Source organism: Kribbella sp. NPDC050281, from assembly GCF_040655855.1.
Classification (GTDB): domain Bacteria; phylum Actinomycetota; class Actinomycetes; order Propionibacteriales; family Kribbellaceae; genus Kribbella.
The window spans coordinates 1-55,954 of record NZ_JBFAKS010000030.1; the positions used below are offsets into that span (position 1 = coordinate 1).

Sequence of the window (55,954 nt, forward strand, 5' to 3'; positions counted from 1 at the left end):
AGGCTACTGAGGTGATCTCGAGTGACTTCTGCCGTGGGCTGGTGTCTGACGACGAGAACGATCAGGCGGCCAGCAAGGACGCGTTCGAGGTGCTCCCGCGACCAAGGTCGTCGCCGGGCCGCGACGGCCCGGCCGGTGAGCCACGAAAGCTGTCGGCGGGCCGACGTAGGCTTTCGGCATGAGTGAGCTACCTGACCGCCGGCTGCTGCTGGTGCACGCCCACCCGGACGACGAGACCATCAACAACGGCGTGACGATGGCGCGTTATGTGGCCGAGGGAGCCGCCGTCACGCTGATCACCTGCACGCTCGGTGAAGAGGGTGAGGTGCTCGTCCCGGACCTCGAGCACCTGGCCGCCGACCAGACCGATCAGCTCGGTGAGCACCGGATCGGCGAGCTCGCCGCCGCGATGGCCGAGCTCGGCGTCACCGACCACCGCTGGCTCGGCAGCGCCGGGAAGTACCGCGACACCGGGATGATCTACAACGACGAAGGCAACGCCGCCGTCCCGCTGGAGACCCGCAAGGACAGCTTCTGGCAGGCCGACCTGCTCGCCGCGGCCGACGACCTGGTCCCGGTCATCCGCGAGGTCCGCCCGCAGGTCCTGGTGACCTACGACGAGTACGGGAACTACGGTCACCCCGACCACATCAAGGCGCATCGCGTCGCGACGTACGCCGCTGCCCTGGCGGCCGCCCCGTCGTACCGGGAGGACCTCGGCGAGGCGTGGGACATCGCGAAGATCTACTGGATCGCGATGGCGGAGTCGCGGATGCGCGAGAGCCTGCGCCGGCTGCGCGAGGCCGGTGACACGACGACGTTCGAGGGCATGGATCCGGACGGTCCGATGGGTCCGCCGATCACGCCGGACCGGCTGATCAACTGCGTGATCGACGGCGACGAGTTCCTGGATCGCAAGATGAACGCGATGAAGGCGCACGCCACCCAGATCACCGTCGACGGGCCGTTCTTCGCACTGTCCAACAACAACGGCAGTCAGGTCTGGGCCTCGGAGTCGTATCGGTTGGTCAAGGGCACCGCGGCGCCCGGACCGGACGGCCTCGAGCACGACCTGTTCGCGGGGCTGTAGGACGGGCCGCGCGGGCGTGACCGTTCCCACACGCTCGGTTGAGGCATCAACCTTCCGGCGGGCATAGTCTGCAATGGTGTCCTCGTCGGATCCCAGTGGGAGTGTCGCGCCCGCCGGCTTCCGTGCTGCGCTCGGCCGGTTCGCCTCCGGCATCACGATCATGAGCACGCTCCAGGACGGCGTCGCGCACGCGATGACGGCGAACGCGTTCACGTCCCTCTCGCTCGACCCGCCACTGGTGCTGGTCTGTGTCGACAAGGGTGTCCGGATGCACGCCGCCGTACTCGACTGTGGCTACTGGGCCGCCTCGGTGCTTGCCGGCGATCAGCAGCCGATCGCGGACCGGTTCGCCCGCTCCGGCCGGGATCTGTACAGCCAGTTCGACGGGATCACGACGTCGGCCGGCCCGAAGACCGGCTGCGCGCTGCTAGAGGGGGCTCTGTCCTGGCTCGAGTGCCGGACCTGGGCGACGTACGACGGCGGCGACCACACCATCGTGGTCGGTGAGGTGCTGAGCCTCGGTCTCGGCGAGCCGGCCGATCCGAGCGCGCTGATCTACCACGCGAGTCACTACCGGAAACTGCCCGGAGCCTGAGCGTTACCGCGCAGGTCGCGCGACTACGGGCAAGCCGGGGCATGTCGGGGCACCCCGGGCCAGGGCGGGCGCGCCCTGCGGCAGAAGAGGCCTGATTCGTCCCGTAAGATGTGCCCTCGTGTCCCGAGCGGACGCGGCCTGTACACGGTTTGAGTGGAGGACTCTGTCCGGTGGGGAAGAAGCAGCTAGCGGGGATCATCGCCGCTGCTGGGCTTGGCGTGCTCGTCGTGGGCTACGGCGCGGCGTTCGCGTTCGCGGGCGACAAGATTCCCGGTGACACCACGGTGCTCGGCATCCGGGTCGGCGGGATGTCCGAGGCCGATGCCAAGGCCAAGCTCGAGGCCGGGCTGAAGGACCGCCTGGCCCAGCCGATGCCCCTCAAGGCCGGCCAGTCCAGGTTCGAGGTGAAGCCGGCCGATGCCGGCCTCAGCCTGAACCTGGACGCCACCGTCGACGCCGCGGGTGCGGGCCGCAGCCTGGCCCCGGGCCGCATCTGGCATGCCCTGACCGGCGGTGACGCGGTCGACCCGGTGGTCACCGCGGACGACGCGAAGCTGAAAACGGCCGTCGACAAGCTCGCCACCCAGGTGAACCGTCCGGCCACCGAAGGCAGCATCACCTTCAAGGAAGCCACACCGGTCCAGCACGCGCCCGCCGAGGGTCTCCAGTTGGACAACGCGAAGGCAGCGGACGCGCTCGTCGCCGCCTACCCGGCCGGTGATACCCCCGCCGACCTTCCGGTCAACGTGACCAAGCCGCAGGCCGGCACGGACGCGATGGACAAGGCCCTGAAGGACTTCGCCGAACCGGCCATGTCCGGCCCGGTCCGGCTGACTGTCGGCGACAAGTCGGCCGAGCTTCAGCCGAAGGAGTTCGGACCCGCGCTGACGGTGACCGTGAAGGACGGTAACGCCACCCCGGCGCTGAACACGAAGAGGCTCGAGCCGCTGTTCCAGCAGCGGTTCAAGACGCTGGAGACGCTGCCCAAGGACGCCACGGTCCAGATCGTCGGGACCACTCCGAAGGTCGTCCCGGCCGTCGACGGCATGGTGGTCGACCGGGCCAAGGTCGGACCCGCGATCCTCGCGGTGCTGCCGAAGCCACCCGGGGAGCGGCGGGCCGCGGTCGGGCTGACCCACACCAAGGCGAAGATGACCACCGAGGCTGCTGCCGCGCTCGGGATCACGGAAGTGATGGGGGAGTTCACCACCAGCTTCCCGCACGCGCCGTACCGGAACGTGAACATCGGCACCGCGGCGGCCAAGATCAACGGCACGCTGGTGAAGCCGGGCGACACGTTCAGCCTGAACAAGATCGTCGGCGAGCGGACCAAGGAGAACGGCTTCACCGAGGGCAACATCATCAGCGGCGGCAAGTTCGTGCTCGACCTCGGCGGTGGTGTCTCGCAGTCGGCCACGACCACCTTCAACGCGGCGTTCTTCGCCGGGCTGAAGGATGTCGAGCACAAGGCGCACAGCGTCTACATCAGCCGCTACCCGATCGGCCGCGAAGCGACCGTGGCCTGGCCGGCGGTCGACATGAAGTTCCTCAACGACTCCGGGCACGGGGTGCTGGTGCAGACGATCTTCAAGGCGTCGACGCCGGGCAGTGCGGGCAGCATCACGGTGAAGATCTGGGGCACCAAGGTCTGGGACATCACCGCGGGCCAGTCGGGCAAGCGGAACCCGCGCGCACCGAAGGTGGTCTACAACCCCGATCCCAAGTGCCGGCCGCAGGCGCCGACCCCCGGGTTCGACATCACGGTCTACCGGTACTTCGCGAAGAACGGCGTACGGCAGAAGGCCGAGTCGTTCGTCACGAAGTACAACGCGGCCGACGACATCCGCTGTGGGCCCAAGCCCGGCACCACGCCGCCGCCTCCCGGCACGAGTACACCACCAGGCGTGAACAAGCCCACCCGCCCGCCGAACTGATCCGGGCGGGGCTGCGGTCAACCCCGGTGGATCCTGTGGAGTTCGGCGGCTACCTGGTTGAACAGGTGCTCGCCGATGACTGCGCCTTCGCGGCGGACCTGACCGGGGTCGATGCGCAGGACACGGTCCAGACGGACCTCGCTGTTGCGGCCTTCCTTGTCCCACGCGCCGCTGCCGATGTCCATCCAGATCCGGCCCCAGCGCGCCTCGTCGGCGGCGTCCCGGTCGTGGTCCTTGCTGGTCAGGATCAGCGCCAGCAGCCACGGCCCGTCCGAGCCGACCACCAGCACCGGCCGGTCCTTGCCGCGATGGTGGTCCTCCTCGAACGGCACCCAGGTCCAGACGATCTCGCCCGGGTCCGCCACCCCGTCGTCCGGGTGCGGCGTGTACTCGACGTGCACCGTTCCCTCGAAGTCGCCCGCGTACTCCGGCCGCTCCGCCACGTGATCCGCCCTGTGATCCGCCATGGCACCCGAGGGTAACCCCCTCACATCACACCGGCCTCACACCGTTCCAACGGCGTGGAAAACACCATTCAAGACACGAAGACGGTCAATCGGGCCGCGATCCTGGCGGTCCTGCTCACCGGGCAGTTCATGGCGAACATCGACACCGCGGTCGCGAACATCGCCGGCCCGTCGATCGGCGCCGATCTGCAGGCCTCGGAGGGCGCGGTCGGGCTGGTCGTGACCGGGTACGTCGTCGCGTTCGCGGTGCTGCTCATCACCGGCGCCCGGCTCGGCTCGTCCCTCGGCTACCGGCGGACGTTCCTGCTCGGTCTGCTGGTGTTCACGGCTGCCTCGCTGGCCTGCGGTCTCGCGCCCGAGATCGTCTCCCTCGTCGTCGCCCGCTTCGTCCAGGGCGCCGGCGCCGCGCTGATGGTCCCGCAGGTCCTCAGCGGCATCCAGTTGCACTTCCACGGCCGGGACCGGCTGAAGGCGCTGGGCTACTTCTCGATCGCCTTGTCCGGTGGGGCTGTCCTCGGACAGATCCTCGGCGGCGTACTCATCGCGGCCGACCTGTTCGGCACCGGTTGGCGCCCGATCTTCCTCGTCAACATTCCCATCGGCCTGGCTCTCCTGGTCACCGGCCGCCGCCTGCTCCCGGCTGACCGGGCGACCGATCGCGATCCCGTCGACCTGGTCGGCGTACTCACCCTGTCCGCCACTGTCCTGCTCGTGATCGTCCCGCTCCTGCTCGGTTCTGAGCGCGGCTGGCCGGCGTGGTCCTGGCTGTGCCTCCTGCTGAGCCTGCCCGCCCTGGCCTTCTTCGAGTACGGCGAACGCCGGGCCGCCGCACGCGGTGGTCGTCCCCTGATCGCGAGGCAAGTGCTCCGCAACCCGTCCGTCCGGGCCGGCCTGCTCGCCCATGCCTGCACGACAGGCACGTACTTCGCTCTGCTCTTCGTCCTCGCCCTCTACCTCCAGGACGGTCTGAACAAGGGGCCGGCGTACTCGGGGTTCGCCATGGTCGTCTGGGTCGCGGCGTTCGGGCTGGCCGGGCCGATCATCCCGCGGCTGCGCAGGGGGGTGCGGTGGATGCCCGTCATCGGCTGTCTGGTCCTCGCGGCCGGATACGTGTCTGTCCTGGCCTATCTGCTGCTCGGCGGCCGCACCGGGCCGCTCCTGTTCGCCCTGCTCGGCGTCGGCGGCCTCGGGCTCGGCATCAGCGCCAACACCCTGATCGGCGCAGTCACCTCGAGCATTTCCCCGCAGTACGCCGCTGACCTGTCCGGCGTGGTCGCCACCAACGCACAGCTGTCCGGCGCTCTCGGGGTCGCTCTGGCCGGTTCTAGCTACGCAGCGCTCGCCTCGAACCCCAGTAGTGCGCTGAGCGTCGTACTGGCCGGGTTCATCGTGGTGACGCTGGTCGGGGCGGCTGCGGCTCAGCGCTTGGTCAGATAGCGGTAGCGGTACGCCTCCGCGTAGCCGAGCCTGCGGTAGGTGACCATGGCGGCCGTGTTCTCCTCCACGACCTCCAGATAGGTCCGGCGGCCGCCCAGCGGCCCGGACCACCTGGCCAGGCCCTGGACGAGCGCCGTACCCAGGCCACGGCGGCGGTACGACGGGTCCACCCGGACGGCATCGACACCCAGCCAGTGCCCCGTCATGGACCCCCGCCCGACGGCCACCGTGCGGCCGTCCAGGGTGATCGAGGCGAACACAGCCTTCGGCGCACCCTCCATCACGGCCGGGGCAGCTTCGGGCACCGGTCCGTCGAACGCTGCGGCGTACCACGCGTTGCTGGGGTGTTCCGCGATCAGTACGTCGTACTGCGGGGAGGCGTTCACGTGGTCCAGGGTGGTGTGCAGGACGAAGGTGTCGGATTGATCGGGGCGGGCGTCGATCCACTCCTGGGTAAGGAATTCGGCCGCTTCCGGGCTGCCGACGCGGACCAGCGCCAGCGGGGGCAGGCCGCGCTCGTCGTAGAAAGCTTCAGCGTGCTTGAGGGCGTCGGCGACCGGCATGCCGGGATTCCCGGCCGGGAGCAGCGAGTTGCCCCGGCCGGTCCAGCCAGAAGATGCCCGCAGCAACCACTGGCCGACGTACGCCGTCTCGGCCGCGGGCCGGCCCAGAGCAGTGGTCAGGAAGAGCTGTTCGACGTCCACCGGCCGCAGCGGCATCTCCGGGATCCGTTTGGCCGCCGCCACGTCGGCGCTGCCGACCTGGTGCAGACTGCTGTCCGCGTGCCGGACGACCAGGCCGGAGGGGTCCCAGGACTGCAGAACGCCGATCACGTCGGTCAGTCCGCCCGGAATCCGGTGCCGGACCACGACACGGTGGCCGATATCACGGACATTGAGGCCTGACACGATGCGGACTCCTGGCAGAGTGGGCGAAGGACTACCGTGATACTAGAGACCTTGCACCAAACCTTGCATCGAGCACAGCATCACCGCATCGCAGCACCCCAGATCAGCGCTGCGCTTGCCTGCCATAGGAGGAGTAGCAGTGACCTACGTCATCGCGCAGCCGTGTGTTGACCTGAAGGACCTCGCCTGCGTCGAGGAATGCCCCGTCGACTGCATCTACGAGGGCAACCGGATGCTGTACATCCACCCCGACGAATGTGTCGACTGCGGAGCGTGCGAGCCGGTTTGCCCGGTGGAGGCGATCTACTACGAGGACGACACTCCGGAGCAGTGGAAGGACTACTACACCGCGAACGTCGACTTCTTCAACGATCTCGGTTCCCCTGGCGGCGCCTCCAAGATGGGCAAGATCGACAAAGATCACCCCTTCATCGAGGCCCTGCCCCCGCAGGAGCACGACGAGTAAGGGCGGAAAAGCAAAAGCGGGAGTGCAGGAGTCGAGGCCCTGCCCCCGCAGGAGCACGACGAGTAACCATCCAGCTACCTATTGTGGCGAGCGCTCCAGCGGGTGCTCGCCACACGCTTGACTACTGCTCCTGGACGTCGACGTGGACGTGGTCCAGGTGGCGGAGGATGGCTGGGTCGCCGGAGCGTTCGGGCGGGGTGTAGTCGCGCCACCCACTGTCCGACCGGCCGCCTGCCGTCCAGATCTTGTCGCTGAAGATGACCGTCTTGATCTTCAGCAGGTCCGCCCGCGCCACCAGGTACTGCGCCATCGCCCAGCCCTTGGTCGTGTTCGTCTTCGAGATCGGCCGCACGAACACATCCACCGCCCGGCCCTCGTAGTGCGCCGACCCCACCATGTGCCCGGACTGCACCCCACCCGGCGCATACCCACCGGTCGACAGTGTCCCGAACGTCTCGAGCAGATCCGTGCGTACGGCGTCCGCCCGCGGCGTCAGCCCGTTGCGGCCGACCACCTCCTGCTTCACCGAGTCGGTGTTCACCGTGCAGGCGAACACGCTCTTCGACTGCCCGGTCAGCGCCGAGGCGAGCACCCGGGCGTCCGCTTCGTGATCCGCATAGGCGTTCGGGAACGCGCTGCGCTGGACCCGGTCGGCCGCCACCGTCACCGCGAGCGTCTGGTAGTTCTTCACCTTGACCAGCGCGTCGTAGAACTTCCCGGCCGCGTAGTGCGGGTCCCGCACCTGCTTCGCCGTACCCCAGCCCTGTGACGGCCGCTGCTGGAACAACCCCAGCGAGTCCCGATCCCCATGCGCCAGATTCCGCAGGCCGGACTCCTGGTACGCCGTCGCCAGCGCGATCGTCGCCGCGCGGGCCGGCAGTCCCCGGCGTACGGCGACACCCGCGATGATCGCGGCCGACTCAGCCTGCTCCAGGTCCAGCTCGACGGTGGTCCCGTTGACCGTGGCGGTGCACTGCTCTTTGGGCGGCAGCAACGGCCCGATCCCCTTGTCCCCGACCCACTTGACCGTCAACCCAATGGCCAGCGCAAGCACACCGACAGCGCCCACGGCCACCAGGGCACGACGCTTCATCGGCATACCGCTCCCAACGTGTGGGGGCGGTGGTCGGGTTCCGGGGTGTCGGTCACGATGTGGTTGACGTGCGGCGCGTGCGGTTGGTTGGCGTTCCGCACGCGTTGGTGCTCACCTGTCACGCGTTGGCGTGCAGGGCTTCGTTGAGCGTGATGCCCTCACCCTGGCGCGGCCGCGCCTCGACGGCACCGGTGACCGAGTTGCGGAGGTACAGCAGCCCGGGCTGCCCGGACAGGTCGCGCGCCTTCACCAAGCTGCCGTCGGGGAGGGTCACCTTGGTGCCGGCGGTCACGTAGAGCCCCGCCTCGACCACACAGTCGTCGCCGAGCGAGATGCCGGTGCCGCCGTTCGCACCGAGCAGGCAGCGCTTGCCGATCGACACCACCTGGGTACCGCCACCGGACAGTGTGCCCATGATCGACGAGCCGGCGCCGATGTCGCTGCCGTCGTCGACCACCACACCGGCCACGATGCGGCCCTCGACCATCGACGTACCGAGCGTTCCGGCGTTGAAGTTCACGAAGCCCTCGTGCATCACTGTGGTGCCGGAGGCCAGGTGCGCACCGAGCCGGACCCGGTCGGCGTCGCCGATCCGAACGCCGCTCGGTACGACGTAGTCCGTCATCCGCGGGAACTTGTCGACGCTCGCCACACTCAAGTGCTGGCCGGCCGCGCGCGCCCGCAGCCGCACCTGCTCGATGTTCTCGACCGGGACCGGGCCGAGCGACGTCCACGCGTTGTTCGGCAGCGCGGCGAAGATGCCGTCCAGGTTGAGGCCGTGCGGGCGGACCAGCCGGTGCGACAGCAGGTGCAGCCGCAGGTACGCGTCCGCGGTGCCCGCAGGCGCCTGCTCCAGGGTGATTCCGGCCGACACGACCTCACGCCGTACCTGCCGGATCTCGTCGTTGCCCTCGGCAGCGATCAGCTCGGCCGGCGCCTTGGCGTCGTCCGGGCGTGAGCCGAGCTCGGGCGCCGGGTACCAGACGTCCAGGACGGTCCCGTCGGCGGAAACGGTGGCGAGGCCGAAGCCCCAGGCGTGCGTGGCGTTCTCGGTCATGCCCACAAGCCTGCCAGACGGCCCACGCCGCAGTGGAGGCCGGTGCACCGGTGGCTGTGGTCACATGGACGGATGCAGACGGCATCCTCGCTGACCTTCGACACCGATCTCGGCTCCGACGTCGACGACGTCCTCGCTCTGGCGACGATCCTCGGCTCACCCGAACTCGATCTCACCGCCGTCACCACCGTGTACGGCGACACTCTGGTGCGGGCCCGGATGGCCGCACGGGTGGCCACGGTCGCGGGTCGCACCATCGACCCGATCGTGCCTGGCCGTACCGAAACCCGCTCCGGACGGCCGGTCTGGTGGGCCGGTCACGAAGGCGCGCTCCTTCCGGACCTGGCCCGTGAGACCGTCGCCACCGGCACCGACCCGATCGCGGTGCTCGCCGCCTCGCCGACCGTCGTCGCGGTCGGGCCGTTGACCAATGTGGCGGAGGCCGTCGAGCGGCCCGGGCACCAGATCGCGCAGTTGTGCGTGATGGGCGGCAACTTCTTGTCGGCCGATGCCGAGCACAACATCAAGTGCGACGTCGACGCGGCCGCGGTCGTGTTCGCCAGCGGAGTGCCGGCGACGGTCATCGGGATCGACCAGACGTCGCGGCTGCGGCTGGGTGGTGCTGTCGTCGCCGAGTTCGAAGCAGCCGGACCGCTCGGGCAGCTGCTTGGTGCGGAGATGCGGCAGTTCTGGAGTTTCTCCGCGTCCGACTCCAACGTCCCGCACGACCCGGCCGCGGTGCTGATGCTGACCGATCCGGACCTGTTCACCTTCGCCACCGGCCGGATCGGGGTCGACGAGGCCGGGATCACCCCCTTCACGCCCGGCGACGGGCCGCACCGGATCGTCGCCGATCTCGACGCCGAGGCGGTCGCCCGGCGCATCGTGGACCGGATCCTCGTCGCTTGTGCGGGCAGCCCGACCTGAGCCCGGCCTCGGCTGGAAATTCGGCGGCGGCTGATCGAGCGGCCGTGATCTACTGGCGTGATGCTTCCGGCGTGGCTCTCGCATGTTGACGGACCGGTACTGCGGGCGACGGAGGCTCCGTCGGTCGGAGCGTTGCACGGGGAGTTGCTGCGGCAGTGGGGATCGTCGGAAGTCTGGCGGTTGTCGTACGGCCTGCGCAGCGTGATCGTGAAGCGGGGTACGGACAGTCAGTCCGGTGAGGGAACGGCGTACGAGCGGTTCGTCATCCCGTTGGGGCTGCCGGCGCCTGAGCTGATCCACGCCGAGGACGGCATGCTCGTACTCGCGGACGTGGGCCGGGTGACGCTGGAGCAGGAGCCGTCGGCGGAAGGATTCCTGGCTGCGGCCGAGTTGGTGGCCGAGATTCGCTCCCGGGCTGTCTCTGGGCCGAGTGGGTTCCCGCCGGAGCGGGTCAAGGAATTGGCCGACCGCATCGACCGGATCTCGTTCGACGTCGGGCCGTTGACCGAGGCTCTCGCTGTACTGCACCGGGACGCGCCGTTGGCCGTCGTCCACGGTGATTTCGTGCCGAAGAACCTTGTCTCCGACGGCACCCGGTGGACTGCGGTCGACTGGCCGCTGACGTACGTCGCGCCGTACCTCAGCGACCTGTACACCCTGGTCCGCGACGCGACCGCACTCGGCCACGACCGCGGACCGATCGTCGCCCACTACGTCGAGACGGCCGGCGCCGATCCGTTCCTGGTCGACCGCCAGCTCCTCGCCGGCGGCGCCTGCTTCTGCCTTCTCGCACTGGACTTCGTCGTCACCGAGGGCCGGCGCACGATCCCGGATTCAGACACCTGGATCGCACCGCTCCTGGCCGAGCTCGAGGATCTGATGGACCAGCTGTCGTGAGGCTGCTCGTCCTCGGCGGTACGAAGAACCTCGGCCGTCATGTCGTCGAGGCCGCTCTGCGTGACGGTCACGACGTGACGCTGTTCAACCGTGGCGTGACCAACCCTGAGCTGTTTCCTGAGGTACGACGCTTGGTCGGTGAGCGGGCCGCGCCGGACGTGCTGGCGACGGGGGAGTGGGACGGCGTCATCGACATGTCCGGCTTCCTCGTTCCACAGGTCCGTCTGAGTGCGGAGCTGCTCCAGGATCGCGTCGGCCACTACACCTACATGTCGTCGATCGCTGTCTACGCCAGCAAGGTGACGCCGGGGATGGACGAGTTTGCTCCGCTGCTGGATTGGCCGGACGGTGCGCCCGAGAACGAGTTCACGATGGACAGCTACGGCCCATCGAAGGTGCGCTGCGAGTCGTTGCTGTCGGCCACCTTCGGCGCGCGGACCGCGGCAGTTCGGTCTGGTTTCGTGGTCGGTCCGTACAACCCGGACTTCGGCAACTGGGGCTCCGCGCTCGCCCACGGCACCCGGATGGAGTGCGCCGCCCGACCCTCGCAGCCGGTCCAGTACGTCGACGCCCGCGATCTGGCCGACTTCCTGCTCCGGCTCACCACCGAGCGCGTGAGTGGTCCGTTCAACGCGGTCGGGCCAACCCGGACGATGGCGGAGTTGGCCGACGCCTGGCGTTCCGTCGTACCCGATGCTGCTCCGGTGGACTGGACGCCGGCGGTGGACCGCTTCCACCTGCCCCACGACGGGAGCAACGACGGGACGTTCCGGCTCGACAACAGCCGGGCGCTGGCGGCTGGACTGCGGTTGCGGGCGGACGAGGAGATCGCGCGCGACTACGTGACGTGGGTCCAGGATGGGAACGTCCCGCCTCCGCCGCCGCACTGATCCGTAGCATTGCCTCCCGTGATCATCGAGACAGGTGGAGGGCCGGTCGGCCCGACCAGCCCGAGCGGCGCCGGCTTCAGCAGTGTCGACGCGACCCGCTACTCCGGTACGACGGGAGGCCGTCAGGAGGCGGCGCTCCAGACGGTGGGTGGTCTACTGCAGGTCGGAGACCGGCTGCGCTACAAGATCTATCCCGAGCTCGACGAGCTGCTCAGCTACTCGGCGACGTACGCGGCGGTGGATCTGGTCTTCACCGACGGCACTCGGCTGTCTGGGCTCGGCGCCACGGACCAGTACGGGATGCCGCTCGATGCGGCCGGTCAGGGCGCGGCCAAGATCCTCTACGCGAACCAATGGAACGACGTACAGGTCGACCTCTCGCCTGCGGCCGGGAAGACCGTCGACCGGGTGCTGCTCGTGGTAGACGCTCCTTCGGGGCCTTTCGAGGGCTGGGTCGACGATGTCGAGATCGGGCCGGCGCCGGCCCGGCTGGACGGCACGGACCTGGTCGCGTACGTCGACACCCGGCGCGGCACCAACGCCAGCCACGACTTCTCCCGCGGCAACACGCTGCCGATCACCGCCTGGCCGAACGGCTTCAACTTCCTGACGCCGGTGACCGACGCCTCGACCCACCGCTGGCCGTACGAGTACCACCGCGCGAACAACGCCGACAACCGGCCGGAGCTGCAGGGCCTGTCGTTCTCGCACCAGCCCAGCCCGTGGATGGGTGACCGGGACCAGCTGACGATCATGCCTGTGGCCGCGGCCGAGCCGCTCGGCGATCCGGCCGAACGCGCCGCCGCCTTCAGCCACGACGACGAGATCGCTCGCCCGGACCTGTACTCGGTCCGTCTTGCGAACGGCGTACTGGCCGAGCTGGCGCCGACCGATCACGGGGCGATCTTCCGGTTCGGCTTCCCGGGCGACGCGGCCGGCCGGCATCTGGTGGTCGACACCATTGACGAGAACGGCGCCTTCAGCTTCGACGGGACCGCGCTGACCGGCTGGGTCGAGAACGGGTCGGAGTTCGGCCGGACCCGGATGTACTGCTACGGGGTCTTCTCGTCAGCGCCTATGGGTTTCGGGCCGGCTGTCGGTGGCCGGGACAATGCTCGTGCGGTGACGTTCTCAGGGGTGCAGGAGGTCACGCTGCGGATCGCTACGTCGTTCATCGGCGTCGACCAGGCGCGCCACAACCTGTCCCTCGAGCTCGAGGGCCGATCCTTCGAGGACATCCAGCAGGCCGCGAACCAGGCCTGGAACGAGCGGCTCGCGGTGATCCGGCCGGACGACGCGACCGAGCCGCAGCTGCGCACGGTCTACGGCAACCTCTACCGACTCAACCTCTACCCGAACAGCCAGTTCGAGAACGCCGGCAGCGTAGACGAACCGGACTACCGCTACGCCAGCCCGGTCACCGCGCCCGAGGCCGGTCGTGCGGTGGTGAAGTCCGGGAAGATCTACGTGAACAGTGGGTTCTGGGACACCTACCGGACCGCGTGGCCGGCGTACGCGTTCCTCTATCCGTCGTTGGCGGCGGAGTTCGTCGACGGGTTCGTGCAGCAGTACCGCGACGGCGGCTGGATCGCGCGCTGGTCGTCGCCGGGCTACGCGGACTGCATGACCGGGACCAGCTCCGACGTCTCGTTCGCGGATGCCTATCTGAAGGGCGTCGAGCTGCCGGATCCGTTGGCGACGTACGACGCCGGCCTCCGCAACGCCACGGTCGGGCCGGAGGCGACCGAGGTCGGGCGGAAGGGCGTGGACACCGGGTTCTTCACCGGGTACGTGAGCACCGACACCGAGGAGAGCGTGTCCTGGTCGCTCGAGGCGTACCTGAACGACTTCGGCCTCGCCGAGATGGCCGCCCGTCTCGCCGACGATCCCGCAGTTCCTGCCGCTCGCCGCGCTCAGCTCGCGGAGGAAGCGGAGTACCTGCGCCGGCGATCGCTGAACTACGTTCTGCTCTTCGACGACGCCGTCAACTTCTTCCAGGGGCGGCGGCCGGACGGTACGTTCGCGAAGACGCCCGAAGAGTTCGACCCGTGCGAGTGGGGCGGCGACTTCACCGAGACCGACGGGTGGAACTTCGCCTTCCACGTCGCCCACGACCCACGCGGCCTCGCCAACCTGTACGGCGGCCCGCGCGGCCTGGAGGCGAAGCTCGACGAGTTCTTCGCCACGCCCGAACTCGCGGTGAAGAAGGGCACCTACTCGATCGTCATCCACGAGATGCTCGAAGCCCAGGCGGTCCGGATGGGCCAGTTCGGCTTCAGCAACCAGCCGGCCCACCACATCGCCTGGATGTACAACTACGCCGGCGCACCGCACAAGACGCAGGCCATCGTCCGCGAGGTCCTCGACCGCCTGTACGTCGGCGAACAGATCGGCCAGGGCTACCCCGGCGACGAGGACAACGGCGAGATGTCCGCGTGGTACCTGTTCGCTGCCCTAGGCATCTATCCGCTCCGCGTCGGCGCCCCGGAGTACGCGATCGGCGCCCCGCTCTTCTCCCGCACCGTCGTCACACCTCTCGGCGGCAAGCCCATCGTCATCACGGCATCCGGTGTGCAACACCCTTACGTCCAAGAGCTCCTGGTCGACGGCAAACAATTGCCCACAGCATCAATCACGGCCGCCGACCTCGGCTCGGCCACCCAGATCGACTTCGTCCTCGGCCCCACCCCCTCCGACTGGGCGACCCTGGCCACGCCACCCTCCATCACCCAGGACGACGCCATCCCCACCCCGCTCGTCGACCTGATCCCGCACGACGCCGGCAACCCCCTCTTCGACAACACCTCCACCACCGAGGTCACCTTCGACACTCCAACCCCCACCATCCACTGGTCCCTCCCCTCCCCGGCCACGGCGTCCTTCTACACCCTCACCTCCGGCACCGGCGGCACCCCCACCGCCTGGCACCTGGAAGCCTCCACCGACAACACCACCTGGACCGGCCTGGACACCCGAACCAACCAGTCCTTCCCCTGGCCCCGCCAAACCCGCCCCTTCAAGATCCCCACCCCAGGCCCCTACCAGCACTACCGCCTAACCATCACCGCCGCCACCAACAAGCCAACCCTCACCCAACTCGAACTCCTCCAGTAACCCCAGACCGGCCACCGCCGGGCGGCTGACCATTCAGCCGCCCGGCGGCACCCGCGCACCACACGTATAGGACACCGCTTCGCGGCGACCGACTATTGGCTGCCTCCGCCGACGCGCGCCGACCGGCGCCAGCAGTAGTTGACCGGAGGCACACGATCGGCGGGGCGGGCTATCGCCCGGTCCACGCCCGGCCTTGGCCCGGGTCTACCGGTACCGAAGGACAGGAGGTAGTCCCGGTCTGGCGCCTCGGCGCCGCCTCGTGCCGCCTGCGCGAGCCGGCTGCGCGAGCCGGCTGCAGGCGACTACCTCCTGTCCTTCGGTACGCCAGCAGCAGTTGGTCCACACCTGATCGATCCTGCCTCCGCTCAGTAGTCCGCGTCCGCACGCTGACTCGTGTCGCAGTCGCGCATGCCGCCGGGGGCGGACGACAGGACAGTCGCCGCGGAGCGGGGTCGTTTGTGCGGTGTCCGAGCGGGTGTTCTTGTCAGCGTTTTTTGGTTCGGGGGGCTGAGGTGGCTCGGATGTGGAGTTCGGTGCGGAGGGTGACGGTGGAGGGTGGGCGGCCGGGGGAGGCGGTGCGGTCCTTCAGCAGGAGGCCCGCGGTTCGGCCTAGCTCGTACGTCGGCTGGGCGACCGTGGTCAGGCTGGGTACGACGAGGTCCGCCCACGGGATGTCGTCGAAGCCGACCACCGCGATGTCGGCCGGAGCGCGGAGGCCCTTCTTTGCCAGGCATTCCAGCGCACCGACCGTCATCAGGTTGTTGGTGACGAACAGTGCCTCAGGCGGCTCGGCCAGCTCGAGCAGGCTCTCCATCGCCGCATACCCACCGGCCTCGCGGAAATCCGCGTGCCGGACGAGGTCCTTGTTGTAGCGGATCCCACCGGCCCGCAACGCCGACCGATACCCGGCCAGCCGGTCCATTGCCGTGCTGACCTTCCGCGGACCGGTGATACACGCGATCCGTTGATACCCACCGTCGATCAAGTGTTTGACGCCCTCGTGCGCACCGTGCTCGTTGTCCACCAGCACGGTGTCCGCCTCGACGCCGTCTACGCGGCGGTCGATCAGCACCAGCGGGATCTTCGCTTCCGCGAGTTGCTGCACACCCTCGGCCGTCGACGTCGGGGAGATCACGACACCGGCCATCTGGTCGGTCAGCACCGCCGAGGCGTACGCCGCCTCCTTAGCCGGGTCCTCGTCGGAGTTGCACAGTACGACGTGGTATCCCTCGGTCTGCGCGACGTCTTCCAGACCACGGACGAGGGACGTGAAGAACGGGTTCTCGATGTCGGAGATGACCACGGCCCACAGGTTCGTACTGGACTTGCGCAGGTTGCGGGCGACGCCGTTCGGGCGGTACCCGAGCTCGGCCACCGCGGCCCGGACCTTCTCGGACAACTGCGGATCCACGTTGCGACGGCCGCTCAGCACTCGCGAGACGGTGGCCGGAGACACGCCTGATCTACGCGCGACGTCGTAGATCGTCGTCATGCCCGCTCCCCGCTGGAGATCCGATGGTCGTCTGGATCGCACTCTAACCCCGATCCAGCAGAAAGGATCTCATGTGGGCGGCGGCCTGACGCCAGATGTCGCACGGTCGAGGAGAGCCACCGCGGCCGCGCGGTCCGGAGCGGAGTCTGCGGCGCCGTTCACGGTGGTCGAGAGGGCACCGGCAGCGTTGGCCAGCCGTACGGCGTCGATCAGCTCGGCACCGCCGGCCAGAGACGCGGCCAGCGAACCGCAAAAGGCGTCCCCAGCACCGACCGTGTCGACGGTCGCGACCCGGTGCGCCTCGACTCGTTCCTCGAAATCCCGCGCCCGATCCAGGACGTAGGCCCCGCGCGACCCCAGCGTCACGACACACCCGCGCAGATCCCACTCCTCGGCCAGCTTCCGCGCGATCGCGGGGACCTGCGACTCGTCGTCGCAGTTCAGTCCGGTCAGCGCGGCCGCCTCCACCTCGTTCGGTACCAGGACGTCGACGTACGACGCCAGCGTCGGATCGACCGGGCCGACGGGGGCCGGGGTGAGGATCGTGGTGACGTCCGCGGTCGAGGCGAGCCGGAGGGCAGCGTGGCTCGCCTCGACCGGGAGTTCGAGTTGGACGCTGAGGACCTTACTGCCGGTAAGTACGCCGGCCGCCGCCTCGACGTCGTCCGCGGTGATCGCGGCGTTGGCACGGGACACGATGATGATCGAGTTGCCACCGTCCGGCAGTACGAGCGGCAGACCGACGCCGGTACCGAGTGACGGATGCCGGACCACCCACGCGGTGTCGACGCCGTCGGACTCCAGAAGTTCGAGGAACTCCTCGCCGTACCGGTCCTCGCCGATGGTGCCGACGATCGCCGTCCGGGCGCCCATCCGCGCGGCGGCGACGGCCTGGTTCACGCCCTTGCCGCCCAGGAACTCCGCGAAGCCGGTCCCGTGCAAGGTTTCCCCTGGTAACGGTCGCCGTTCGGCCGAGGCGACCAGGTCCTTCATGAACGAGCCGAGCACGCAGACGTCGTACGAACTCATGCCTCGTCCCCCAGCAGACGCTTGCCGAGGGCACCTGATGGATGAAACCGGGCGAAGTCGTGGTGACTGAACTCCCGCAGTACGACGAGGGCACAGGCAAGCGCATCACCCATCGCGAGCGAAGCTGTGGTCGACGCGGTCGGGGCGAGGTTCAGCGGATCCGCCTCCTTCAGCACCATCGTGTCCAGCGTGTACGTCGACAGCCGGGCCAGCGTCGACTCCTCGTTGCCGGTCATCGCGATCACCGGGATCTCCCGGTCGCGCAGCATCCGGGCGAACGCACACACCTCGGCGGTCTCACCGGAGGCGGACAGGGCGAGGACCAGATCGCGGGTCGTCACCGCACCGGAGTCGCCGTGGAGCGCGTCGCCGGAGTGGATGAAGGTGGCCGGCGTGCCAGTGCTGGCGAGTGTGGCGGCGATCTTGCGGCCGACCAGCCCGGACTTGCCCAGGCCGGTCACCACCAGGTGACCTTCGCAGCCGGCGACGGCGGTCAGTACGTCGAGGAAGACCCCGTCCAGCCGGTCCGCCAACGCGGACACCGCCGCGGCCTCGGTCTCGATCGCGTTCCGCGCCGCCTCCAACCCCCGTGCCACCAGGTCCCTGGACAGCTCGTCGGCCGTGCGGTGGGCGGACGCACGGTTCGGCACAACTGGCATCCCAGCGCCTCTCAGTCAGAAATCGATTTCCGAAGAGTAGGCAGCCCGATCCGGCAGTGTCAACGTCTGCATCCAGGTCGAAACCCTCACGTGTACGAGGAAATCGGCCGGGTTGATCACATCGTCACCGGTTCGGGCCTTGACCGGCCAGGTCGTCACTCGTAGATTGCGAGAAATCGATTGCCAATACTCGGTCGTTCGAGAGCACACCCCTGGAGCACCTGATGGCCGCAACACCCTTCTCTGCCAGGCAGCTCAGCCGCCGCTCGATCCTGCGCGGCGGACTCGGCGCCGTCGCCGCGTCGGCGGCCGGCGTACCGCTGCTGTCCGCCTGTGGTGGCGACGACTCCGGCGGCAACGCCAAGGAGATGTCGTTCTGGAACTTCTACGGCCCGTCCGACGACCAAGGCCCACAGAGCAAGTGGTTCGTCGACACCGTCGCGGAGTGGAACAAGAACAACGACGTCAAGGTCAAGCTGCGCTACATCCCCGGCAAGGACTACCTGAACGGGACCACCCTGCAGACCGCGTTCCAGTCGGGGCAGGGCCCGGACATCTTCCTGATCAGCCCCGGCGACTTCCTGCGCTACTACAACGGCGGCGTACTGCAGGACCTCGGCTCGGCGTTGTCCGACGAGTCGAAGGCCGACTACCTGCCCGGCCTGCTCGAGGCGCGCAGCGTCGACGGCAAGGTCTACGGCCTGCCGATGGAGATCGAGCCGCTGGCGATGTACTACAGCGAGACCGCGTTCGAGAAGGCCGGCCTGTCCGAGGCGGACCTGCCGAAGACCTGGGACCAGACCATCGCGATCGCGGAGAAGCTGACCGGCAAGGACCGGTACGGCGTGATGTTCGAGACCCTGCCCGGCTACTACCAGAACTTCACCTGGTACCCGTTCCTCTGGCAGGGCGACGGTACGCCGATCAAGGACGGCAAGGTCGCGTTCGACTCGCCGGCCGCCGTCCAGGCACTGAAGTTCTGGCAGGACTCCATCCAGCACAAGGTGGCCCCGCGGAAAGCGCTCGGCGACGGTGGTGGCGACGTCGTGTCGAACCTCGGTTCCGGTGCGGCCGCGATGCAGCAGAGCGGCATCTGGGCGGTCGCCGACCTGCGGGCGAAGGCCAAGACCTTCAAGTACGGCATCATTCCGCACCCGACCCCGGACGGCGGCAAGCCGGCCACCGACCTCGGCGGCTGGGCGTTCGTGGCCAACTCCAAGGGCGCGAACCCGGAGGCCGCGGCGAAGTTCATCACCTGGGCGCTCGGCTCGACCGATGCCGCCGGCATCGAACGCCAACGGCAGTGGAACACCGTCGTGAAGACCAACCTGCCGCCGCGCAAGTCGGTCCAGCAGGCCGCGGACGCCAAGGGTGCGTTCGCCGACGGCGCGCTGAAGAAGTTCGTCAGCGAGATCGCGCCGACCGGCAAGCCGGAGCCGCGGTTCCCACCGGAGGTGTACCAGCCGATCGCGGACGCGATCCAGGCCTGCCAGCTGAACGCGTCCGACCCCGCCAAGGCGGCGGCTGACGCGGCGGCCAAGATCGACACCTTCCTGAAGACCTATCAGGGCGCGCCGATCAGCTGATGGTGACCACGACAGCCCCTCCCACCACCGCACGGAAGAAGGCCCAGGCACCCAGAGCCAAGGCCGGAATGACGCGGAAACGGCGCGAGGCACTGGCGGCGTACGCCTTCCTCGCTCCGGACACCATCGGCCTGCTGATCTTCGTCGCACTACCGATGGTGCTCGCCTTCGGCGTCGCGTTCTTCAAGGTCGATGGCTTCGGCAACTACCAGTACGTCGGTCTGGCCAACTACAAGTTGATGGCCGGCGACGACCAGCTCTGGGCGTCGCTGAAGGTCACCGCGATCTACGTCGTCACCTTCGTACCGATCGCGTTCGTCGTGAGCTTCGCGCTGGCCATGCTGGTCCGCAACCACTTCAAGGGCATCGGCTGGGTCCGCTCGGCGTTCTTCCTGCCGAACGTGGTCAGCCTGGTCGTGGTCGGCCTGATCTGGCAGTTCCTGCTGGTCGACAAGCGCGGTGCGCTGTCCAAGCTCCTCGCGCCGTTCGGCCTCGGCGACGTGTCCTTCCTCGGTACGCCGTCCCTCGCGCTCGGCACCTATGTGGTGATCAGTGTCTGGTTCCTGATGGGGTATCAGATGCTGGTCTTCCTGGCCGGGCTGAAAGACGTGCCTAAGGAGCTCGAGGACGCCGCGCAGATCGACGGCGCGAGCTCGTGGCAACGATTCCGCTACGTGATCTGGCCGCTGCTCCGCCCGACCAGCTTCTTCGTCGTGGTCAACTCGACGATCGGCGCGGTCACCGGTCTGCAGGCGTTCGACCTGGTCTTCGTTCTCACCAAGGGCGGACCGGCCCGCGCCACCAGCACGGTCGTGCTCTACATCTACGAGCAGGCGTTCACCTTCAACAACATGGGGTACGCCGCTGCGCTGACCACCGTGGTCGTCGCGATCCTGGTGATCTGCACCGGCCTGATGTTCGGCTTCACCCGAGGAGGCCGCTTCGATGAGGATTAGATTCCTGCCCATCCTGGCGCACGTACTGGCGATCATCGCCGTACTGCCGTTGCTGTGGATCGCGATCAGCGCGCTCAAGCCGGCCGAGGACGTCTTCAACTTCGGCTGGCCGACCACCTGGACGCTGGACAATCTGCAGTACGTCCTGCTGAAGATCCCGATGCCGCGGTTCATGCTGAACAGCGCGATCGTGTCGGTCGTCGTCACCGTGGTCGCGTTGTTCTTCCACTCGATGGCGGCGTACGCGCTGGCCCGGCTGCGGTTCCCGGGACGCGGGATCATCTTCTCCGGCATCATGTCGACGCTGCTGGTGTCGCTGCCGGTGATCCTGGTGCCGCTGTTCCTGGTGGCCAAGCAACTCGGGCTGCTGGACAGCTATGCCGGCCTGATCGTGCCCAGCATTTTCCATGCCTTCGGCATCTTCCTGCTCCGGCAGTACTACCTGAACATCCCACGGGAGCTGGAGGAGGCGGCCGACCTGGACGGCTGCGGGTACTGGCGGCGGTACTGGAGCGTCATCCTGCCGCTCAGCCGGCCGGTGCTCGCGTCGCTGGCGGTGCTGTTCTTCCTGGCCAACTGGAACGCGTTCCTGTGGCCGCTGACCATCACCAGGAACCCGGACCTGCGGGTGATCCAGCTCGGTGTGTCCGGGATGCAGGGGCAGTACGCCTCGGCCTGGAACCTCATTCTCGCGGCCGCGGTGATCGCGGCCATCCCGACGGTCGTGGTGTTCGTCGCGGGCCAGAAACGTCTGGTCGACGCGATGAAGACGACCGGCCTCAAGTAAAGGAACGCTCATGAAGCGTGGGGCTCTGCTCGCTGTCCTGCCGCTGGTCTTCGGAACGGCGACACTGCTCACCCAGTCCTCCGACTCGCCGCCGGTTGCCGCCACGTCGACCGCCGTCGGCACAGCGCAGGTGGAGTCGAAGGGGACACCCAGCCCGAGCGACGGCGACCTGTGGCCGTCCTGCTGGGCCGGCAACGACAAGCTGTACGCCGCGAACGGCGACGGCAAGGGCTTCAGCCTGGACCAGGACTTCGCCGACATCGCGGTCAGCGAGATCGACGGAACGCCGGGGAACTTGTCCGGGGCAACTATCTCGAAGGGCGACCAGGTCGGATCGATCTGGAGCGGACCCGGGTACAACCGCAAACCCACCGGGATGGTGTGCGTCGGGGACACGATGTACCTGGCGGTCCAGGACCTCGCGCTGGACTTCAACGACGTACCGGCCGCGACGATCCTGAAGTCCACCGACCACGGGCGGACCTGGACCTGGGACAAGAGCAAGCCGATGTTCTCCGACCATGTGTTCACGACGATCTGGTTCGCGGACTTCGGGAAGGGCGGGGCGCTTGCGCCGGACGGGTACGTCTATGCCTATGGGCTGGACGGGAACTGGCGGGATTCGTTCGACGACACGGTGGCGGATCCGCAGAGCGTGTTCCTGGCCCGGGTGCCTCGCGGGAAGGTCCAGGATCGCGGGGCATGGAAGTTCTACACCGGGTCCGGATGGTCGGCGAAGATCGCGGACCGGAAGCCGGTGCTGACCGACCAGCGGCGGCTGTACGCACAGACGTACGGGACGAACGCGTCGAACCTGAGTGTGATCAGTCAGGGCGGGGTCACGTACCTGGCTCAGCAGGAGCGGTACGTGTACACGTCCTGGACGGAGTACACCTTCGAGTTCTACGAGTCGCCGACGCCGTGGGGTCCATGGAAGCACTTCATGAGCAAGGACTTCGGCGGGTATCCGTGGTCGACCTCGAAGTACGGCGGGTACGGCGTGACCATCCCGTCGAAGTTCGTACAGCCGGACGGCAAGACGATGTACATCCAGGCGAACGTCTGCCCATGTGGTGGCGGTGGCATCGGTACGTCGGTCTACAACTTCAACCTGCGCAAGCTCGTCTTGACGCCGTCGTCCGATGCGCCGGCTGACAATCTGCCTGGACCCGAGAACCTGGCGGCGCCGTCTTCGGGTGCCGTCGCGATCTCCAAGTCGACGCAGTCCGGGAGTCTGGCGCTGATGAACGACGGTGCGACGATCGGGAGCGAGACCGACTTCGACGACGAGGTGAAGGGTGCGTCGTGGTGGGGTTACCAGTGGCCGTCTCGCCACAAGGTGAACAACGTGTCATTCACCTCGGGTGCGGTGTCGGCACAGGGTGGGTTCTTCACGGGTCGGACGCGGGTGCAGGTTCGTCAGAACGGTCAGTGGGTCGAGGTCGGCGCGCAGACAGTGTCACCGGCGTACCCGGGTGATGTCTCGGCCGGTGCGAACACGACGTACACGATCACGTTCCCGGTGCAGGAGACCGATGGTGTGCGGGTGATCGGGTTGCCAGGCGGGACGCGGAGCTTCACGTCCGTGTCGGAATTGGCGGTCAGGTACGTCGCTCAACTCGCGGATGGTGGCTTCGAGGGGACCGGCGGCGGGAAGCCGGCGTGGCTGTTCGAGGGTACGGCGGCCAACGGCGTCGACCGTGGACTCGGCTTCGCCCACTCCGGCGCGAACAACGGCTGGATCCGCTGCACCTGCACCGGGTGGAGTGCCCTGTACCAAACCATCCCCGTCACCCCAGGCGCCACCTATACCTTCGGCTCCTGGATCAACGCCTCCGCCAACCTGCCCGCCGACCAAGGCCGCTTCGGCGTCCGCAACGGCACCGAGGACCTGGCCTCCACCACCTTCGGAGCCTCCACCGGCTACGTCCACCACGAAGTCACCGTCAAGGTCCCGGCCAATATCCACGAGCTAACCGTCTACGCCGGATTCAACGCCCCCAACGTCGACACCTTCATCCAGGTCGACGACTTCACGGTGGGGTAGGCGGACGCCCAGCACTCACCAACTGCCGAAAATCGCCGCCGGCACGCTCATTCCCCGCGTACGGCGCCGGTGACCCAGCAGTTGATGAGTGCTGCAGGTCCGCGGTTCAGGGCCAGGGCAGCAGATCGGGCAGCTGGCCGCGGAGCGGGGTGGCGGGGGTGCGGCCCGCGTACCAGGCGGTGAGGGCTTGGAGTTCGCCGGTGAGGGTTCGGGGTTCGCCGGCGCCGGACTGCCAGGTGGGGCCTTCGGTGGGGACCAGGATGAGGGTGATGTCCTCGGGCGTGCGGGGGCGGAGGAACTCCAGGAGGTGCAGGCAGAAGGCGGGAGGCCAGTCGGCTGGGGTGATGGCCAGGCCCAGGTCTGTGGTGTGGATGAGGAGCTCGCGCCAGGTCGTGTTGAGGGCGGCGGCCAGGTTGCTGGTGCGGTGGGTGATGGGGCGCTGCCAGTCGTCGGGCGTGAGTTTGCCGAAGGCGGTGAGCAGGCCGGTGGTGGCCGAGCTGAGGTGGGACTCGAGCTCGGCGGCCGGGCGGTTGGCGCCGGCGTCGATGGCTGCGTCCCGGGCTGGGCGGCCGCCGTCGTAGAACTCGACGAGCCGATCCCGGAGGACTTCCTCCACCTGCCGCGTCATCGCCTCGGAGAAGTTCGCGATGTGGGTGATGACGTGACCGCGGGACCAGCCGGGCAGGACGGACGCACCGCGGGCGGTCTCGTCGTCCAGGTCCGTCACCAACGCGGTCAGTTGCGCGACTGCTGTCTTGACGTCGTTCAGGGCCACAAGCGCTCCTTGGTCCAGGGAAGAGTCGGGTCGTCGAGCCGGTAGCGAAGGCGGAGGTGGCGACGGTCCGGATCCGCCTGCCAGAACTCCACCTCGTCGGCTCGCAGCGTGTAGAGAGTCCAGTTCGACGCCACCACACCAGGCTCGGCGTTCAACCGCTCGACCTGCTCCGTGACCGCCGCCTCGATGTCGGCCGGATCCTTCAGTACGGCGCTCTGCCTTCCAGCCAGCGTCTCGGCCCGGGCAGGCGCCGGACGGGACAGGAAGTCCCGCGCCGAGATCTCCGGATCCGCGGCCTCAACCGTCCCCAGCACGCGCACCTGGCGTCCGAGCGGGATCCAGTAGAAGGTCAGAGCGGCGTACGGCGTGGCGGCGAGCTCCTCGCCCTTCCGGCTGGTCGACGACGAGGCGAACTGCCATCCGTCCTCGGTGATGTCCTTCAGGATCAGGACCCGCCCGTTCGGACGCCCGTCGGCGCGCACCGTCGACAGCGTCGCGGCACATGGCTCCGGGATCTGCTGGTCGACCGCGGTCAGCAGCCATTCGACGAACAGCGGATGCGGTGTCTCCGGCGTGAGCGCCGGATCGAACGCCGGCGGAGTCCCTGTCAACGTCGGGACTGCGCGCAGTCTGGTGCGGAGGTCGGTCATCGAGTGCCTAACGGTAGGTACGGCCTGTCGCGTTAGTGACCCTAGAGCAGCAACTCACATGGCAGCAACCCGATATCTCATTAGACTGCGACCGTGAGTACGCTGGCTTTCGCTCTCGCAGCGACGATTCGGCACGATGGCAACGGTGGTGTCGCGGACCTTCTCGCGACGCCCGCCGACGCCGCCACCTGGGTCGAGCAGCACGGGGATCTCGTCGCGGAGGTGCTCGGCCGCCCGTTCGAGGGCCCCGACGACGCGCGAGACGAACTCGTGCGCGTCCGGGGCGCCGTACGAGCACTCTTCGCCCGTGCGGTCGCGCCGCGCCCCGCGAGTACGGCGGATGCGGATCGGCTGATCGATGCCGGGGCGGCACTGCGAATGGTGAACCGCGCTGCCGACCGGCTCGGGACCACCCAGTTGGACTGGCCCGAAGACGGCGTACCGGTCACCAAGTGGGCTGGGCGGACCGACGATCCGGTCGCGCTGCTGGTCGGTGCGGTCGGTCGTTCCGCGATCGACTTCCTGGCCGGCCCGGACCGCGCCCGGCTGCGGGCCTGCCCGGCGGCGCGCTGTGTGAAGTACTTCCTCCAGGACGATCCGCGCCAGACCTGGTGCTCCCCGTCCTGCGGGAACCGCGAGCGCGTGAACCGCCATTACCGCCGGCGGCACGGCCGATAGCCTGTGGGCTATGACCGTCGCACGTTTCAAGGACTTGTGTATCGATGTGACGTGCCCGAGCGCGATGACGGCGTTCTGGGGGAACATCCTGGGGCTGACCTCGCCGGCCGACAACCCGAACGTGCTGGTCGGCGACGTACCCGAGAAGACCATCTGGATCAACAAAGTGGACGAGCCGCGGACGGTGAAGCAGCGCGTCCATCTGGACGTCGCCACCGGCGCGATCGCGGACCTCGAGCGGCAGGGCGCGACGATCCAGGTGCCGGCCAGTGACGAGCAGCTGTGGACCGTGATGGAGGACCCGGAGGGCGGCGAGTTCTGCGGGTTCGTGCGCACCACCGTCCCGGCGTACAAGGTGCTGGAGCTGATCGTCGACGCAGCCGATCCCGAGGCGCAGGCACGCTGGTGGCATGGCGTGGTCGGTGGTGACTTCGGCAGTCGGCCGGGTACGCCGTACAACTGGCTGGAGAACGTCCCGGGGCTGCCGTTCCCGTACTGGGTCTTCGTGCCGGTGCCGGAGCCGAAGGCGGTGAAGAACCGGGTGCACTGGGATGTCACCGCGCCCGCGCTGCAGCCGGTGCTCGATGCGGGTGCGACACTGCTGCGGCCCAAGGACGGCGAGATCGGCTGGACCGTCTGCGCCGACCCTGAGGGCAACGAGTTCTGCGTGTTCGTACCCCCGGCGGAGGACGCTTGATGAACAAGCTCGACCTGACCATGCCCGGCCCGGAGCTGACCGAGGCGCTGGTCAACATCTCCTCGGTCAGTGGGACGGAGGAGACGCTCGCGGACGAGGTCGAGGCGGCGCTGTCGGCGTACGCCCATCTGAAGGTGTTCCGGCACGGCAATACCGTCGTCGCGCGCACCGATCTCGGCCGGGACGAGCGGATCGTCGTCGCCGGGCACCTCGACACCGTGCCGCTGAACGACAATCTCCCGGCCCGGCGCGCCGACGGCCTGATCCACGGGCTCGGCGCCTGCGACATGAAGGGCGGGGTCGCGGTCGGGCTCCGGCTCGCCGCGACGCTGGCCGAGCCGAACCGCGACGTCACGTACGTCTTCTACGACTGTGAAGAGGTCGAGGCCGAGCGGAACGGCCTGTTCAAGCTGACCCGGTCGAACCCGGAGCTCCTCGAGGGCGTGTTCGCGGTCGTGATGGAGCCGTCGAACGCGGTCGTCGAGGCCGGTTGCCAGGGCACGATGCGGATCGAGGTCACCACCCGCGGCGAGCGGGCGCACTCGGCCCGGTCCTGGATGGGGAAGAACGCGATCCACGCCGCGGGCGAGATCCTCGCGCGACTGGCGGCGTACGAGCCGCGGCGGGTGCCGATCGACGGCCTGGAGTACCGCGAGGGCCTGAACGCGGTCGCGATCCGCGGTGGCGTCGCGGGCAACGTCGTACCGGATCTGTGCACGGTGGAGATCAACTACCGTTTCGCGCCGAGCCGGTCGGAGGCGGAGGCGGAGGCGCACCTCCGGGAGGTGTTCGACGGGTTCGAGATCGCCGTCACCGACTCTGCTCCGGGCGGGCTGCCGGGGCTGGAGCGGCCGGCCGCGGCGGCGTTCCTGCAGGTGGTCGGGGGTGAGCCGAAGCCGAAGTTCGGATGGACCGACGTGGCCCGGTTCACGCTGCTCGGCGTACCGGCGGTGAACTACGGGCCCGGCGACCCGCTGTACGCGCACAAGCAGGACGAGTTCGTGCCGGAGGCCGAGATCGAGCTGTGTGAACAAAGGTTGAGGACTTGGTTGACGGAGCCCGCGTAGATACCTGACGACCTAATCTGGGGGTATGGCAGAACCCTCGATCCACCCCGACCGCCCGCCCGGCCACCAGCAGCGCGGGCCGGTGGTGATGCGCCGCAACCAGGTGCAGCAATCCACGTCGGAGCAGCGCCTGCTGGACAGCCGCGGCCCGAGCGACTGGGTGCACACCGACCCGTGGCGGGTACTGCGGATCCAGTCGGAGTTCATCGAGGGCTTCGGCATGCTCGCAGAGCTCGGCGCCGCGATCAGCGTGTTCGGTTCGGCCCGGACGAAGCCGAACGAGCCGATGTACGCCGCCGCCGAGGAGTTCGGGCGGAAGCTGGTCGGCTCCGGTTACGCCGTGATCACCGGCGGTGGACCCGGTGTGATGGAGGCGGCGAACAAGGGCGCCTCCGAGGCCGGCGGCGTGTCGGTCGGGCTCGGCATCGAGCTGCCCTTCGAGAACGGCCTGAACGAGTGGGTCGACGTCGGGATGAACTTCCGCTACTTCTTCACCCGCAAGACCATGTTCGTGAAGTACGCGCAGGGGTTCGTGGTGATGCCGGGCGGGTTCGGCACGCTGGACGAGCTGTTCGAGGCGCTCACGCTGGCCCAGACCCGGAAGGTCACGTCGTTCCCGGTCGTCCTGTTCGGTACGTCGTACTGGGGTGGGCTGGCGGACTGGCTGCGGGACACGATGCTCGTGGACGGGAAGATTTCCGCGGCCGACCTGGAGATGTTCACCATCACCGACGACGTGGACGAGGCGATCAGCTACATCGTCAAGGCTGGTGAAGGGGCCGATGCCGCCGCTGAGGAGGCCGCGGCCGCCGCCGCTCGGGACGTGGCTGAGGCGAACAACCCGGAGGCCCGCGAGCGTCGCGAGGCGCACCGGCTCGGCTCGGACGGGAGCTGAACCGGCCCGTGAAGCACGGCCGAAACCCTGCCGACTGTGCGGGTGACTGGAGCGGCATGGCACGATCGGACCCGTGATGTGGTTCTTCGGGCTGATCGTGGTGCTGTTGATCGGGGCTGTCGCAGTGGTGGCCTCGGGTCGTTGGGGTGCCATGAGTACGGCGTACGACGATCGGCCTGATATGACCGTGCCGGCGCGGCAGGCGCTGAGCTCGGCCGACATCGAGTCGGCCCGGTTCGCGGTCGGACTGCGCGGCTACCGGATGGACGAGGTGGACACGCTGCTCGAGCGGGTCGCGAAGGAGGTCGCCGAGCGCGACCGCCGGATCGCCGACCTCGAGCGTGCCGTCGCGCCGATCGTCGAGGCGCCGGACGGGGCGGGATTCACGTCCCGGTCCAGGTACAGCGCGACCGACTTCGACGACACCGGGGCGCAGAAGCCGATCATGGTCGGTGGCGACTTCCCGGAGTCGGACACCTCGGAGCAGCCTGTCGTGACGTCCGAGGAGGCCGCCCCGTCGCCCGGGCAGCCCAGCGTGTCGCCGGAGCAGGCGTCCGCCGGAGGCCAGCAGGCCGGATCCGCCTCGCCCACGCCCGGCGGTGCGCAGGCCGCCGGCGGCGCTCAGATCGCGGGCGGTGCGCAGGCCGCCGCTGGCGTGCAGCCTCCGGCTGGGGCGCGGCCTGCTGCGGCTCAGGACGTGTCGCCGGCCGCCGCCCGGCCGCCCCTGACTTTGCAGCAGCCTGTCGCTGCCGATGAGCCTGAGACTGCCGAGCAGCCTGTCACCACCGAGCAGACGGCTGCAGAGCGGTCCGCCGCTTCCCACGCGGCTGCGGCGGACGAGTACGAGCGTCTGCAGGCCGAGGCCCGCGCAGTCCTCGAAGCCCAGTCCCAGCCCGGACCGCCCCGGCGTACTCCGGCGGAACGTCAGCCTGCCCCTCAGCAGTCGACACCGCCTCGGCAGTCGGACACACCGGCTCCCGAGACCGAATCCGCGTCGTACGAGCCCGAGGGCGAGGCGTGGTACCAGCGGCCCGCCCCCGAGCAGCCGCCCGCGGCTGACGGCTCACAGCCGGGCCAGCAGCGGTCGGTGCCGGCGGCCGGGCCGCAGCCCGCCCCGACGCCGCACTGGATGCTGCCCGATCCGGCGCCTCAGCACGAGGAGCCGGCGCCGCCTGAGCAGGGTGCTTACCAGCGGCCGAGCTGATGAACCCCGACGGGAACTGTCATGCGGAAGCGTCGGTTTATCTGTCGTTGAGTCCGCAGGCAGCCTGGGATGCCGCGATCGACTGGGAGCGGCAATCGCGATGGATGCTGCTGACCCGCGTCTGGGCGACCGAGCACGACGGCGTTGGTGTCGGCGGTGGGATCGCGGCGCGCACTTCTGTCGGTGGCTTGGGGTTCACTGACGACATGGTGATCACACATTGGGATCCGCCGCGCGAGTGCACGGTGAAACATCTCGGTACCGTCGTCGCCGGCACCGGGACGTTCTCGATCGTTCCTACCGGCGTCGGGAGCACCTTCACGTGGGCGGAGGACGTCGTACCGCCATGGGGGAAGGTCGGTCGGACGGGGTGGCCGGTGGTGCGGCCGGCGTTCGAGGTGCTGATGCGGATCTCGTTGCGGCGGTTGGTGCGGGAGGTCGCGCGATGACGGTGATCGGGCCGGACGGCCAGCCGCGGTGCGGGTGGGCGACCTCCGCGCCGGAGTACATCGAGTACCACGACAACGAGTGGGGCCAGGAGATCCGCGACGACCGGGGACTGTTCGAGCGGATGACGCTCGAAGGCTTCCAGTCCGGGCTGTCGTGGATCACCATCCTGCGCAAGCGGGAGAACTTCCGGGCCGCGTTCGCACACTTCGATCCAGAGGTGATCGCGAAGTACGGCACCGACGACTTCGACCGGTTGATGGCCGATCCCGGGATAGTCCGGAATCGCCTGAAGATCAACGCGACGATCTCCAACGCACGTGCGTTGCTGGAGTTGGACGACGGCGAGTTCACTGAACTGCTGTGGTCGTTCCAGCCTGTCGATCGGCCGGCGCCGAAGACGTTGGGCGATGTCCCGGCCACGACGCCGGAGTCCGTCGCGATGTCGAAAGCCCTGAAGAAAAAGGGGTTCGTGTTCGTCGGCCCGACGACGGCGTACGCACTGATGCAGGCCGGCGGCATCGTGAACGACCACCTGTCGACCTGCATCGCCCGTTGATCCTGCGCTGGTACGGCGGCCCGGAACCAGATCGAGGGCAGCCGTTGGTGGCGCGCGCTGAACCAAGCAGGGCACAGCGGCTTTGGTGTGGGCGCTGACTGGTGGTCGCACGCTCGATGCACGTGCAGCTGCATGCGTACTTTGCGGCTTGCAGGTGGCGCGTGCAAGGGCACGATTGCCCGGAAACGCCTGTGCTGGAAGGGATCTGGGCCAATTTGGAACACAAACGGCTGAACGAGTTGTGCTCCGGGCACCGAACGTGATGAGGTGATTCCGGGCTCCCCGACTGTCAGGTGGTTGTCCGGCCGTGACTCGCCCGGCCGGAACGCGGCCGGGGAGCCCACCAAACTTCTCAGCCCCCGCGATCGCGTTGGGCGCACCAACAAACCGCCGTCGGAGGACCTAGCGGCCGGTGAAGGTTGGTTTCTGTTTGGCGACGAAGGAGGCGACGGCGTTGTGGTGGTCTTCGGTGTCGCCGGTTTGTTGCATCTTGCTCGCTTCGTACACCAAGGACTCGGCCAGTGTGTGAGTGGCCGAATAGCCGAGCGACTGCCGCACAGCGCCGTACGCAACGGTCGGCCCATGAGCCAGCTTGGTGGCCAGCTCGGCGGTGGCGGATGAGAGATCGGCGGCGGGCACGACCGACGTGGCCAACCCGAGGTCGAGGGCTTCGGCGGCGGGGATCGTCCGAGGGAAGTACAGCAACTCCACGGCCTTGGCGTGCCCGATCAAACGAGGCAGGGTCCACGAGATGCCGGTGTCGCACGACAGGGCGATGCCGGTGAAGGCGAGGTTGAAGCCGGCCGTGTCAGCAACAACCCGGAAGTCGCACGCGAACGCCATCGACGCGCCGGCACCGGCCGCGACTCCGTTCACGGACGCGATCACCGGCTTCGGCATCTCGGCGAGGGCGAGGGCGATCGGGGCGTAGTGGTCCGGCACGGTGCTCCACAATGCGGCCGTGTCGTTCGCCTCGAGGAGCCCGATGTGTTCCTTCAGGTCCTGGCCGACGCAGAACGCCCGCCCAGTACCGGTGAGCACCACGACGCGTACGGCGTTGTCCTCGGCGGCGGCCTGGACGGTGTCGCGGAGCAGGACCTTGGTCGGCGTGTCGAGCGAGTTCATCGCGTCGGGCCGGTTCAGGGTGATGGTGGCTACGCCGTCGGCGACGGTGTAGGTGACGGAGTCACTCATCGTGGTCAGCTCCTTGACAATCGGTGAGGAATTTCAGTGCAGTGTCAGGCAGTCGTCGACGAAACGCCCGGCCGCGGGGCTCAGTCGTTCGGCGTGGAAATCGAAGTATGCTGCGGCCCGCGTTCCGGCCCAGTCGTCGGGCAACAGTTCGCCCGGCAGGCCCGGGTCGAGGAACAGGAACTTGCGCCATTCGTGCACCAGTTCCGACCGTACGGCGAACGCCTGCTCGTCGGTGGTGTCGTCGCCCGCACCGTCCACCAGGGCCTTCGCCTCGATCAGCCAGGCGTCGTACGAGGCGCCGAGCTCGTCCAGTTTCCAGACCCGGCGGGCGAACTCGACGGCACCGGCGTCGACGGGTGCGCGGAACCGATCCGCGGCGATCCCTTCCACACCGAGGATCTGGTCCACCTCGGCATCGTTGCGCAGGCCGACCCAGGCGCCGTCGGACAGTGGAGCCCAACCCAGGAAGGCGAGTTGACTCGCGAGCTGGTCGCGGCGGCGCGCGTTCGGGACCTCGCGGAGGATGCCGAGATGCCAGTGCTGATCCCAGCCGGAGGAGCCGTTCGTGCCGGCCGGACCGCTGCCGTCAGGGCTGGTGCGGTAGATCCGGGCGGCCGCATCGTCGAGGCGGCGACGCGCCCGGGAGGTCAACGCGTACCCAGGTTGTCCGTCGATCCGGACCGGCTCCAGCCAGCCCTGCCGGACCATCCGCGACACGGCGGTACGCACCGCCGGCGGATGGACGCCCAGCGGCGCAAGCAGCCGGACCAGCGCGGCGACCGGGGCCCGCGCGCCGCGGGCGCGCAGATGGTCGCCGTACAGGTCGAAGAGGGCTGAACGGGCGTGCACAAGAGTTGAGTCTGCCGTATGGTGCACGGCTCTGGCCTGAGATCGGGGATAATGGTTGCGATACACACTGCGATACGCGCCGACGGCGCATCACCGCAACGGCGCCGGCGACGGTTCCCCGCGCGGTGTCGTCGCTCAACACCGACACTGGGAAGGGGTGCGCGCATGGCGGCGATGAAGCCGCGGACGGGCGATGGTCCGCTCGAGGTCACCAAGGAGGGCCGCGGGATCGTGATGCGGGTTCCGCTCGAGGGCGGCGGCCGGCTAGTCGTCGAGCTGAACGCCGACGAAGCGACCGAACTCGGCAACGCGCTCAAGGCCGTCGTCGGCTGAGCGGATCCCCCGAGGTGCCTTCCGTACCTCTGCCAATTCATCGACCCCGGTGGGTGCCTTTTCGGGCACCGGCCGGGGTCGTTACGGTTGGCCCCGGACAATGCAGTCCCCACATTTGATCAAACCAGTGAGGTCCTCCTAGTGGCTCGCCGCAGCAACACGTTCACCTTCCCGACTCTTCCGGCAGTCTCCTGGCAGCCCGGTCTGCCGGTGCACGGCGCCCCGACCTGGGTGATCGTGGTCGGCGAGGGCGGTCTGCCCGCTGCCGCCAAAGAGGCGGGCGAGCGGCTCGGAGTCGATCTCGACCGCCTGTACGAGGTCCAGCAGGCGACCGGCTTCAGCCCGACCGCCGGGGCCACCGCGAGCTATCCGCTGCTGACCGGCGAGGTGACCGAGGTGCTGCTGGTGGGCGCCGGTGACGGCAGCGCCAAGGACCTGCGACACGCCGGGGCCGCGATCGCGAGATTCGGCCGCGGCAAGGACGAGCTCACCGCGGTCGTTGCCGAGGGCATCGACGATGCGACACTGCAGGCCGTCGCGGAGGGCGTCGTACTCGGATCGTTCGGCTACACCCAGAAGACGGTCGACACGGGCAAGCCGGTGGTCGGCCGGGTGACGCTGACCGACGGATCCGCGTCGGAGCGGCAGGCGGTGCTCGACCGCGGCATCGTGCTCGGGCGGACCGGCTGGCTGGCGCGGCAGTTCGCGATCACCCCGTCGAACGAGAAGGACCCGGCCTGGATGGCCGCCCGCGCGACCGAACTGGCGGAGTCGTCCGGTCTCGAGGTCACCGTCTGGGACGAGAAGCAGCTGGCTGCAGACGGGTTCGGCGGCATCCTCGCGGTCGGCAAGGGGTCGACCCGGCCGCCGCGGTTCATCCGGCTCGACTACGTGCCGGCCGGCGCGACCAAGAAGACGCCGTACGTCGTCCTGGTCGGCAAGGGCATCACCTACGACACCGGCGGCCTGTCGCTGAAGCCGCGCGAGGGCATGGTGTCGATGAAGCGGGACATGACCGGCGGCGGTTCGGTGATGGCGACGATGTCGGCGCTGCGCGAGCTCGGCGCGAACGTCCGGGTCACCGGCCTGATCTGCTCCGCGGAGAACATGCCGTCCGGTACGGCGTACCGCCCGGACGACGTGATCCGGCACTACGGCGGCCGCACCACCGAGGTGAAGAACACCGACGCCGAGGGTCGGCTGGTGATGGCCGACGGCCTCGCCTACGCGGTCAAGGAACTGAAGCCGGACGCGATCGTCGACATCGCCACGCTGACCGGTGCGATCAAGGTGTCGCTCGGCTCGATGCTGTACGGCGGGCTGTTCGCGACCGACGACGCGCTCGCGGACAACCTCGCCGACGCCGGCCGCGTGTCGGGCGAGGAGCTGTGGCGGATGCCGCTGGCCGAGCAGTACCAGGAGCTCATCTCGACGCCGATCGCCGACTCGGTGAACAGCTCGAAGGGCCCGGGCTCGATCACCGCGGCCCTGTTCCTGAAGGCGTTCGCGGGCGACATCCCGTGGGCCCACCTGGACCTGTCGTCGATCGCGGAGTCCCCGGCCGACCGCTTCGAGTACTCCGTCGGCGCAACCGGAGCCGGCGCCCGCCTCCTCACCACCTGGCTGACCTCCGAAACCCCAACCTCCGGCATCGGCTGACCCCACCCCGCCCACCCCCGCCCCCGCGCGCTTCGCCCCCGCCCCCGCGGCTTCGCCCCCACCCCGCGCGCTTCGCCCCCCACCCCCGCGCTTCGCGGCGTCTGGTGGGTTGACCCATCAGAGTGTGGGTTCGCCCACGGCACGCGGATGGCCAACCCACAGTCGCGTGGGCTGACCCATCAGGGTTATCCACAAGGGGAGGGAATAGGGAGCGGCGGGTGGCGGAACGAGGGCATGCTGACCTGCGTGAATCCGGAGTTGAAGGAAATCGCGGCCGGCCAAGGTGGCGTGGTCAGTACGCGGCAGGCATGCGCGGCTGGGTATACCCAGGAACAGATCCGCGAACGGCTTGCTGACGGACGCTGGGAGCGTGTGCGCTACGGGCAGTACGCCGAGCGACAGGAGCTGGTCGGCCTGGCGCCATGGGAGCGGCAGCTCGCGCGCCATCGACTCCTCGTTCACGCGGCGATGAACTCGATGAAACCCGGGTCCGCCGTAGTGAGTCATCACTCTGCCCTTGTTCAGTACGGCGTACCGGTCTGGCGCGCAGATCTCAGCGAGGTCCAGTTGACCCGTACGACGGGGCGGAGTGGAGTCAAGGCTGGTGTTCGCCACCATCGCGGACTGCTCGGACTGGCCGACCTGATGCACGTCGACGGTCTGGCAACGACCGCGCTGGCCCGTGCGGTCGTCGAAGCCGCCGCGCGTACGTCGTTCGAGGCAGCGGTGGTGAGTCTGGATGCGGCGTTGCGACATCCGGCCATGAACGCCGACGACCTCCGGCGGCTCGTGGACGTGACCGAGTGCTGGCCGGGCGGCCCGACGATCCGTTCCGCGCTCGCATTCGCCAACCCCCTGTCCGAGTCTGCGGGAGAGTCACGGCTGAGGGTGTTGATGCACAACCAGGGTCTGCCAGTGCCCGAGCTTCAGGTCGTGTTCGAAGACGGCGATGGTTTCGTCGCGCGGGTCGACTTCCACTTCGCCGACCACGACGCCGTCGTCGAGTTCGACGGGCTGACGAAGTACGCCGACGGATCACGGGACACGCTGATCCAGGAGAAGCTCAGGGAGGATCGGCTTCGGGCGTTGGGACTGGAGCTCGTTCGTGTGACGTGGCCCGAGCTCGACCATCCCCATCGCCTCGCAGCCCGCATCCGCGGTGCCTTCGCCCGCTCCCGTCGTACTGCGCTCGCTGGTTGACCCATCGGAGTGTGGGTCGGCTAACGGTGTGCGGTTGGCCAACCCGGCTTCTGATAGGTCGGCCCATCGGAGTGTGGGTTGGCCAGCGGTGTGCGGTTGGCCGACCCGCGTTCTGGTGGGTCAGCCCATCGGAGTGTGGGTTGGCCAGCGGTGTGCGGTTGGCCGACGCGGGTTCTGGTAGGTGAGCCCATCGGAGTGTGGGTTGGCCAGCGGTGTGCGGTTGGCCGACGCGGGTTCTGGTAGGTGAGCCGATCGGAGTGTGGGTTGGCCAGCGGTGTGCGGTTGGCCGACCCGCGTTCTGATAGGTCAGCCCATCAGACGGCAGACGGCAGGCAGGGCCGGGAGGGTGGGGAGGGCCGGGAGGGTGGGGAGAGTGGGCCGCTAGGACTTCCCGATTGCGTTCAGTTCGGCCACTGCGTCGGTGGGGAGGACGAGGTCTCGGGCGGCGGTGTTTTCGCGGAGGTGGGTGAGTGAGGACGTGCCGGGGATGACGATGCTGGTGGTGGAGCGCTGCAGGAGCCAGGCCAGGGCGACCTGCTGAGGTGAGGCGTTCAGGCGGGTGGCGACCTTTGCGAGGGTCTCGGACTGCAGCGGGCTGAAGCCGCCGAGCGGGAAGAACGACGCGAAGGCGATGTTCTCGTCGGCGCAGAAGTCGACCACGTCGTCGTCATCGCGCCGGACCAGGTTGTACAGGTTCTGGACGGTGACGACCGGGGCGATGGTCTGCGCCTCGCGGATCTGCGTGACGGTGACACCGCTCAGCCCGAGGTGCCGGATCAGGCCCTCCTGCTGCAGTTCGGCGAGGGCGGTGAACTCGGCGGCGATCGACTCCTCGCTGCCGCCGTCGTGCGCGGGGGTGCGGAGGTTGACCACGTCGAGGACGTCCAGGCCGAGGTGCTCGAGGTTCTCGTGGACCGCGGCCTTCAGGTCGTCCGGCTCGCGGGCGGGGATCCAGCTGCCGTCGTCGCCGCGGCGGGCACCCACCTTGGTGATCAGGTGCAGGCCGGCCGGGTACGGGTGCAGGGCTTCCTTGATGATCTCGTTGACCACGACCGGGCCGTAGAAGTCGCTGGTATCGATGTGCGTGACGCCCAGGTTGACGGCTTCCCGCAGTACGGCGATCGCCTGGTCGCGGTCCTTCGGCGGCCCGAAGACCCCGGGACCGGCGAGCTGCATGGCGCCGTACCCGATCCGGGTGATGGTGAGGTCGTCGGCGAGGGTGATGGTTGAGTTCGTCATGTCTTCCACTGTTCCTCGGGGTCGGCCAAGGAGGGAGTGTCCCGCTGTTCCTGGGAGTGACAGGACCCAGTCTCCGCGCGTCGGGTCCGACTACCGTGGACGACATGGACAGCTCCAACGCGCTGGGTGAGTATCTCCGAGCCCGGCGCGAACAGGTCCGGCCTGAGGACGTCGGGCTTCGACGGGTCGGCGTACGGCGGGTGCCGGGGTTGCGGCGCGAGGAGGTCGCGATGCTGGCCGGCATCAGCTCGGACTACTACCTGCGGCTGGAGCAGGGCCGCGACCGGCACCCGTCGGTCCAGGTGCTCGAGGCATTGGCCGACGTACTGCGATTGGACGCCGACGCCACGGCCTACCTGGTCGGGCTCGTCCAGGAGCAGCCGCGTGCTGTCCCCAAGCGGCAACGACCCAGGACCGAGCCCTGTGCCGGAGAGCATCCGCGAGCTGATCGACGGCTGGCCGAACAACCCGGCGTACGTGCAGAACAAGTACACAGACGTGCTCGCGGTCAATGCTCTGGGCGCGGCGCTGACGCCGAACTACGCGGTCGGGGTCAACCTGCTCACCGCAGTCCTGCTCGACCCCGCGGAGCAGGCACTGCGGCGAGACTGGGACGAGCTCACCGAGGAGGGCGTCGCCGTACTCCGGTCCGAGCTCGGGTCGGCGGTCGACGATCCCCGGCTGGTCGAGCTCGTCGGCGAACTGTCGGTGCGCAGCGAGCGGTTCCGCCAGCTGTGGGCGCGGCACGACGTCCGCCCGCGCCGCGGCCGGCTGAGTCTCCTGACTCATCCGGACGTCGGAGACCTGGAGCTGAAGTCCGACAAGCTCACCATCGGTGGCACCGACGGTATGACGCTGGTCGTCTTCCACGCCGTACCCGGAAGCCGGAGCATCGAGTCGCTCGCCCTGCTCGGCAGCCTCGTCGCGTCCAACGACACGACCGATGAGACCACCGAGCAGCGTGATCAAACACCTAGGCCCAGCGACTGAAGGCGCCCACGATCTGTGGGTACGCCGCCAGTGCCGTACCCACGTGGTCGACCGCACCCATCGAGTGGACGATGACGTTCGCGCCGCGAGCCCGTAGCGAGGTCGCACAGGCATCCGCGTTGGCGGCCACCACGTCGGTGTCCTTCGTGCCGTTGTACAGGTGCACAGGCACGCGCGGGGTCCAGTCGTGGCAGATCTGGTCGGCTGCCTGCAGCGCGCGCAGGTAGCGACCGGTCGGGTGCGTCAGCCGCTCTATGAACGCCGCCGTGAACAGCTTCTCCGGGGAATCGGGGAGTCCGGCAACGATCTCCTCGTCCGGGTGCGTCCCGTCGAACAGGCCCTCGACCGTGCTCGCGTACGGCTCCTGGAACGCCTCCCGCGGGTCGTCGTACAGGCCGACGGTCCGGTTCCACGCAGTGGTGAAGTAGGCCAGGTAGAACGCGGCGGTCGCGGGCGCCAGCCCACCGTTGAAGGCGGCCGGCAGCTCGGTCCCTTGCAGGTCGTACGGCCCGGCCACGGCCTGCAGAGCGCCGAGGCGGAACGTCGAGACCTCACCCCGGCTGAGCGCCCGTCCCAGGGCGACGGAGGCCCGGCCGCCCTGGGAGAAGCCGGTGACGAGCACGTCGCGCTTGAGGAGGACTCCATGCCTGAGCGCGAACGTGCGAGCCGCGAGCAGCAGATCCGCGGACGCGCTCGTCTCGGTCTTGGTGTCGATGTACGGATGCTCGCCCGGTCCGAGCCCGAGACCGAGGTAGTCGGGCGCGACCCCGACCAGGCCCTGGCCGGCGAAGAGCGCGGTGACGAGCCGGTCGGTCGACTCTTCGGACACGGACGCCGCGTAGGCCTTCGTCGCGGTCGTGCCGTGCAGGTACTCCGCGACGGTCAGCGCGCCGTGGCGGCCGTCTGGCAGGACGACGAGACCGCTCGCGGTAGTGGGCCGGCCGTTGGGGTCGACGGTCCGATAGATCAACCGGTACGCCGTGACGTCGTGCTTGGCCACCGGTGTACCGACGAAGCCCGTCCCGGCCGCGGCTCCGTCCAGTTGGGCTGCGGTCAGCCGGGCGATCGGGACGGCTGACACGAGCGCACCACGCGGGGCATGGACGCTGGTGACGGCGGCTTCCGAGAGCGTCGGCTGGGTGACAGCGGCGTACGCCGAGATCGGGGCCGCGAGCAGCGCGGCCGTGGCGAGAGTGGCGGCAACGGTCTTGGTGATCCGTGGAGTCATGCCTCCAGCCAACCGCTGGGCCGAGCGTGCGACGAGGGTGCTCGGCCCCCGGCTGGAGGTGGACTTTCGCCTACCCGAGCAGGCTGGTGTACAGCTGCACAGTCCGGTCCGCCACGGCGTCCCAGCCGAACTCGGAGACGGCCCGCTCGCGGCCCGCCTTGCCCATCGTCGCCGCCTTGGCCGGCTTGTCGACCAGGTCGTTGATCCCCGCGGCCAGGTCGCGCTCGAACGCGTCGATATCGTTCTCGTCGTACCGGACCAAGGTGCCGGTGACGCCGTCGTCGACCACCTCGGGGATGCCGCCGACCGCGCTGGCGACGACGGCGGTCTCACACGCCATCGCCTCCAGGTTGACGATGCCGAGCGGCTCGTAGACCGACGGGCAGCAGAACGCGAGCGCGTGCGTCAGCACTTGCCGGACCTCGTCGCGCGGGAGCATCTCGGAGACCACGAACACGCCGTCCCGGGCCGCCTTGAGATCGTCGATCAAGGCATCGGTCTCGACCTTCAGCTCGACTGTGTCTGCCGCGCCGGCGAGCAGCACCAGCTGCACCGACGGGTCCAGCCGAAGCCCGGCCCGAAGCAGGTGCGGGACGCCCTTCTGCCGGGTGATCCGGCCGACGAACGTCACGTACGGCCGGCTCAGGTCGACCCCGAGCCGCTCCAGCACGTTGGTCGCCGGATCCGGCCGGTAGAAGTCGGCGTCGATCCCGTTCGAGATCACGTGCACCTTGGCCGGGTCGATCGCCGGGTAGCAGTCCAGTACGTCGTCCCGCATGCCGTTGCTCACCGCGACCACGGCGTCGGCCGCCTCGTACGCCGTCCGCTCGGCCCAGCTGGACAGGCGGTAGCCGCCACCGAGCTGCTCGGCCTTCCACGGGCGGCGCGGCTCCAGCGAGTGAGCGGTCACGACATGCGGTACGCCGTACAGGAGCTTGGCCCAGTGGCCGGCCATGTTCGCGTACCAGGTGTGGGAGTGGACGAGCTGGGAGTCGCCGACCGCGGCCGTCATGGTCAGGTCGGTGGACAGGATGCGCAGCGCCGCGTTCGCCTGCGGGATGCGTGCGTCGTCCTCGGAGTGCGCGGTCGCGCCGAGACGTGGCTCGCCCATGCAGTGCACGTCCACGTCGAGGAGCCGGCGCAGCTCGCGGACCAGGAAGTCCACGTGCACCCCCGCCCCGCCGTACACATCCGGAGGATACTCACGCGTCAGGATGGCGACCTTCATGCGTCCGAGGCTAGGTCATCACGCGACGTGTGTCGGTACCCAGAACCGCAGCTTTCCGTGTCGTTCGTCTTCCAATTCGCCCCCGGCCGCCTGGATCACCTTGCGTGAGCCGACGTTGTCGAGGTCGCAGGTGACCAGCACCGGGTCGATGCCGAGACCGGCGGCGATCGGCAGGGACTGGGTCAGCATCCGGGTCGCGTGACCGTGGTGCCGCGCCGACGGCCGTACGCCGTAGGTGATGTGGCCGCCGAGCTCGATCAGGACCGGGGTCAGGTCGTGACGGATCGACAGCCGGCCGAGCCACTCCTGGCCGTCGACGAACCAGAGCACGGTCTGGTGGACCAGGTCCGGCCGCAGTTCGGTGGCCGGATCCGCCTCGATCCGGATCAGCTCGACCATCCGGGCGAACTCGTCCGGATCCGCGGCCTGCTCGCGGCTCCACTCCTCCTCGTCGCCGCTGATCGCCCGTGCACCCATCCACCGCTCGTCGTCCGGCCCGAACTCGTCCCAGGCAGCGAGGAACGAGCGGTGAACGGCGACCGTAGGTTCGATGAGCGTTGGCATCCCCCCAGTGTCGCGACACTCGCAAGCGCTTATGCACGCCGCCTCCCAGAGCTAAGGTGCGGACATGGCAAAGGCGCCCAGAGTTCTCGGAATCGTGCTGGCCGGTGGCGAGGGCAAGCGGTTGATGCCGCTGACGGCGGACCGGGCCAAACCGGCCGTGCCGTTCGGGGGCAGTTATCGCCTGATCGACTTCGTGCTGTCCAACCTGGTCAACGCCGGGATCCGGAACCTGTTCGTGCTGACGCAGTACAAGTCGCACTCGCTGGACCGGCACGTGACGGTCACCTGGCGGATGTCCACCCTGTTGGGGAACTTCGTCAGCTGCGTACCTGCCCAGCAGCGGCTCGGCCCGCAGTGGTACCAGGGCAGCGCGGACGCGATCTACCAGTCGATGAACCTGATCGACGACTTCAAGCCCGAGGTCATCGTGGTGTTCGGCGCCGATCACGTGTACCGGATGGATGCGGCCCAGATGGTCGCCGCGCATCTGGAGCGTGGGAACGGCGTCACCGTGGCCGGGATCCGGGTGCCGCGGGCCGGGGCGAGCGAGTTCGGCGTGATCAAGACCGGTGCGGACGGACAGAGCATCGAGGAGTTCCTGGAGAAGCCGGCCGACCCGCCGGGACTGCCCGACTCGCCGGACGAGGCGTTCGCCTCGATGGGCAACTACGTGTTCAGCGCCGACGTCCTGGTCGAGGCGCTCCGCAAGGACGCCGCGAACCCGGCCTCCCGGCACGACATGGGCGGCGACATCGTCCCGATGATGGTTGCCGAGGGCAAGGCCGGAGTCTACGACTTCCGCGACAACGACGTACCCGGCGCGCTCGACCGGGACCGCTCGTACTGGCGTGACGTCGGCTCGCTGGACTCCTACCACGAGGCCCACATGGATCTGGTCTCGATCCAGCCGGTGTTCAACCTCTACAACTCCGACTGGCCGATCTTCACCTCGCACCCGCAACTGCCGGGCGCGAAGTTCACCGACGACGCGACCGTCGGTGAGTCGATCGTCTGCCAGGGCTCGATCGTGACCGGCGCGACCGTGGAGACCTCGGTGCTCGGCGCCAACGTGATCGTCAGTGCCGGCGCCTACATCGAGCGCGCGGTGATCATGGACAACTGCAAGATCGGCGCCGGGGCCCGGCTGGTCAACGTGATCCTGGACAAGAACGTGGTCGTCCCGGACGGCGTCGAGATCGGTGTCGACCCGGATCATGACCGCGAACGCGGCTTCACCGTCTCCACGGGCGGCATCACCGTGCTCGGCAAAGGCCAGGTGATCGATCCGCCGGCCGACAAGCCCGCCGAGGTGGACGACGTGGCGGACGACGTGGTGGACGACTTGGCGGAGCCCGCGACGGATGAGGTCGCCGAGGCGTGAGCGCGGAGGCAGAGGCGCTGGAACTCGATGCCGCGGACCCCGGGCATCGCGATCTGTTCGACGTACCGCCGGCGCAGGGTGGCGAGTACCCGGACGTGGCGTACTTCGCCGGGAACTCGCTCGGGCTGCGGCCGCGCGCGACCCGGACCGAGCTGCTCGAGGACCTCGACGCGTGGGCGTCGCTGGGAGTGGAGGGACACCTCGACGCCGGCCGGCCGTGGCTGCCGTACCACGAGCTCCTGACCGGACCGGCGTCACGGCTGGTAGGTGCGCTGCCGAACGAGACCGTGGTGATGAACTCACTCACGGTCAACCTGCACCTGCTGATGGTTTCGTTCTACCGCCCGACCCGCTCGCGGCACCGGATCGTGATCGAGGACTCCGCCTTCCCCTCCGACAGCTACGCCGTACGCTCCCAGGCCCGCTTCCACGGGTACGACGCCGACGACGCGATCATCCGCCTGCGGCCACGCCCGGGCGAGGAGTGCCTGCGTACGGCGGACGTCGTCGAGCAACTGGGCGGCGACGTGGCCCTGGTGCTGCTGGGTGGGGTGAACTACCTGACCGGCGAGCTGATGGACATCCCGACGATCACCAAGGCCGGACATGCGGCCGGTGCGATTGTCGGCTGGGACCTGGCGCACGCGGCGGGGAACGTCCCGCTGGCGCTGCACGAGTGGGGCGTCGACTTCGCCGCCTGGTGTTCGTACAAGTACCTCAACTCCGGGCCGGGTGCGCTCGCCGGCGCCTTCGTGCACGAGCGCCACCTGGGCGGCGACCGGCCGCGGTTCGAGGGCTGGTGGAGCACCGAGGCGTCGACCCGGTTCGAGATGACGCCGGAGTCGCGACCACCCGCGTCCGCGGATGCGTGGCAGGTGTCGAATCCGCCGATCTTCTCGATGAGCCCGGTGCGTACGTCGCTGGAGATCTTCGACAAGATCGGCATCGGTGTGTTGCGCGAACGCAGTCTGCGGTTGACGTCGTACCTGGAGAGGCAATTGAGCGAGGTCATGATCGAGCGGCCGTTGCAGGTCATCACGCCGACGGATCCACAGCGGCGCGGGGCGCAGTTGTCGGTGCGGATCGGTGGTGCGCACGGCGCGGGTGCGCTGGCGAAGCGGTTGCGGTTCGAGTACGGCGTGATCGCGGACTCGCGGGAGCCCGACGTACTGCGCCTGGCGCCGGTGCCGCTGTACTCGACGTACCACGACTGCTGGCGGGCGGCGACGGCTCTGGCTGAGGCGGTGCCGGCATGAAGGTCGCGATCGTCGGGGCCGGGCTGACCGGGAGTCTCCTGGCCTGTTTCCTTGCCCGGCGCGGGTTGTCGGTGACGCTGTACGAACGGCGGCCGGACCCGCGCGTCGGTCAGGCCGAGCGCGGCCGGTCCATCAACCTCGCGATCTCCGAGCGCGGGCTGGATGCGCTGCGGCGGATCGGGCTGGTCGACCAGGTGATGGCGGACGCGTTGCCGATGAAGGGCCGGATGATCCACCCGGTCTCCGGGCCGCTGGACTTCCAGGCGTACTCGGCCGGCGGCAACCGCGCGATCAACTCGATCAGCCGTGGTGCACTGAACAACGCGCTGCTGACGGCAGCCGCGGAGGCTCCGGGCGTGTCGGTCGAGTTCGAGCATCGGCTGGTCGAGTTCGAGTCGCAGGCCGGGCGGATGGTGTTCGCGACGCCGTCGGGGAAGGTCTCGGCCGAGGCCGACGTGGTACTCGGCGCGGACGGCGCCGGGTCCGCGGTGCGCGAGCAGTTGCTTGCCGAGGGCATCGTTGCCGAGGACGTCGACTTCCTCGACTACGGGTACAAGGAACTGTCGATCCCTGCCGCCGACGGTGAGTTCGCGCTTGACCCTGGTGCGCTGCACATCTGGCCGCGAGGTACGTCGATGATGATCGCGCTGCCGAATCCGGATCGCTCCTTCACCTGCACGCTGTTCTGGCCGGCCGGGTCGTTCGACGCGCTGACCTCCGAGGTGGACATCGAGGACCACTTCAGGACGTCGTACCCGGATCTGTTGCCGTTGGCACCGGATCTGGTGGGCGACTACCTGCACAACCCGGTCGGTGTGCTCGGGACCGTGCACACGCTGCCCTGGCAGGCGCACGGGCGGACCGCGCTGATCGGCGACGCGGCGCACGCGATCGTCCCGTTCTACGGCCAGGGCGCGAACTGTGCCTTCGAGGACGTGGTCGAGCTGGACCGCTGCCTCGACGACACCGCCGGGTCGTGGGCTCGGGCGCTGCCGCTGTTCGAGGCGCGGCGCCGGGAGAACTCCGAGGCGATCGCGGAGATGGCGCTCGGCAACTTCGTCGAGATGCGGGACAAGGTCGCGTCGCCCGTCTTCCGCCTCACCAAGCGCATCGAGCACGCCCTGGAACGCCTGCTCCCCGGCACGTATGTCTCCCGCTACGAGCTCGTCTCGTTCTCCACCACGCCGTACGCCGAAGTCCGGCAACGCGTCCATCGGCAGCACCAGGTGCTCGGGTTGGGTGCCGTGGCCGCTGCCGGCGTACTGCTCGGGATCGCACGGAGGAGGAGACGGCGATGAGTCTGTGGACGCCGGAGCTGCTGACCGGGCAGCCCAAGTCGGTGGGGTTGCTGCGGAACTTCGTCGACGGCGAGTTCGTGGAGAGCGGCTCGACGTTCGCGAAGGTGAGCCCGGTGACGGGTGAGCAGATCTTCGACGTCTGCGAGGCGGACGAGTCGGCTGTGGACGCGGCGGTGCAGGCGGCGCGTACGGCGCTGAAGGGACCATGGGGACGTCTCAGCGAGCAGGAACGGGCGGTGGTACTGCGCCGTGTCGCCGACGGACTGGAGCGGCGGTTCGAGGACCTCGTCGCGGCCGAGGTGGGTGATACCGGGAAGTCGATCAGCCAGGCCCGCACGCTCGACATCCCGCGCGGTGCGGCGAACTTCCGTGCGTTCGCCGACTTCGCGACCACGGCTGCTACCGAGTCGTACACGACCGTGCTGCCGGACGGCCGGCGGGCGCTGAACTACGCCGTCCGCAAACCCATTGGCGTGGTGGCGATCGTCGTACCGTGGAACCTGCCGCTGCTCCTGCTCACCTGGAAGGTCGCGCCGGCGCTTGCCTGCGGCAACGCTGTGGTGGTGAAGCCGTCCGAGGAGACACCGGCCTCGGCGACCGTGCTGGCCGAGGTGATGGCGGAGGCCGGCGTACCGCCTGGGGTCTTCAACCTCGTCCACGGTTTCGGCCCGTCGTCGGCGGGGGAGTACCTGACCCGGCATCCCGGTGTCGACGCGATCACGTTCACCGGCGAGTCAGCGACCGGTACGGCGATCGCCAAGGTCGCCGCGGACCGGGTGAAGTCGGTGTCCTTCGAGCTCGGTGGCAAGAACGCCGGCCTGGTCTTCGCGGACGCTGACCTGGACGCCGCGGTCGAGGGATCGGTGCGGTCCGTGTTCACCAACGGCGGCCAGGTCTGCCTGTGCACCGAACGGCTGTACGTCGAGCGCCCGATCTTCACCGAGTTCTGCTCTCGGCTGGCGCAACGAGCATCCGAGCTGACCTACGGCTGGCCGGCCGACGAGGCCACCATGAACATGCCGCTGATCTCGAAACAGCACCGCGACAAGGTCCTCTCGTACTACGACCTGGCCCGATCCGAAGGTGCTGAGGTGCTGACCGGTGGCGGCGTACCGTCGTTCGGCGACGCCCGCGACGGTGGTTGCTACGTGCAACCGACCGTGGTGACCGGCCTGCCGCAGGACGCCCGCGCCACCACCGAGGAGATCTTCGGCCCGATCTGCCACATTGCCCCGTTCGACACCGAGGACGAGGCCTACGCGCTGGCCAACGACAGCGACTACGGCCTGGCGGCCACCGTCTGGACCCGCGACGTCGGCCGCGCGCACCGTGCCGGCCCGGCGCTCGACGTCGGCATCGTCTGGATCAACACGTGGTTCCTCCGCGACCTCCGTACGCCGTTCGGCGGCATGAAGCTGTCCGGCGTAGGCCGCGAAGGCGGCACGCACTCACTGGCCTTCTACTCCGAGCCCACCAACGTCTGCATCGAGCTGACCTGACCTCAGTACGTCGAGGACGGGCGCGACCTTGTCCGCGCCGATGAACTCCCCCAACTCGGTCAGCTCCTCCCCGATCTGGCGCAGCAGATCCGGCAGGTCCTCCGCCAGTGCGCCTTCCACGTAGTTGATCGCGTCGCGCTGCGCTCCGAGCGCGGTCAGGAAGGTGGGTTGGCGGACCAGCCGGCGCAGATCCGGGCGCGGCTGGTCCGCCTCATCGTCCAGTGACTCCAGCGCCGACTCGAGCAACGCTGCCGCGTCGTCGTCGCGGCCCTGGTCGAGACGGATCAGCGCCTGCCGGTACAGCCCCCAGCCGTTCTTCGGATTGAGCTCGGCGCCACGCTCGAAGTCCGCCAGTGCGGCGGCCGTCTTACCCATCGCCTGGTAGGTCTCGCCCCGCCCGATCCAGGCGGTCGCCGTCCGCGGGAGCCGGTCGATCGCCTGGGTGAAGTCGTGCAAGGCCGCCGAGTGGTCGCCGACCACGCGGAGGAAGTACTGGCCGCGGTAGATCAAGGCCCAGCCTTGGTTGCGGGGGATCGTCACCCCGCGGTCGTGGTCGGCGCGGGCCGCGTCGAGGTTTCCGAGCCGCTCGTGCACTCTGGCGCGCCGCGAGAGCGCCCCGGCGCTCCGCCGGGCGACGTCGACGGCACGATCCAGGTCCGCCAGCGCCTGCGTGTACCGGCCTTCCAGTTCTGCGATCTGCGCCCGTGAAACCAGCGCCGAACCGAGAGCGGGATCGAGCTCGATGGCTCGATCGAGGTCGTCCAAGGCCCCGTCGAGATCACCGTGATCCAGCCGGATGGACCCACGCTGGTCGAACGCCAGTGCCGACAACGGGTCGAGTTCGAGGGAGCGCTCGGCGTCCACGACCGCGCCGTCGTACTGGCCCGCGGCGGCTCTCATCCCGGCCCGGATCCCGAACGTCGGACCACGGGTCGGATCGAGCTCGAGCACCCGGTCGAGGTCGGCGAGTCCCCGGGAGCGACGGCCCGACCGGTCGTACACCAGCGCCCGCGTCGTGAGCGCCGACAGGTCGTCGGGGCTCAACTCGAGGGCGCGGTCGAGATCCCGCAGCGCATCGTCGTACCGGCGCGCGCTCAGATGCAGGTCGGCTCGCGCGCGCAGCAGGACCGGGTTGTCCGGATCGGTCCGGATCCTCGCGGTGAAGTCGGCCACCCCTCGCGACAACTCGCCGGAGCGCTCGTAGACCCGGGCTCTGATCGTGAACGACCACCGATCGCCCGGATCCGCCGCGATCGCTCGGTCGAGATCTGCCAGTGCGTCGGCGTACTGCCCCAGGGACAGGAGGATATCGGCCCGATCGTCGAGTGCCGCGGTGTACTGCGGGTCGAGTTCGACGGCCTTGTCGAGGTCGGCCAGCGCCTCGCGCTCCATCCGCTGATCGCGCCAGAGCCGGGCCCGGGACAGCAGGACCCAGGTGTCTGTCGGTGCCAGGGCGTGCGCATGATCCAGATCCGTCTTCGCCTCGGCGAAGCGTCGCAGGTCCCGGTAGATCGAGCTCCTGACCGTGAGGTAGTAGGCGTCGCCCGGGCGTAGTTCGATCACGCGATCGATGTCCTCGAGGGCGGCGTCGTACTTGCGAAGACGCCGGCTGATCGAGCTCCGGGAGGAGTAGGCACCCGCGTAGTCGGGGGCGATCCGGATGGCCTCGCCGAGGTCCTCGAAGGCCTTGTCGTAGTCGCCGAGATCGGCGTGGATCCGTCCGCGCGGGCCGACGATCCAGCTGCGGCCGGGCAGCAGGGCGTCCGCCCGGTCGAGGTCCCGCCGGGCAGCCTCGTAGTCCTTCAGGCGCTCGTGCAGCCGGCTGCGTTCGGTGAGGGCGCCCGCTCGGTGGTAGGTGCTCAGCAGCGGATCCAGGGCGAGGCCGTCGAGGAGGAGCAGTTCGTCGCTCGTCGATCCCTGGAGCAGGATGGTCAGCTGCTCGCCGCGGGACCGGATCTCGTCGGTGTCGGAGTCATCGCCCGCCTGGGCGATCATCTGGGCCCACTTGGCCGTGCTGTCGCTGGTCCGGCCGTAGGCGTCGATCAGCCCTTCCAGTGCGTTCGGCAGCTCGGGTACGCCGCCCGCGCACAGCTTGTGGTACGTGGACTCGAGCTTCAACTCGCGCCAGCGGGCGTCCCGCCAGCGCTTCGTGGGACCGAGATCGAGCTCTGCCAGCCGCTCGCGGTAGTGGTCGGCCAGAGCCCGCTGGCGTTCGGTCCAGTCGGGGACGGAGGCGCGCCGCAGCGAGCGGAGCATCGGCGTACGGACGACGTCGTGGTAGCGGTAACCGTCGGCATGGGCGGAGACGAAGGGGAGGCGACGGAGCGAATCGAGGTCGACGGTCGTTCCGGCGGCCACCTCGAGGATGTCGCGGTCGAGCCGACGGGGGATCGCGCCGGCCAGGATGGCCGCCTGCCGGTCCTTGTCCCGCACCTCCCGGAGAAAGCGATCGACGGCGGTCTCGGCGTGATCCGTCGATCCGGCGGTGCCGCGAGCCGCCGATTCCGCCAGCAGGGCGACGAGAATCGGCAGACAGCCGGAGAGCCGGAGGATCACGTCAACGGTGCCGGGATCGACGATCCGCTCGGTGGCGAGGAGCTCGCGCGCTTCCGCCTCCGTGAACACCTGCAGTTCAATGTCGACGCGGAGGTTCCGCAGGCCGGCCCACTGGTTCGGGTCGAGTGGATGCTGACCGGACACCGTCACCACGATGTCGGCCGGCAACTTGCCGCAGGTGCCGCGCAGAAGGGCCAGCAACCAGCCGTTGAGGGCGGGGCCGGTCCGCTCGAAGGTGTCGATGAACAGCGCGATCTGCCGGCGCTGGCCGATCTTGCGGAGATCGGTGACGAACGCCGTGCTGAGCGCCTCGACCGGTGACAGCAGCAGCTCGAGATCGTCGTGCCGAGTGATCTTGCCGGCCAGGTAGGCACGGTACTGGTCGACCCGCGACGCTACCTCGTTCTCGTCGATCGCACCGGCCAGCACGCCGGCGATGGGGATCTCGCCGGCCGCACGGATCCCGAGCCGGACCGCCGCCCGGGTCAGCACCGACGAGATCCCGGACGGGGCGCCAGGATCGGAGTCGACGCTGAGACGCAGTTTGCGGTACTGCCTCAGCCTGCTGTCGAAACCGCGGCAGGCGGACCCGGAGGCGGCCAGACCGCGGGCGAGCTGCTCGATCGCGGACAGTACGTCGAACGCCTCGTCGACGTACGCGGTGGCACATTTCCTCTTGGTCGCGGCGGCCTGCCAGCGCTGGACCAGCGAGGTCTTGCCGACGCCGGCGTCGCCGTACAGGCTGACGACGAAGCGGCGGCGGGGATCGTTGGGCCGCAGCGCCAGGTTCTGCTCGAACAGCTGCAGCGGCTCGGTGCGCCCGACGAACGTGCCGGCGTCCCGGGACTCCAGGATGTCTTGCAGCGAGAAGTCCTCGTCGGTCACCCGTTCGATCGTAGTGGAGGGCGGGGTGAGTGGCCACGCGACGCCGGTGCGGCAGGTACTTGGCGGATGGTGGGTGGTGGGCAAGGATGCTGACATGGCCGACGCGACGGTGGTGGCGGGGAAGGCGGTGCCGCGGGGGCGGTTTCCGCACGTGAAGGTGAGCGGTGGGTTCGCCTTCGTGTCGGGGACTTCCAGCCGGTTGCCGGACAACACCATCGCGGGTGCCTCGGTCGACGAACTCGGCACGGTGTCGCTGGACATCAAGGTGCAGACCCGGGCGGTGCTGGAGAACATCCGGGACATCCTGGCGGCGGTCGGCGCCGGACTCGACGACCTGGTGAGCGTGACGACGTACCTGGTGTCGATGAACGACTTCGGGGGTTACAACGAGGTGTACGGCGAATTCTTCGACGAGTCCGGGCCGGCCCGGACGACCGTCGCAGTCCATCAGCTGCCGCATCCCCAGCTGCTGATCGAGATCCAGGCCGTAGCGGCGATCCCGCAAGGTGCAAAGGAGTAGGGCATGGCGAATCTGGAGTCGACGAACTTCCCGCAGTGGATCGAGGAGAACAAGCATCTGCTGAAGCCGCCGGTCGGCAACAAGCAGATGTTCCCGACCGGGGACGACTTCATCACGATGGTGGTCGGCGGTCCGAACCAGCGGACCGACTTCCACGTGGACCCGTACGAGGAGTTCTTCTACCAGATCAAGGGCGAGCTCCGGGTCGACGTCGTCACCGACGACGGCCCCGCCACCGTTGAGGTGAACGCGGGAGAGATGTGGGTGCTGCCGCGGAACATGCCGCATTCGCCGCAGCGCGGGCCGGACTCGATCGGACTGGTGATCGAGCGGGTCCGGGAGCCGGGCACGCTGGAGAAGTTCCGCTGGTACTGCGCCAACTGCCACGGGATCGTGCACGAGGTCGAGCTCCAGGTGACCGACATCGTGGCCGACCTGCCACCGGTGTTCAAGGCCTTCTACGACAGCGAGGACGCGCGCACCTGCCCGGACTGCGGCACGCTGCACCCGGGTAAGGCCTGATGGCTGTTGATGTCCACACGCATCTGGTGCCGAAGGGCTGGCCGGATCTCTCGGTAGCGTGCGGCGGCGACGGCTGGCCGTGGCTGCGGATCGACTCCGAGCGGGCCGCGATGATCATGGTCGGCTCGACGGAGTTCCGCCCGATCGGTCCACAGGCGTGGGATCCCGCCGTACGCCGTACCGACATGGATGCCGACGGCATCGATCTGCAGGTGGTCTCGCCGACGCCGGTGTTCTTCGGCTATGACCGGCCTGCCGGCCAGGCCGTCAAGCTGGCCCGGATCTTCAACGACCTGACCCTGGAGACGCTCGCCGGGGACAGCCGCTTCGTCCCGTTCTGCCAGGTGCCGTTGCAGGATCCGGACGCCGCCTGCGCCGAGGTCGACCGGTGCCGGGCCGCCGGTCACGCCGGTGTCGAGATCGGCAACCATGTCGGCGACAAGGACCTCGACGACGCCGGAATCGTTGCCTTTCTCAAGCACTGCGCGGAGACCGGGATGCCGGTCCTGGTGCATCCGTGGGACATGCCGGCCGGTCCGCGGCTGGATCGCTGGATGGCCCGCTGGCTGACCGGGATGCCGGCCGAGACGCATCTGTCCGTCCTGGCGATGATCCTCGGCGGGGCCTTCGACGCGTTGCCGCCGTCGCTGCGGATCTGTTTCGCCCACGGCGGCGGGAGTTTCGCGTTCTGGCTGGGGCGGCTGGAGAACGCCTGGCACCGGCGCGGTGACATCGTGCGTGGTTGCTCCGAGCACCCACCCTCTCACTACCTGGATCGGTTCGTGGTCGACACGGTCGTGTTCGAATCAGCGCCTTTGCGGCTACTTGTCGATACCTTGGGAGATGATCGGGTACTGGTCGGCAGTGACTATCCGTATCCACTGGGCGAGCGGCCGGTCGGGGAGGTGGTACGGAAAGCCGGTTTCCTGTCCGCGGACCAGCGGCACAAGCTGCTGTCCACGAACGCTCTGCACTTTCTCGGGAGGTCAGAGCAGCCTCGGGAGGTCTGATGAGTGAAGACCGATCGGTTCTGACCCGCGCGGCCCGTGAGCCCGACGAGGAGCTCCGGTACGGCGACCACGCGGACCAGGTGATCGACTACTGGCATGCCAAGGAGTACCGGCCGCTGATCGTGTTCGTGCACGGTGGCTTCTGGCGGCCGGAGTACGACCGCAAACACGCCCGTCCGCTCGGTGAGGCCCTCTCCGACCTCGGCTGGCCGGTGGTGTCCCTGGAGTACCGTCGCGAGCCCGGCGACCCGGACGCGAGTACGTCGGACGTCCGTGCGGCGATCGAGTCGCTGCCGGACCTGGTCGACGTCCATGCCGGCTACGTGCTGGTCGGCCACTCGGCAGGGGGACAGCTCGCGTTGTGGGCAGCCTCGACGCTGAACCCGGTCCGGCTCCGCGGTCTGGTCGCGCTGGCCCCGGTCGCGGATCTCGTGATGGCCGACCGGCTCGGCCTGGACAAGGGCGCCGTACAGGACTTCATCGGCGACGGCGTACGCAACGACCTCGACCCGGTGCACCTGCCCGCCGCGATCGCCCCGATCAGCATCATCCACGGCACGGTCGACAGCCACGTCCCACTCAGCGTCACCGAGTCCTACTTCACCGCCCACCCCACCGCCCACCTCAACCGCGTCGAAGGCGCCGGCCACTACGACCTGATAGACCCCCAAAGCCCCCACTGGCACGAACTAACCGCAGAACTGACCCGCCTGACGGGTTGAAGGCCCTAGTTCTGGCCTTTCTGACCGAGGCGGTGTACAGCTCGACAGGTAGTGCACCTGCGAGACACCGTACACAGGCCGCCATGTGCGCTCAGCTGCACTACCTGTCGGCGAGATACTTCCTGTCCAGCCGCACGTGGACAGCAGTTGGTTGCCGAGGGCACCGGTAGCGCGGTCCTTGCCGCCTGGCGGGTTACAGTGCGCTATCGGCTGGATAACCTGCCAGCGGGTGCGCATCACTGCCGGTTTGCTGGCATGTCGGCGGAGGGGTACGCCGTCTGCGACCAGAGCAGCCTGTCGAGATGCCGCAGCCCAACGTTCGGCGGGTCAGCTCTGTGTGGCGCTCAGTGGAGGCGTTTGGCGGCGGTGAGGAGGCCTTCGGAGGTGGGGAGGAGGGCTGAGACCAGGTTGTCGTCGTCGCGGACTGCTCGGAGCAGGTCGCGGAGGGCGTTGGTGTCGGGGTCGCGGTGAGCGGGGTCGGCGACTCGGCCGCCGGTGAGGATGCCGGCGAAGACGACCAGGCCGCCGGGGCGGAGCAGGCGCAGTGCCTCGTGCAGGTACGCCGTGTTCTCGCGCCGGTCCGCATCGCAGAAGACCAGGTCGTAGTGCCGGTCGGTGAGCCGGGTGACCACGTCGAGCCCGGAGCCCGCGATCAGGCGGAACCGGTTCGACGGGACGCCGGCGTCCAGGAACGTCTTGCGGGCGAGCCGCTGGTTCTCGGCGTCGATGTCCACCGTGGTGAGGGTGCCGTCCGCGCGCATCCCGCGCAGCAGGGCCAGCCCGGAGACGCCGGTGCCGGTGCCGATCTCGACCACGGCTCTGGCGCTCACGCCGGCCGCGAGCATGCTCAGCGCGGCCGCGGCACCGGGACCGATCGCGGCGATGCCGCTGTCCTCGGCACTCGCCCGCGCACCGGTGACGACTTCGTCCTCACCGGTGTAGTCCTCGGCGTATGCCCAGGACGTCGGGTCGATGCCGGTGGCGATGATGCCCTCCCAAGGTTCTGCCGCTGCGCTACTCATGCTGAGTCAGAAGCCTAGCGGCACGAGGGCCTCATTCCGTGTCTCCCGCGCTGGGACTGCGTACTCTTGCTCATAACTCTGCCACTTGAGTCAGATATGATCGACCTCGGCAGCCATGAGGCACCCACGGGAGGGAGGTACGGCGTGTTGAGGGTCCTAGGAGCGGATGACGTCGATGCCGGCTTCCTTGAAGACGGCCAGCTGGCTCTCGTCGGCCTGCGCGTCGGTGACGAGGGTGTCGATCTCGCTCAGCTCGCAGATCCGCGCGAACGCGCGCTGGCCGAGCTTGGAGGAGTCGGCGACCACGACGACCTTGGCGGCCCGGCTGACGATCAGCTGGTTGATGTTCGCCTCGCCCTCGTGGTGGGCGGTGGCGCCGGTCTCGTCGATCCCGTCGACGCCGATGAAGGCGATGTCCAGGGACAGGTCGGCCAGGATCCGGTGCGACAGCGGCCCGATCATCTCGTAAGACTGCGGCCGGGCCACGCCGCCGGTGAGCACCATCTTGACGTGCGGCCGGACGATCAGCTCGTTGGCGATGTTCAGCGCGTTGGTGACGAGGGTGAACGCGGGCTCGCCATGCTCGGCGGACAGCTCCGGCCGGGTCGCCAGCGTGCGGGCCACCTCGGAGATCGTGGTGCCGCCGTTCATCCCGATCACCATGCCGCGGCGGACCAAAGTGGCCGCGGCTTGCGCGATCCGCTGCTTCTCGGACGCGAAACGCGCAGTCTTGTAGCGCAGCGGCAGGTCGTACGACACCGCGTTGGCCACCGCGCCACCGCGGGTCCGGGTGAGGAGCTGCTGCTTGCCGAGGTGGTCCAAATCGCGCCTGATCGTGGCTGCCGAGACGTGCAACTGCTCGGCGAGCTCGTCGACGTCGATGGCGCCCTTCTCGGCGAGCGACTCGAGCAAGGTGTTGAGGCGTTCATAACGCTTCACCCGGGGCTCCTCCTTCACACAATCGGTCAGCCGGGTGGCGGCTGGTTGGCACCATTCGATCACGTTCGAGCAGTTTCGACCATGACATCTAGGGAGACATGATGACGTCGACGCCATGTGTGAGCACTGAGATCGCCACTCAACCTGACCTCTGGCGGCAGGTTTCGACCGGTTTCGCGCAGTACGGCGGCGCGTTGCCGAAGGCCGGTCAGCGGGTCGCCGCGGTCGGTTGCGGCACGTCCTGGTTCATGGCGATGGCGTACGCCGCCCTGCGCGAGGACCTCGGCCAGGGGGAGACCGACGCGTTCGCCGGATCGGAGTTCCCGGCCGGCCGGACATACGACGCCGTGGTCGTGATCAGCCGGTCCGGTACGACGACCGAGGTGCTCGACCTGATCCGGGCGACGGACCTCCCCACGATCGCGATCACCGCCACTCCGGACTCGCCGATCGTCGAGCTGGCCGACCGCACCATCATGCTGGACTTCGCCGATGAGCAGTCCGTTGTCCAGACCCGCTTCGCGACCACCACGCTGGCGCTGCTGCGGGCATCACTGGGCCAGGACCTCGAGCAGGCGGCCGCGGACGCGGAGACGGCGCTGGCCGTGAACGTGGACGACTTGGCCAAGCTGGAGCAGCTCACGTACGTCGGCACCCGGTGGACTGTCGGCCTGGCGCACGAGGCGGCGCTGAAGCAGCGTGAGGCCGCGTCCGCGTGGACCGAGGCGTACCCGGCGATGGACTATCGGCACGGTCCGATCGCGATCGCGCAGCCGGGCCGCGGCGTCTGGATCTTCGGGGAGTCGCCGGCCGGTCTGCTCGATGACGTCACTGCCACCGGTGCGACCGTCGTACACCACGCGGACCTGGACCCGATGGCGTCGCTGGTCGTGGCTCAGCGCGTCGCAGTCGCCAAGGCACTGGCTCTGGGCCTCAACCCGGACCAGCCGCGCAGTCTGACCCGTTCCGTCATCCTCCACTGAGCACAGGCTCCCTTGTCTGGACGCCTGCCACGCGACCCAAGACCGCGGCGGCGACCAGTCCGATGGCGACGACGAGCAGGGCCTTGTGAGTGCCGATCGCCGGTACCAGGAGGCCGCCCGCAGCCTGCCCGAGCGCGGCAGTGCCCACGCGCAGGCTGGCTGCGGTCGTGCTGACCCTGCCCTGCAGTGACTGGGGGCTGTACTGCTGACGCGCCGCGAACATGGCCGGCATGGTCGGCCCTTGCAGCAGTCCGGCGACAGCCGCGAGCAGCAGGAGTACGGCGAAGGACCCGGCCAGCGGCCACGTCAGCATGGCCAGCCCGTACGCCGCAACGGACACCATCACCACGTGCTCCGGACGCCAGCGAGTCTGGAGTCGGCCTAACGCCAGAGCAGTGGTGACGCTGCCGACCTCCAGTGCGGTCCACAGATAGCCGGCTGCGGACGTCGGCATGCCGAGTGACTCCATGTGCA

Annotated in this window: 52 protein-coding genes and 2 pseudogenes (1 of these 54 cut by a window edge); 35 read left to right on the forward strand and 19 right to left on the reverse strand. The window is 68.9% G+C overall.

Annotated elements, in window-relative coordinates; genetic code table 11:
* The 4 genes from AB0I34_RS28555 to AB0I34_RS28570 form a co-directional block, all read left to right on the forward strand.
* A partial coding sequence (locus tag AB0I34_RS28555; protein ID WP_360450877.1) for a hypothetical protein occupies positions 1-182 on the forward strand: 182 nt, incomplete at its 5' end.
* The gene (mshB, locus tag AB0I34_RS28560; protein ID WP_360450880.1) at positions 179-1,090 is read left to right on the forward strand and encodes an N-acetyl-1-D-myo-inositol-2-amino-2-deoxy-alpha-D-glucopyranoside deacetylase; all 912 of its coding nucleotides are present in this window, start codon (positions 179-181) and stop codon (positions 1,088-1,090) included. The genes AB0I34_RS28555 and mshB, both read left to right, overlap by 4 nt.
* A gap of 76 nt (positions 1,091-1,166) precedes the next feature.
* On the forward strand, positions 1,167-1,685 hold the full coding sequence (locus AB0I34_RS28565; protein ID WP_360450882.1) for a flavin reductase family protein: 519 nt from the start codon (positions 1,167-1,169) through the stop codon (positions 1,683-1,685).
* 170 nt (positions 1,686-1,855) lie between these two features.
* On the forward strand, positions 1,856-3,619 hold the full coding sequence (locus tag AB0I34_RS28570; protein WP_360450885.1) for a VanW family protein: 1,764 nt from the start codon (positions 1,856-1,858) through the stop codon (positions 3,617-3,619).
* A 17-nt stretch (positions 3,620-3,636) separates the two neighbouring features.
* Here the strand turns inward: AB0I34_RS28570 and AB0I34_RS28575 are convergent, their stop codons facing one another.
* Positions 3,637-4,086 (reverse strand): type II toxin-antitoxin system PemK/MazF family toxin, encoded by a 450-nt coding sequence (locus AB0I34_RS28575; RefSeq protein WP_360450887.1) that lies wholly within the window; start codon positions 4,084-4,086, stop codon positions 3,637-3,639.
* Between the two features lie 54 nt (positions 4,087-4,140).
* Between AB0I34_RS28575 and AB0I34_RS28580 the strand changes: the two genes are divergently transcribed.
* Positions 4,141-5,523: an MFS transporter gene (locus tag AB0I34_RS28580; protein ID WP_360450890.1), complete on the forward strand. Its 1,383-nt coding sequence runs from the start codon at positions 4,141-4,143 to the stop codon at positions 5,521-5,523.
* On the opposite strand, the gene AB0I34_RS28585 is transcribed toward AB0I34_RS28580, so the two are convergent.
* Complete coding sequence (locus AB0I34_RS28585) at positions 5,505-6,431, reverse strand: GNAT family N-acetyltransferase (protein ID WP_360450892.1); 927 nt, start codon at positions 6,429-6,431, stop codon at positions 5,505-5,507. The two genes, AB0I34_RS28580 and AB0I34_RS28585, sit on opposite strands and share 19 nt — an antisense overlap.
* Before the next feature lie 139 nt (positions 6,432-6,570).
* On the opposite strand from AB0I34_RS28585, the gene fdxA reads away from it, so the two are divergent.
* Positions 6,571-6,897 carry a ferredoxin gene (gene fdxA / locus AB0I34_RS28590; RefSeq protein WP_131359246.1) on the forward strand — a complete coding sequence of 109 codons (327 nt, stop codon included), beginning with the start codon at positions 6,571-6,573 and terminating at the stop codon, positions 6,895-6,897.
* Positions 6,898-7,018: 121 nt separating this feature from the next.
* On the opposite strand, the gene AB0I34_RS28595 is transcribed toward fdxA, so the two are convergent.
* On the reverse strand, positions 7,019-7,996 hold the full coding sequence (locus AB0I34_RS28595; protein ID WP_360450894.1) for a hypothetical protein: 978 nt from the start codon (positions 7,994-7,996) through the stop codon (positions 7,019-7,021).
* Positions 7,997-8,108: 112 nt separating this feature from the next.
* Positions 8,109-9,047 carry a 2,3,4,5-tetrahydropyridine-2,6-dicarboxylate N-succinyltransferase gene (gene dapD, locus AB0I34_RS28600; RefSeq protein ID WP_360450896.1) on the reverse strand — a complete coding sequence of 313 codons (939 nt, stop codon included), beginning with the start codon at positions 9,045-9,047 and terminating at the stop codon, positions 8,109-8,111.
* Between the two features lie 72 nt (positions 9,048-9,119).
* Here dapD and AB0I34_RS28605 point away from each other — a divergent pair, with 72 nt between their 5' ends.
* The 4 genes from AB0I34_RS28605 to AB0I34_RS28620 are packed head-to-tail and all read left to right on the forward strand — an operon-like array spanning position 9,120 to position 14,875.
* On the forward strand, positions 9,120-9,974 hold the full coding sequence (locus AB0I34_RS28605; protein WP_360450898.1) for a nucleoside hydrolase: 855 nt from the start codon (positions 9,120-9,122) through the stop codon (positions 9,972-9,974).
* Positions 9,975-10,034: 60 nt separating this feature from the next.
* On the forward strand, positions 10,035-10,871 hold the full coding sequence (locus AB0I34_RS28610; RefSeq protein WP_360450901.1) for a phosphotransferase: 837 nt from the start codon (positions 10,035-10,037) through the stop codon (positions 10,869-10,871).
* Positions 10,868-11,761, forward strand: a complete 894-nt coding sequence (locus AB0I34_RS28615; RefSeq protein ID WP_360450904.1) for an NAD-dependent dehydratase — start codon at positions 10,868-10,870, stop codon at positions 11,759-11,761. Before AB0I34_RS28610 ends, AB0I34_RS28615 begins: the two co-directional genes overlap by 4 nt.
* 18 nt (positions 11,762-11,779) lie before the next feature.
* Positions 11,780-14,875, forward strand: a complete 3,096-nt coding sequence (locus AB0I34_RS28620; protein ID WP_360450906.1) for a GH92 family glycosyl hydrolase — start codon at positions 11,780-11,782, stop codon at positions 14,873-14,875.
* A gap of 484 nt (positions 14,876-15,359) precedes the next feature.
* On the opposite strand, the gene AB0I34_RS28625 is transcribed toward AB0I34_RS28620, so the two are convergent.
* The 3 genes from AB0I34_RS28625 to AB0I34_RS28635 all read right to left on the reverse strand — a co-directional run bounded on the left by AB0I34_RS28625 (position 15,360) and on the right by AB0I34_RS28635 (position 18,055).
* Positions 15,360-16,367, reverse strand: coding sequence for a LacI family DNA-binding transcriptional regulator (locus AB0I34_RS28625; protein ID WP_131359232.1), 1,008 nt, complete (start codon positions 16,365-16,367; stop codon positions 15,360-15,362).
* Between the two features lie 69 nt (positions 16,368-16,436).
* Positions 16,437-17,396, reverse strand: coding sequence for a ribokinase (locus tag AB0I34_RS28630; RefSeq protein WP_360450909.1), 960 nt, complete (start codon positions 17,394-17,396; stop codon positions 16,437-16,439).
* Entirely contained in the window at positions 17,393-18,055 is a 663-nt protein-coding gene (locus AB0I34_RS28635; protein WP_360450911.1) for an SIS domain-containing protein, read from the reverse strand. The genes AB0I34_RS28630 and AB0I34_RS28635 overlap by 4 nt, the downstream gene beginning before the upstream one ends.
* 224 nt (positions 18,056-18,279) lie before the next feature.
* Between AB0I34_RS28635 and AB0I34_RS28640 the strand changes: the two genes are divergently transcribed.
* Genes AB0I34_RS28640 through AB0I34_RS28655 form a run of 4 tightly spaced genes read left to right on the forward strand, consistent with a single transcriptional unit; the run spans position 18,280 to position 23,431 of the window.
* Positions 18,280-19,641, forward strand: a complete 1,362-nt coding sequence (locus AB0I34_RS28640; RefSeq protein WP_360450914.1) for a sugar ABC transporter substrate-binding protein — start codon at positions 18,280-18,282, stop codon at positions 19,639-19,641.
* On the forward strand, positions 19,641-20,597 hold the full coding sequence (locus AB0I34_RS28645; protein WP_360450916.1) for a sugar ABC transporter permease: 957 nt from the start codon (positions 19,641-19,643) through the stop codon (positions 20,595-20,597). Before AB0I34_RS28640 ends, AB0I34_RS28645 begins: the two co-directional genes overlap by 1 nt.
* Positions 20,587-21,384: a carbohydrate ABC transporter permease gene (locus AB0I34_RS28650; protein WP_360450919.1), complete on the forward strand. Its 798-nt coding sequence runs from the start codon at positions 20,587-20,589 to the stop codon at positions 21,382-21,384. Before AB0I34_RS28645 ends, AB0I34_RS28650 begins: the two co-directional genes overlap by 11 nt.
* Before the next feature lie 10 nt (positions 21,385-21,394).
* Positions 21,395-23,431: a DUF4185 domain-containing protein gene (locus AB0I34_RS28655; RefSeq protein WP_360450921.1), complete on the forward strand. Its 2,037-nt coding sequence runs from the start codon at positions 21,395-21,397 to the stop codon at positions 23,429-23,431.
* 106 nt (positions 23,432-23,537) lie between these two features.
* Here the strand turns inward: AB0I34_RS28655 and AB0I34_RS28660 are convergent, their stop codons facing one another.
* Both AB0I34_RS28660 and AB0I34_RS28665 read right to left on the reverse strand, forming a co-directional pair.
* Positions 23,538-24,206, reverse strand: a complete 669-nt coding sequence (locus tag AB0I34_RS28660; RefSeq protein WP_360450923.1) for a maleylpyruvate isomerase family mycothiol-dependent enzyme — start codon at positions 24,204-24,206, stop codon at positions 23,538-23,540.
* Positions 24,197-24,856 carry a pyridoxal 5'-phosphate synthase gene (locus AB0I34_RS28665; protein WP_360450926.1) on the reverse strand — a complete coding sequence of 220 codons (660 nt, stop codon included), beginning with the start codon at positions 24,854-24,856 and terminating at the stop codon, positions 24,197-24,199. The genes AB0I34_RS28660 and AB0I34_RS28665 overlap by 10 nt, the downstream gene beginning before the upstream one ends.
* A 93-nt stretch (positions 24,857-24,949) precedes the next feature.
* On the opposite strand from AB0I34_RS28665, the gene AB0I34_RS28670 reads away from it, so the two are divergent.
* The 7 genes from AB0I34_RS28670 (at position 24,950) to AB0I34_RS28700 (ending at position 30,403) form a co-directional block, all read left to right on the forward strand.
* Positions 24,950-25,534 (forward strand): ABATE domain-containing protein, encoded by a 585-nt coding sequence (locus tag AB0I34_RS28670; protein WP_360450928.1) that lies wholly within the window; start codon positions 24,950-24,952, stop codon positions 25,532-25,534.
* A 10-nt stretch (positions 25,535-25,544) separates the two neighbouring features.
* Complete coding sequence (locus AB0I34_RS28675; protein WP_360450930.1) at positions 25,545-26,231, forward strand: VOC family protein; 687 nt, start codon at positions 25,545-25,547, stop codon at positions 26,229-26,231.
* Positions 26,231-27,298, forward strand: a complete 1,068-nt coding sequence (gene dapE, locus AB0I34_RS28680) for a succinyl-diaminopimelate desuccinylase (RefSeq protein ID WP_360450933.1) — start codon at positions 26,231-26,233, stop codon at positions 27,296-27,298. The genes AB0I34_RS28675 and dapE overlap by 1 nt, the downstream gene beginning before the upstream one ends.
* A 25-nt stretch (positions 27,299-27,323) precedes the next feature.
* Complete coding sequence (locus tag AB0I34_RS28685; protein ID WP_360450936.1) at positions 27,324-28,193, forward strand: TIGR00730 family Rossman fold protein; 870 nt, start codon at positions 27,324-27,326, stop codon at positions 28,191-28,193.
* 76 nt (positions 28,194-28,269) lie between these two features.
* Positions 28,270-29,397, forward strand: a complete 1,128-nt coding sequence (locus tag AB0I34_RS28690; protein WP_360451163.1) for a DivIVA domain-containing protein — start codon at positions 28,270-28,272, stop codon at positions 29,395-29,397.
* Complete coding sequence (locus AB0I34_RS28695) at positions 29,397-29,846, forward strand: SRPBCC family protein (protein WP_360450939.1); 450 nt, start codon at positions 29,397-29,399, stop codon at positions 29,844-29,846. Before AB0I34_RS28690 ends, AB0I34_RS28695 begins: the two co-directional genes overlap by 1 nt.
* Complete coding sequence (locus AB0I34_RS28700) at positions 29,843-30,403, forward strand: DNA-3-methyladenine glycosylase I (protein WP_360450941.1); 561 nt, start codon at positions 29,843-29,845, stop codon at positions 30,401-30,403. Before AB0I34_RS28695 ends, AB0I34_RS28700 begins: the two co-directional genes overlap by 4 nt.
* Positions 30,404-30,805: 402 nt before the next feature.
* Here the strand turns inward: AB0I34_RS28700 and AB0I34_RS28705 are convergent, their stop codons facing one another.
* Entirely contained in the window at positions 30,806-31,597 is a 792-nt protein-coding gene (locus AB0I34_RS28705) for an enoyl-CoA hydratase-related protein (protein ID WP_360450944.1), read from the reverse strand.
* A gap of 33 nt (positions 31,598-31,630) precedes the next feature.
* Entirely contained in the window at positions 31,631-32,446 is an 816-nt protein-coding gene (locus tag AB0I34_RS28710) for a PaaX family transcriptional regulator C-terminal domain-containing protein (protein WP_360450946.1), read from the reverse strand.
* A gap of 165 nt (positions 32,447-32,611) precedes the next feature.
* Here AB0I34_RS28710 and AB0I34_RS28715 point away from each other — a divergent pair, with 165 nt between their 5' ends.
* The 3 genes from AB0I34_RS28715 (at position 32,612) to AB0I34_RS28725 (ending at position 35,638) form a co-directional block, all read left to right on the forward strand.
* The gene (locus tag AB0I34_RS28715) at positions 32,612-32,779 is read left to right on the forward strand and encodes a DUF3117 domain-containing protein (protein WP_012923066.1); all 168 of its coding nucleotides are present in this window, start codon (positions 32,612-32,614) and stop codon (positions 32,777-32,779) included.
* Positions 32,780-32,920: 141 nt separating this feature from the next.
* Positions 32,921-34,438, forward strand: a complete 1,518-nt coding sequence (locus tag AB0I34_RS28720; protein WP_360450948.1) for a leucyl aminopeptidase family protein — start codon at positions 32,921-32,923, stop codon at positions 34,436-34,438.
* A 246-nt stretch (positions 34,439-34,684) separates the two neighbouring features.
* Positions 34,685-35,638 carry a type IV toxin-antitoxin system AbiEi family antitoxin domain-containing protein gene (locus AB0I34_RS28725; protein WP_360450950.1) on the forward strand — a complete coding sequence of 318 codons (954 nt, stop codon included), beginning with the start codon at positions 34,685-34,687 and terminating at the stop codon, positions 35,636-35,638.
* 381 nt (positions 35,639-36,019) lie between these two features.
* Here the strand turns inward: AB0I34_RS28725 and AB0I34_RS28730 are convergent, their stop codons facing one another.
* Positions 36,020-36,877, reverse strand: a complete 858-nt coding sequence (locus AB0I34_RS28730; RefSeq protein WP_360450952.1) for an oxidoreductase — start codon at positions 36,875-36,877, stop codon at positions 36,020-36,022.
* A 104-nt stretch (positions 36,878-36,981) separates the two neighbouring features.
* Here AB0I34_RS28730 and AB0I34_RS28735 point away from each other — a divergent pair.
* Positions 36,982-37,176, forward strand: a pseudogene (locus AB0I34_RS28735) (helix-turn-helix domain-containing protein); the annotation flags it as partial.
* 85 nt (positions 37,177-37,261) lie between these two features.
* A complete protein-coding gene (locus AB0I34_RS28740) occupies positions 37,262-37,867 on the forward strand; it encodes a hypothetical protein (protein WP_360450954.1) in 606 nt (201 codons plus the stop codon).
* On the opposite strand, the gene AB0I34_RS28745 is transcribed toward AB0I34_RS28740, so the two are convergent.
* The 3 genes from AB0I34_RS28745 to AB0I34_RS28755 all read right to left on the reverse strand — a co-directional run bounded on the left by AB0I34_RS28745 (position 37,851) and on the right by AB0I34_RS28755 (position 40,887).
* Positions 37,851-39,095, reverse strand: a complete 1,245-nt coding sequence (locus tag AB0I34_RS28745; RefSeq protein WP_360450956.1) for a hypothetical protein — start codon at positions 39,093-39,095, stop codon at positions 37,851-37,853. The genes AB0I34_RS28740 and AB0I34_RS28745 overlap by 17 nt on opposite strands.
* 70 nt (positions 39,096-39,165) lie before the next feature.
* Complete coding sequence (gene glgA, locus AB0I34_RS28750; RefSeq protein ID WP_360450959.1) at positions 39,166-40,323, reverse strand: glycogen synthase; 1,158 nt, start codon at positions 40,321-40,323, stop codon at positions 39,166-39,168.
* 18 nt (positions 40,324-40,341) lie between these two features.
* Positions 40,342-40,887, reverse strand: a complete 546-nt coding sequence (locus tag AB0I34_RS28755) for a GNAT family N-acetyltransferase (protein ID WP_360450961.1) — start codon at positions 40,885-40,887, stop codon at positions 40,342-40,344.
* A gap of 64 nt (positions 40,888-40,951) precedes the next feature.
* On the opposite strand from AB0I34_RS28755, the pseudogene glgC reads away from it, so the two are divergent.
* From glgC to AB0I34_RS28775, 4 genes and pseudogenes are all read left to right on the forward strand, one after another.
* Positions 40,952-42,160 (forward strand): annotated as a pseudogene (glgC, locus tag AB0I34_RS28760) (glucose-1-phosphate adenylyltransferase); the annotation flags it as partial.
* Between the two features lie 104 nt (positions 42,161-42,264).
* A complete protein-coding gene (kynU, locus tag AB0I34_RS28765) occupies positions 42,265-43,524 on the forward strand; it encodes a kynureninase (RefSeq protein ID WP_360450963.1) in 1,260 nt (419 codons plus the stop codon).
* Positions 43,521-44,822, forward strand: coding sequence for an NAD(P)/FAD-dependent oxidoreductase (locus tag AB0I34_RS28770; RefSeq protein ID WP_360450966.1), 1,302 nt, complete (start codon positions 43,521-43,523; stop codon positions 44,820-44,822). Before kynU ends, AB0I34_RS28770 begins: the two co-directional genes overlap by 4 nt.
* Entirely contained in the window at positions 44,819-46,321 is a 1,503-nt protein-coding gene (locus AB0I34_RS28775) for a 2-hydroxymuconic semialdehyde dehydrogenase (protein WP_360450969.1), read from the forward strand. The genes AB0I34_RS28770 and AB0I34_RS28775 overlap by 4 nt, the downstream gene beginning before the upstream one ends.
* Here the strand turns inward: AB0I34_RS28775 and AB0I34_RS28780 are convergent.
* Positions 46,271-49,762 (reverse strand): tetratricopeptide repeat protein, encoded by a 3,492-nt coding sequence (locus AB0I34_RS28780; RefSeq protein ID WP_360450972.1) that lies wholly within the window; start codon positions 49,760-49,762, stop codon positions 46,271-46,273. The two genes, AB0I34_RS28775 and AB0I34_RS28780, sit on opposite strands and share 51 nt — an antisense overlap.
* A gap of 94 nt (positions 49,763-49,856) precedes the next feature.
* Between AB0I34_RS28780 and AB0I34_RS28785 the strand changes: the two genes are divergently transcribed.
* Genes AB0I34_RS28785 through AB0I34_RS28800 form a run of 4 tightly spaced genes read left to right on the forward strand, consistent with a single transcriptional unit; the run spans position 49,857 to position 52,536 of the window.
* A complete protein-coding gene (locus tag AB0I34_RS28785) occupies positions 49,857-50,282 on the forward strand; it encodes a RidA family protein (protein ID WP_360450975.1) in 426 nt (141 codons plus the stop codon).
* Positions 50,283-50,285: 3 nt separating this feature from the next.
* On the forward strand, positions 50,286-50,804 hold the full coding sequence (locus AB0I34_RS28790) for a 3-hydroxyanthranilate 3,4-dioxygenase (RefSeq protein ID WP_360450978.1): 519 nt from the start codon (positions 50,286-50,288) through the stop codon (positions 50,802-50,804).
* Positions 50,804-51,814, forward strand: coding sequence for an amidohydrolase family protein (locus tag AB0I34_RS28795; protein ID WP_360450980.1), 1,011 nt, complete (start codon positions 50,804-50,806; stop codon positions 51,812-51,814). The genes AB0I34_RS28790 and AB0I34_RS28795 overlap by 1 nt, the downstream gene beginning before the upstream one ends.
* The gene (locus tag AB0I34_RS28800) at positions 51,814-52,536 is read left to right on the forward strand and encodes an alpha/beta hydrolase (RefSeq protein ID WP_360450983.1); all 723 of its coding nucleotides are present in this window, start codon (positions 51,814-51,816) and stop codon (positions 52,534-52,536) included. Before AB0I34_RS28795 ends, AB0I34_RS28800 begins: the two co-directional genes overlap by 1 nt.
* A 344-nt stretch (positions 52,537-52,880) precedes the next feature.
* Here the strand turns inward: AB0I34_RS28800 and AB0I34_RS28805 are convergent, their stop codons facing one another.
* Positions 52,881-53,558: an O-methyltransferase gene (locus AB0I34_RS28805; protein ID WP_360450986.1), complete on the reverse strand. Its 678-nt coding sequence runs from the start codon at positions 53,556-53,558 to the stop codon at positions 52,881-52,883.
* Between the two features lie 156 nt (positions 53,559-53,714).
* A complete protein-coding gene (locus AB0I34_RS28810; protein ID WP_112244167.1) occupies positions 53,715-54,497 on the reverse strand; it encodes a DeoR/GlpR family DNA-binding transcription regulator in 783 nt (260 codons plus the stop codon).
* A 101-nt stretch (positions 54,498-54,598) separates the two neighbouring features.
* On the opposite strand from AB0I34_RS28810, the gene AB0I34_RS28815 reads away from it, so the two are divergent.
* The gene (locus AB0I34_RS28815) at positions 54,599-55,480 is read left to right on the forward strand and encodes an SIS domain-containing protein (protein ID WP_360450988.1); all 882 of its coding nucleotides are present in this window, start codon (positions 54,599-54,601) and stop codon (positions 55,478-55,480) included.
* On the opposite strand, the gene AB0I34_RS28820 is transcribed toward AB0I34_RS28815, so the two are convergent.
* Positions 55,467-55,954, reverse strand: partial view of an MFS transporter gene (locus tag AB0I34_RS28820; protein WP_360450991.1) — the end only. The gene runs 688 nt beyond the window's last position; the window shows 488 of its 1,176 coding nt (coding positions 689-1,176); its start codon lies beyond the right edge, outside the window — the gene reads right to left on this strand; the stop codon is at positions 55,467-55,469. The genes AB0I34_RS28815 and AB0I34_RS28820 overlap by 14 nt on opposite strands.

Bases quoted from the DNA above. Each gene is read 5' to 3' on its own strand.
- AB0I34_RS28575 (WP_360450887.1), bottom strand. From the start codon at position 4,086: ATGGCGGATCACAGGGCGGATCACGTGGCGGAGCGGCCGGAGTACGCG.
- AB0I34_RS28730 (WP_360450952.1), bottom strand. From the start codon at position 36,877: ATGACGAACTCAACCATCACCCTCGCCGACGACCTCACCATCACCCGG.
- AB0I34_RS28785 (WP_360450975.1), top strand. From the start codon at position 49,857: ATGGCCGACGCGACGGTGGTGGCGGGGAAGGCGGTGCCGCGGGGGCGG.
- AB0I34_RS28795 (WP_360450980.1), top strand. From the start codon at position 50,804: ATGGCTGTTGATGTCCACACGCATCTGGTGCCGAAGGGCTGGCCGGAT.
- AB0I34_RS28675 (WP_360450930.1), top strand. From the start codon at position 25,545: ATGACCGTCGCACGTTTCAAGGACTTGTGTATCGATGTGACGTGCCCG.
- AB0I34_RS28595 (WP_360450894.1), bottom strand. From the start codon at position 7,996: ATGCCGATGAAGCGTCGTGCCCTGGTGGCCGTGGGCGCTGTCGGTGTG.
- AB0I34_RS28690 (WP_360451163.1), top strand. From the start codon at position 28,270: ATGTGGTTCTTCGGGCTGATCGTGGTGCTGTTGATCGGGGCTGTCGCA.
- AB0I34_RS28605 (WP_360450898.1), top strand. From the start codon at position 9,120: ATGCAGACGGCATCCTCGCTGACCTTCGACACCGATCTCGGCTCCGAC.
- AB0I34_RS28655 (WP_360450921.1), top strand. From the start codon at position 21,395: ATGAAGCGTGGGGCTCTGCTCGCTGTCCTGCCGCTGGTCTTCGGAACG.
- AB0I34_RS28805 (WP_360450986.1), bottom strand. From the start codon at position 53,558: ATGAGTAGCGCAGCGGCAGAACCTTGGGAGGGCATCATCGCCACCGGC.
- AB0I34_RS28745 (WP_360450956.1), bottom strand. From the start codon at position 39,095: ATGACTCCACGGATCACCAAGACCGTTGCCGCCACTCTCGCCACGGCC.
- AB0I34_RS28800 (WP_360450983.1), top strand. From the start codon at position 51,814: ATGAGTGAAGACCGATCGGTTCTGACCCGCGCGGCCCGTGAGCCCGAC.
- glgA (WP_360450959.1), bottom strand. From the start codon at position 40,323: ATGAAGGTCGCCATCCTGACGCGTGAGTATCCTCCGGATGTGTACGGC.
- dapE (WP_360450933.1), top strand. From the start codon at position 26,231: ATGAACAAGCTCGACCTGACCATGCCCGGCCCGGAGCTGACCGAGGCG.
- AB0I34_RS28610 (WP_360450901.1), top strand. From the start codon at position 10,035: ATGCTTCCGGCGTGGCTCTCGCATGTTGACGGACCGGTACTGCGGGCG.
- dapD (WP_360450896.1), bottom strand. From the start codon at position 9,047: ATGACCGAGAACGCCACGCACGCCTGGGGCTTCGGCCTCGCCACCGTT.
- AB0I34_RS28755 (WP_360450961.1), bottom strand. From the start codon at position 40,887: ATGCCAACGCTCATCGAACCTACGGTCGCCGTTCACCGCTCGTTCCTC.
- AB0I34_RS28630 (WP_360450909.1), bottom strand. From the start codon at position 17,396: ATGAGTTCGTACGACGTCTGCGTGCTCGGCTCGTTCATGAAGGACCTG.
- AB0I34_RS28705 (WP_360450944.1), bottom strand. From the start codon at position 31,597: ATGAGTGACTCCGTCACCTACACCGTCGCCGACGGCGTAGCCACCATC.
- AB0I34_RS28645 (WP_360450916.1), top strand. From the start codon at position 19,641: ATGGTGACCACGACAGCCCCTCCCACCACCGCACGGAAGAAGGCCCAG.
- AB0I34_RS28815 (WP_360450988.1), top strand. From the start codon at position 54,599: ATGACGTCGACGCCATGTGTGAGCACTGAGATCGCCACTCAACCTGAC.
- AB0I34_RS28650 (WP_360450919.1), top strand. From the start codon at position 20,587: ATGAGGATTAGATTCCTGCCCATCCTGGCGCACGTACTGGCGATCATC.
- AB0I34_RS28790 (WP_360450978.1), top strand. From the start codon at position 50,286: ATGGCGAATCTGGAGTCGACGAACTTCCCGCAGTGGATCGAGGAGAAC.
- AB0I34_RS28770 (WP_360450966.1), top strand. From the start codon at position 43,521: ATGAAGGTCGCGATCGTCGGGGCCGGGCTGACCGGGAGTCTCCTGGCC.
- AB0I34_RS28640 (WP_360450914.1), top strand. From the start codon at position 18,280: ATGGCCGCAACACCCTTCTCTGCCAGGCAGCTCAGCCGCCGCTCGATC.
- mshB (WP_360450880.1), top strand. From the start codon at position 179: ATGAGTGAGCTACCTGACCGCCGGCTGCTGCTGGTGCACGCCCACCCG.
- AB0I34_RS28715 (WP_012923066.1), top strand. From the start codon at position 32,612: ATGGCGGCGATGAAGCCGCGGACGGGCGATGGTCCGCTCGAGGTCACC.
- AB0I34_RS28775 (WP_360450969.1), top strand. From the start codon at position 44,819: ATGAGTCTGTGGACGCCGGAGCTGCTGACCGGGCAGCCCAAGTCGGTG.
- AB0I34_RS28635 (WP_360450911.1), bottom strand. From the start codon at position 18,055: ATGCCAGTTGTGCCGAACCGTGCGTCCGCCCACCGCACGGCCGACGAG.
- AB0I34_RS28700 (WP_360450941.1), top strand. From the start codon at position 29,843: ATGACGGTGATCGGGCCGGACGGCCAGCCGCGGTGCGGGTGGGCGACC.
- AB0I34_RS28685 (WP_360450936.1), top strand. From the start codon at position 27,324: ATGGCAGAACCCTCGATCCACCCCGACCGCCCGCCCGGCCACCAGCAG.
- AB0I34_RS28665 (WP_360450926.1), bottom strand. From the start codon at position 24,856: ATGACCGACCTCCGCACCAGACTGCGCGCAGTCCCGACGTTGACAGGG.
- AB0I34_RS28625 (WP_131359232.1), bottom strand. From the start codon at position 16,367: ATGACGACGATCTACGACGTCGCGCGTAGATCAGGCGTGTCTCCGGCC.
- AB0I34_RS28695 (WP_360450939.1), top strand. From the start codon at position 29,397: ATGAACCCCGACGGGAACTGTCATGCGGAAGCGTCGGTTTATCTGTCG.